This window comes from Alphaproteobacteria bacterium (genome assembly GCA_024244705.1).
Taxonomy (GTDB): domain Bacteria; phylum Pseudomonadota; class Alphaproteobacteria; order JAAEOK01; family JAAEOK01; genus JAAEOK01.
Map to the genome: position 1 here is coordinate 115,344 of JAAEOK010000112.1, position 57,671 is coordinate 173,014.

49 protein-coding genes and 1 pseudogene (2 of these 50 cut by a window edge) are annotated in these 57,671 nt (G+C 60.2%); 26 read left to right on the plus strand and 24 right to left on the minus strand.

Annotation, left to right across the window (positions count from 1 at the left end; translation table 11 throughout):
• From GY791_20740 to GY791_20765, 6 genes and pseudogenes are all read left to right on the plus strand, one after another.
• Positions 1–256 carry the 3' portion of an alpha-E domain-containing protein gene (locus GY791_20740; GenBank protein MCP4330824.1) on the plus strand. 740 nt of this gene lie to the left of the window's left edge, so 256 of the gene's 996 nt are visible here — the last part of the coding sequence; its start codon lies beyond the left edge, outside the window; its stop codon occupies positions 254–256.
• Positions 253–981 carry an arginyltransferase gene (locus GY791_20745; protein ID MCP4330825.1) on the plus strand — a complete coding sequence of 243 codons (729 nt, stop codon included), beginning with the start codon at positions 253–255 and terminating at the stop codon, positions 979–981. The genes GY791_20740 and GY791_20745 overlap by 4 nt, the downstream gene beginning before the upstream one ends.
• A 274-nt stretch (positions 982–1,255) precedes the next feature.
• The gene (locus GY791_20750) at positions 1,256–2,365 is read left to right on the plus strand and encodes a TRAP transporter substrate-binding protein (GenBank protein MCP4330826.1); all 1,110 of its coding nucleotides are present in this window, start codon (positions 1,256–1,258) and stop codon (positions 2,363–2,365) included.
• A gap of 100 nt (positions 2,366–2,465) precedes the next feature.
• Positions 2,466–3,542, plus strand: coding sequence for a TRAP transporter small permease subunit (locus GY791_20755; protein ID MCP4330827.1), 1,077 nt, complete (start codon positions 2,466–2,468; stop codon positions 3,540–3,542).
• A gap of 29 nt (positions 3,543–3,571) precedes the next feature.
• A complete protein-coding gene (locus tag GY791_20760) occupies positions 3,572–6,235 on the plus strand; it encodes a TRAP transporter large permease subunit (GenBank protein MCP4330828.1) in 2,664 nt (887 codons plus the stop codon).
• 57 nt (positions 6,236–6,292) lie between these two features.
• Positions 6,293–7,203, plus strand: a pseudogene (locus tag GY791_20765) (PhzF family phenazine biosynthesis protein).
• 229 nt (positions 7,204–7,432) lie between these two features.
• On the opposite strand, the gene parC reads toward GY791_20765, so the two are convergent.
• The 11 genes from parC to folK form a co-directional block, all read right to left on the minus strand.
• Positions 7,433–9,655, minus strand: coding sequence for a DNA topoisomerase IV subunit A (gene parC, locus GY791_20770; protein MCP4330829.1), 2,223 nt, complete (start codon positions 9,653–9,655; stop codon positions 7,433–7,435).
• Positions 9,656–9,663: 8 nt separating this feature from the next.
• Complete coding sequence (gene recO, locus GY791_20775; protein ID MCP4330830.1) at positions 9,664–10,401, minus strand: DNA repair protein RecO; 738 nt, start codon at positions 10,399–10,401, stop codon at positions 9,664–9,666.
• Positions 10,402–10,413: 12 nt separating this feature from the next.
• On the minus strand, positions 10,414–11,325 hold the full coding sequence (locus GY791_20780) for a GTPase Era (GenBank protein MCP4330831.1): 912 nt from the start codon (positions 11,323–11,325) through the stop codon (positions 10,414–10,416).
• Entirely contained in the window at positions 11,318–12,064 is a 747-nt protein-coding gene (gene rnc / locus GY791_20785) for a ribonuclease III (protein MCP4330832.1), read from the minus strand. Before rnc ends, GY791_20780 begins: the two co-directional genes overlap by 8 nt.
• Complete coding sequence (gene lepB, locus GY791_20790) at positions 12,022–12,765, minus strand: signal peptidase I (GenBank protein MCP4330833.1); 744 nt, start codon at positions 12,763–12,765, stop codon at positions 12,022–12,024. The genes rnc and lepB overlap by 43 nt, the downstream gene beginning before the upstream one ends.
• A 78-nt stretch (positions 12,766–12,843) precedes the next feature.
• Positions 12,844–13,245 (minus strand): holo-ACP synthase, encoded by a 402-nt coding sequence (locus tag GY791_20795; GenBank protein MCP4330834.1) that lies wholly within the window; start codon positions 13,243–13,245, stop codon positions 12,844–12,846.
• Between the two features lie 10 nt (positions 13,246–13,255).
• Positions 13,256–14,011: a pyridoxine 5'-phosphate synthase gene (locus tag GY791_20800; protein ID MCP4330835.1), complete on the minus strand. Its 756-nt coding sequence runs from the start codon at positions 14,009–14,011 to the stop codon at positions 13,256–13,258.
• Complete coding sequence (locus GY791_20805) at positions 14,008–14,457, minus strand: DUF2062 domain-containing protein (GenBank protein MCP4330836.1); 450 nt, start codon at positions 14,455–14,457, stop codon at positions 14,008–14,010. Before GY791_20805 ends, GY791_20800 begins: the two co-directional genes overlap by 4 nt.
• A 208-nt stretch (positions 14,458–14,665) precedes the next feature.
• Positions 14,666–16,813: a bifunctional (p)ppGpp synthetase/guanosine-3',5'-bis(diphosphate) 3'-pyrophosphohydrolase gene (locus tag GY791_20810; protein MCP4330837.1), complete on the minus strand. Its 2,148-nt coding sequence runs from the start codon at positions 16,811–16,813 to the stop codon at positions 14,666–14,668.
• A gap of 71 nt (positions 16,814–16,884) precedes the next feature.
• Positions 16,885–17,271: a DNA-directed RNA polymerase subunit omega gene (locus GY791_20815; GenBank protein ID MCP4330838.1), complete on the minus strand. Its 387-nt coding sequence runs from the start codon at positions 17,269–17,271 to the stop codon at positions 16,885–16,887.
• A 68-nt stretch (positions 17,272–17,339) separates the two neighbouring features.
• Complete coding sequence (gene folK, locus GY791_20820) at positions 17,340–17,909, minus strand: 2-amino-4-hydroxy-6-hydroxymethyldihydropteridine diphosphokinase (protein ID MCP4330839.1); 570 nt, start codon at positions 17,907–17,909, stop codon at positions 17,340–17,342.
• A gap of 121 nt (positions 17,910–18,030) precedes the next feature.
• On the opposite strand from folK, the gene GY791_20825 reads away from it, so the two are divergent.
• Together GY791_20825 and GY791_20830 are read left to right on the plus strand one after the other, a co-directional pair.
• Entirely contained in the window at positions 18,031–18,633 is a 603-nt protein-coding gene (locus tag GY791_20825) for an NYN domain-containing protein (GenBank protein MCP4330840.1), read from the plus strand.
• A 15-nt stretch (positions 18,634–18,648) separates the two neighbouring features.
• Positions 18,649–19,275: a uracil-DNA glycosylase gene (locus GY791_20830; protein ID MCP4330841.1), complete on the plus strand. Its 627-nt coding sequence runs from the start codon at positions 18,649–18,651 to the stop codon at positions 19,273–19,275.
• 108 nt (positions 19,276–19,383) lie between these two features.
• Here GY791_20830 and GY791_20835 read toward each other — a convergent pair whose 3' ends face one another.
• The 4 genes from GY791_20835 to GY791_20850 all read right to left on the minus strand — a co-directional run bounded on the left by GY791_20835 (position 19,384) and on the right by GY791_20850 (position 23,303).
• Positions 19,384–21,282, minus strand: a complete 1,899-nt coding sequence (locus GY791_20835; protein ID MCP4330842.1) for a DUF2207 domain-containing protein — start codon at positions 21,280–21,282, stop codon at positions 19,384–19,386.
• Between the two features lie 9 nt (positions 21,283–21,291).
• On the minus strand, positions 21,292–21,852 hold the full coding sequence (locus GY791_20840; GenBank protein ID MCP4330843.1) for a LemA family protein: 561 nt from the start codon (positions 21,850–21,852) through the stop codon (positions 21,292–21,294).
• Positions 21,853–21,938: 86 nt separating this feature from the next.
• The gene (smpB, locus tag GY791_20845; protein MCP4330844.1) at positions 21,939–22,412 is read right to left on the minus strand and encodes an SsrA-binding protein SmpB; all 474 of its coding nucleotides are present in this window, start codon (positions 22,410–22,412) and stop codon (positions 21,939–21,941) included.
• A 12-nt stretch (positions 22,413–22,424) separates the two neighbouring features.
• Entirely contained in the window at positions 22,425–23,303 is an 879-nt protein-coding gene (locus tag GY791_20850; GenBank protein ID MCP4330845.1) for a 4-hydroxy-tetrahydrodipicolinate synthase, read from the minus strand.
• A gap of 325 nt (positions 23,304–23,628) precedes the next feature.
• Between GY791_20850 and GY791_20855 the strand changes: the two genes are divergently transcribed.
• From GY791_20855 to GY791_20870, 4 genes are all read left to right on the plus strand, one after another.
• Positions 23,629–25,653 carry a lytic transglycosylase domain-containing protein gene (locus tag GY791_20855; GenBank protein ID MCP4330846.1) on the plus strand — a complete coding sequence of 675 codons (2,025 nt, stop codon included), beginning with the start codon at positions 23,629–23,631 and terminating at the stop codon, positions 25,651–25,653.
• Between the two features lie 77 nt (positions 25,654–25,730).
• Positions 25,731–26,411 carry a haloacid dehalogenase type II gene (locus GY791_20860; protein MCP4330847.1) on the plus strand — a complete coding sequence of 227 codons (681 nt, stop codon included), beginning with the start codon at positions 25,731–25,733 and terminating at the stop codon, positions 26,409–26,411.
• A 27-nt stretch (positions 26,412–26,438) separates the two neighbouring features.
• Positions 26,439–27,284 (plus strand): alpha/beta hydrolase, encoded by an 846-nt coding sequence (locus GY791_20865; GenBank protein ID MCP4330848.1) that lies wholly within the window; start codon positions 26,439–26,441, stop codon positions 27,282–27,284.
• Entirely contained in the window at positions 27,253–28,266 is a 1,014-nt protein-coding gene (locus GY791_20870) for a threonine/serine dehydratase (protein ID MCP4330849.1), read from the plus strand. The genes GY791_20865 and GY791_20870 overlap by 32 nt, the downstream gene beginning before the upstream one ends.
• 49 nt (positions 28,267–28,315) lie before the next feature.
• Here GY791_20870 and GY791_20875 read toward each other — a convergent pair whose 3' ends face one another.
• Positions 28,316–28,762 (minus strand): polymer-forming cytoskeletal protein, encoded by a 447-nt coding sequence (locus GY791_20875; GenBank protein ID MCP4330850.1) that lies wholly within the window; start codon positions 28,760–28,762, stop codon positions 28,316–28,318.
• 30 nt (positions 28,763–28,792) lie between these two features.
• On the minus strand, positions 28,793–30,754 hold the full coding sequence (locus tag GY791_20880; GenBank protein MCP4330851.1) for a peptidoglycan DD-metalloendopeptidase family protein: 1,962 nt from the start codon (positions 30,752–30,754) through the stop codon (positions 28,793–28,795).
• A 354-nt stretch (positions 30,755–31,108) separates the two neighbouring features.
• On the opposite strand from GY791_20880, the gene GY791_20885 reads away from it, so the two are divergent.
• The 6 genes from GY791_20885 to GY791_20910 all read left to right on the plus strand — a co-directional run bounded on the left by GY791_20885 (position 31,109) and on the right by GY791_20910 (position 36,099).
• Positions 31,109–31,717 (plus strand): paraquat-inducible protein A, encoded by a 609-nt coding sequence (locus GY791_20885; protein MCP4330852.1) that lies wholly within the window; start codon positions 31,109–31,111, stop codon positions 31,715–31,717.
• A complete protein-coding gene (locus GY791_20890) occupies positions 31,717–32,331 on the plus strand; it encodes a paraquat-inducible protein A (GenBank protein ID MCP4330853.1) in 615 nt (204 codons plus the stop codon). Before GY791_20885 ends, GY791_20890 begins: the two co-directional genes overlap by 1 nt.
• Positions 32,328–33,812: an MCE family protein gene (locus GY791_20895; protein MCP4330854.1), complete on the plus strand. Its 1,485-nt coding sequence runs from the start codon at positions 32,328–32,330 to the stop codon at positions 33,810–33,812. Before GY791_20890 ends, GY791_20895 begins: the two co-directional genes overlap by 4 nt.
• A 2-nt stretch (positions 33,813–33,814) precedes the next feature.
• Entirely contained in the window at positions 33,815–34,708 is an 894-nt protein-coding gene (locus tag GY791_20900; protein ID MCP4330855.1) for a DMT family transporter, read from the plus strand.
• 110 nt (positions 34,709–34,818) lie between these two features.
• Entirely contained in the window at positions 34,819–35,715 is an 897-nt protein-coding gene (locus GY791_20905; protein ID MCP4330856.1) for an agmatinase, read from the plus strand.
• Positions 35,716–35,760: 45 nt separating this feature from the next.
• On the plus strand, positions 35,761–36,099 hold the full coding sequence (locus GY791_20910; GenBank protein MCP4330857.1) for a DUF1491 family protein: 339 nt from the start codon (positions 35,761–35,763) through the stop codon (positions 36,097–36,099).
• Positions 36,100–36,161: 62 nt separating this feature from the next.
• Here the strand turns inward: GY791_20910 and GY791_20915 are convergent, their stop codons facing one another.
• From GY791_20915 to GY791_20930, 4 genes are all read right to left on the minus strand, one after another.
• Positions 36,162–37,517 carry a glutamine synthetase gene (locus tag GY791_20915; GenBank protein MCP4330858.1) on the minus strand — a complete coding sequence of 452 codons (1,356 nt, stop codon included), beginning with the start codon at positions 37,515–37,517 and terminating at the stop codon, positions 36,162–36,164.
• A 112-nt stretch (positions 37,518–37,629) separates the two neighbouring features.
• Positions 37,630–38,727, minus strand: coding sequence for a hypothetical protein (locus GY791_20920; GenBank protein ID MCP4330859.1), 1,098 nt, complete (start codon positions 38,725–38,727; stop codon positions 37,630–37,632).
• Between the two features lie 340 nt (positions 38,728–39,067).
• On the minus strand, positions 39,068–40,156 hold the full coding sequence (locus GY791_20925) for a hypothetical protein (protein MCP4330860.1): 1,089 nt from the start codon (positions 40,154–40,156) through the stop codon (positions 39,068–39,070).
• A gap of 372 nt (positions 40,157–40,528) precedes the next feature.
• The gene (locus GY791_20930) at positions 40,529–40,909 is read right to left on the minus strand and encodes a hypothetical protein (protein ID MCP4330861.1); all 381 of its coding nucleotides are present in this window, start codon (positions 40,907–40,909) and stop codon (positions 40,529–40,531) included.
• A gap of 166 nt (positions 40,910–41,075) precedes the next feature.
• Here GY791_20930 and GY791_20935 point away from each other — a divergent pair, with 166 nt between their 5' ends.
• The 5 genes from GY791_20935 (at position 41,076) to GY791_20955 (ending at position 46,319) form a co-directional block, all read left to right on the plus strand.
• On the plus strand, positions 41,076–41,558 hold the full coding sequence (locus tag GY791_20935) for a hypothetical protein (protein MCP4330862.1): 483 nt from the start codon (positions 41,076–41,078) through the stop codon (positions 41,556–41,558).
• Between the two features lie 245 nt (positions 41,559–41,803).
• On the plus strand, positions 41,804–42,394 hold the full coding sequence (locus tag GY791_20940; GenBank protein MCP4330863.1) for a hypothetical protein: 591 nt from the start codon (positions 41,804–41,806) through the stop codon (positions 42,392–42,394).
• Positions 42,395–42,489: 95 nt separating this feature from the next.
• Positions 42,490–43,734, plus strand: coding sequence for a hypothetical protein (locus GY791_20945; GenBank protein ID MCP4330864.1), 1,245 nt, complete (start codon positions 42,490–42,492; stop codon positions 43,732–43,734).
• A 106-nt stretch (positions 43,735–43,840) separates the two neighbouring features.
• Positions 43,841–44,956 (plus strand): SEL1-like repeat protein, encoded by a 1,116-nt coding sequence (locus GY791_20950; protein ID MCP4330865.1) that lies wholly within the window; start codon positions 43,841–43,843, stop codon positions 44,954–44,956.
• 22 nt (positions 44,957–44,978) lie between these two features.
• A complete protein-coding gene (locus GY791_20955) occupies positions 44,979–46,319 on the plus strand; it encodes a Gfo/Idh/MocA family oxidoreductase (GenBank protein MCP4330866.1) in 1,341 nt (446 codons plus the stop codon).
• Between the two features lie 109 nt (positions 46,320–46,428).
• Here the strand turns inward: GY791_20955 and GY791_20960 are convergent, their stop codons facing one another.
• The gene (locus GY791_20960) at positions 46,429–47,265 is read right to left on the minus strand and encodes a methyltransferase (protein ID MCP4330867.1); all 837 of its coding nucleotides are present in this window, start codon (positions 47,263–47,265) and stop codon (positions 46,429–46,431) included.
• A 243-nt stretch (positions 47,266–47,508) separates the two neighbouring features.
• Between GY791_20960 and GY791_20965 the strand changes: the two genes are divergently transcribed.
• Positions 47,509–48,972: a tetratricopeptide repeat protein gene (locus GY791_20965; protein ID MCP4330868.1), complete on the plus strand. Its 1,464-nt coding sequence runs from the start codon at positions 47,509–47,511 to the stop codon at positions 48,970–48,972.
• 117 nt (positions 48,973–49,089) lie between these two features.
• Positions 49,090–49,596, plus strand: a complete 507-nt coding sequence (locus GY791_20970) for a hypothetical protein (GenBank protein MCP4330869.1) — start codon at positions 49,090–49,092, stop codon at positions 49,594–49,596.
• Positions 49,597–49,632: 36 nt separating this feature from the next.
• Here the strand turns inward: GY791_20970 and GY791_20975 are convergent, their stop codons facing one another.
• A complete protein-coding gene (locus tag GY791_20975) occupies positions 49,633–51,396 on the minus strand; it encodes a pilus assembly protein (protein ID MCP4330870.1) in 1,764 nt (587 codons plus the stop codon).
• A 189-nt stretch (positions 51,397–51,585) separates the two neighbouring features.
• On the opposite strand from GY791_20975, the gene GY791_20980 reads away from it, so the two are divergent.
• The gene (locus GY791_20980; protein ID MCP4330871.1) at positions 51,586–53,514 is read left to right on the plus strand and encodes a hypothetical protein; all 1,929 of its coding nucleotides are present in this window, start codon (positions 51,586–51,588) and stop codon (positions 53,512–53,514) included.
• 376 nt (positions 53,515–53,890) lie between these two features.
• Here GY791_20980 and GY791_20985 read toward each other — a convergent pair.
• The coding region annotated (locus GY791_20985; GenBank protein ID MCP4330872.1) for a right-handed parallel beta-helix repeat-containing protein crosses the window boundary (this coding region is incomplete at its 5' end): on the minus strand, positions 53,891–57,671 show 3,781 of its 4,439 nt. 658 nt of the annotated region lie beyond the right edge of the window.

Genomic DNA, 57,671 nt, shown 5'->3' on the forward strand with positions numbered 1-57,671 from the left:
CTTGTGCGCCGACCGCATAATTCAAACGCTGGCGAGTTTGCGGTCGCGTTTCGACCTGCACGGCGGCGCTCGGGCAATCGAAAGCGCCGAATCATTTATCGATAAACTCCAGAATGCCCGCGAAACAAATATTCTCGCCATGGGGTTGAATGAGTTCCTGGATGGGGTTCAAATCGACTTGGTCCATATCTCGGCGAATATTGCCGCCGGGTTCTTTGGACACGACGCTGAGCAAGGTTCGGGGAGCCGGCCATGAGCGCGCCAACAAGACCGCCGAAACTGGTAGCACCGCTTCGTTTTTACAGGTCGGCGCCGCGTCCCTGCGCCTACCTCCCCGGGCTCATGGAGCAGTTGATATTCGCCGAGCTTGACGACGCCAGCGCTATGGAGTCTTACGACACTCTGACCCATGCGGGTTTTCGACGCAGCCACAACATAATTTATCGGCCCGCCTGCGCCAATTGCGCGGCCTGCATCCCGGTCCGGATCGTCGCCCATGATTTCGAGCCTGATAAATCGCTGTTGAGAATTCGCCGCCGCAACCGGGACACCATTGTCGTGCTGGCGGAAGCTCGCGCCACGATCGAGCAGTTTCATGTCTTTCAGCGATATCAGCGCATTCGCCATCCCGGCGGCGATATGGCCGAAATGACCTTCGCCCAATATCGGGCGATGATCGAAGAAACCGCCGTTAGCACATTCGTTTCGGAATTCCGGAAATCGTCCGGCGAATTGATTGGCGCGATGCTGGCAGACCAACTTGGGGACGGCGTTTCTGCGGTTTACAGTTTCTTCGATCCCGCCCACGAATCGGCGAGCCCAGGAACCTTCATGATTCTATGGCTAATCGATGAAGCGAGGCGGCGCAACCTACCTTACGTCTATCTTGGTTACTGGATCGAAGAGAGCCCCAAAATGTCCTACAAGACGCGATTTCGACCGATCGAAGCCCTTGGCGGAAAGGGTTGGGCCCGCATATAGAGCGGAAAGTATTCGCGCCCGCGCGATGATCCGGCAGGCAAGGCGAGCCGGCCGCCAATTGCGGAGCGGACTTCGATCGCAGCCAGATGTCCAAGCCTTCGCAGCCATTCCCATCAGGCCGCCTACGGCATGCCGCGCCAGGCCGGTTCACGCTGAGATTTACCGCCGTGCAGGGGTGAGACCCGCTTGAGGGGACCAACCTCTTCTGCTATGTCTTTTGCCAGCGTGCGACTGAAGCACTCACAAATTCAAACCGAAAACAGGGAGCTAAAACATGAAGAGGCGTCAATTCTTGAAAAAGGCGGGTGTCGCTGGTGTCGGCACTGCAGCCGCTGCGTCTACTCTCGCAGCACCCGCGATCGCCCAGGACCGTGTCGAAATGGTCATGGTATCAACTTGGCCGCGTGATTTTCCCGGTCTTGGCACGGGTGCCCAGCGTCTGGCGCAGCGTATTACGGACATGACCGATGGCCACATCCAGGTCGAATACTTCGCCGCCGGTGAGCGCGTTGGGGCGTTCGATTCGTTCGACGAAGTCGCATCGGGCAACGCGCAGGCCTATCACGCCGCGGATTACTACTGGAAGGGCAAGCATCCCGGGTGGGCCTACTATACGTCGGTGCCGTTCGGCCTGACCTACACCGAAATGAACGCCTGGATCCGCTTTGGCGGTGGCCAAGAGCTGTGGGACGAGTTGGCCGGCGAGTTCGGCATCAAAGGCGTGATGGCCGGCAATACCGGCTGTCAGATGGGCGGCTGGTTCAACAAGGAGATCAATTCCCCGGACGACCTGAAGGGTCTGAAGATGCGCATTCCCGGCCTCGGCGGTGACGTCATGGCCAAGCTCGGCGCGTCTCCGGTGTCCCTGCCCGGCGGCCAGATCTATGAGAATCTGGTATCCGGAGCCATTGACGCCACCGAATGGGTTGGTCCTTGGAATGACGGCTTCATGAAGTTCTATGAGGCCGCCAAGTATTATTACTATCCCGGCATGCACGAGCCCGGCTCGATGTTGGCCTTCGGTCTGAACAAGTCGTTTTGGGAGGGGCTATCGAGGCCGAATCAATTGATCATCGAATCGGCGGCGGCCATGGAGAACGATGTCATGATGGCGGAATATAATGCCAACAGTGGCTCGTCCTTGGCAGTTTTGATCCAGGATCATGGCGTCAAGCTTCGTGAGTTCAACGACGACGTCTACGACGCCTTCGGCGAGGCCGCCGAGGAAGTGTTCGTCGACGTCCGCGCTCACGGCCCGTTGGCCCAACGCATCGATGAGAGCTTCCAGAACGCCCGTCGCGATCTCGGAAACTGGTCGAGGATCTCGGACCAAGCCTTCATCGCCCAACGCAACCGCGTTTTGGGTGTCGGCCAAGCCGGATAGCTAACGAAATGGAAGCGGAGCCCCAGGGCTCCGCTTCTTGTTTCTGGCAAGACGATAACAAAAGCGTGATAGCCTCGAGTCCAATTGGATTGCGGCGTCGATGACGGAGTCTGCTCAGGTAACCAGCGGCGGCGGAACACCGCATCAGGCCAGCGTCGTACCAACACATGGTACGACCGATCTGGTATTGCGAATTTTCGCGCTTTCAGTGGTTGCCGTTGCGCTGGCGTTTCTTGTCAACAGCTATCTCGTTCACTGGCGCGGCTGGCCGGGTTTGTTTTATTTTCTCGGCGATTTGGGTGTGCCGGGATTCACACCGCCCAAGACGGCGCTCGATAGTTCTGCGGTGGGACTTGGCTGGGCGCAACTCTTGTTGTTCCTGGGCGCAATAGCTGCCTGCATTGTAATTGTACTTTCGAACCGCAGCCGAACGCTTCACGAAGAATCGGAACGGCTGACAGCGCTCGCCACCTATATCGCCCGTGCCGCTTTCTGGGCTGTTTTCCTCGTTGGTATCGCCGATGCGCTCATTTCATTCCTGCGCGTTGAGGCGCTCCTCGGAAATGTCGTCGGTGATGCTTTAGCGCAGGATCTGGGCCGGTCCAGTTTTCGCGGAACTTATGTCCTCTACCCGCTGGTTGTCGTTGCCATGGTGATCGCGTTTTTCTCACGGTCGGTCGGATTCATGTGGCTCGCGCTGCTGGTCGTCGTGGCCGAGCTTCAGATCGTGATTCTGCGCTTCATCTTTTCCTACGAACAGGCGTTCATGGCCGATCTGGTTCGTTTTTGGTACGCGGCCCTGTTCCTGTTTGCCAGTGCGTACACGTTGCTCCATGAAGGTCATGTGAGGGTCGATTTGCTTTATGCTGGATTCAGCGTGCGCCGAAAGGCGTGGTCGAACCTGATCGGCTCGCTCTTGCTCGGCGTTCCGGTGTGCTGGATCATCTTGGGCCTCGGCATGGCCGACAAAGGCGGCACGATTATTAGCCCGCTCCTCAATTTCGAGGTTACGCAGGCCGGATTCGGCATGTACGTGAAGTACTTCATGGCCGGGTTCCTCATCGTCTATGCCGTGTCCATGCTGGTTCAGTTCATGAGCTATTTCCTGAACAGCGCCGGCATATTGCTACACGAGCCCGATTCACATTTGGCACAACCCGAGGAGGCGCATTTCTAGCGCCCCCGGGCGTCGGAAATGCCGTTTCGATGGAACTCCTGTTTGTCGTCGTCCTGGTCGTCCTCATGGCCGGCGCGTTGGCGTCCGGTTACCCGGTCGCATTCGCGCTGCCGGGCTCGGCGATTCTCACGATCGCCCTCGCCGGCCTTACGGGTGAGATATTCGCCGGCGACGCCAGTGCCTTTTTTGCCCAGGGCGGTCCCATCCAGTGGCTCAATGCCGGGGTAACGAACTTCCGTGGAATCTATTGGGAGGCTGAGCGAGATACGCTCATCGCCATCCCGCTTTTCGTGTTTATGGGCATCATGCTCGAGCGGTCGAAGATCGCCGAGGACCTCTTGGTCACCATGGCGCAGCTCTTCGGTCCGGTTCCGGGCGGCCTCGGAATCTCTGTCGTCTTCGTCGGCGCGTTGTTGGCGGCAACCACCGGTATCGTCGGCGCCACAGTGATCGCGATGGGCCTGATTTCGCTTCCAGTAATGCTGCGAAACAATTACTCGAAGGCGCTCGCATCGGGAACGATCGCCGCTTCCGGCACGCTGGGACAAATCATCCCGCCATCGATCGTTCTGATCATTCTCGCCGACCAGCTCTCCAATGCCACCGATCAGGCGCTCACCCTGCGCAAGGCCGAATACAAGCTGGCGACTGGATCGTCATCGCTACCAGGCGAATTTGGCCTTACCTCGGCCAGCGCGGGCGACATGTTCCTCGGCGCATTTCTGCCCGGCTTGGTGCTTGTCGGTCTGTACATCCTGTTTATTCTCGTACTCGCCCTGATCCGGCCCAAGCTGGCGCCACCCGTTCATTACGAAGGCAAATTCGACGCCAAATTCGCGGCCCGTGTGCTGCTCGTCCTGGTGCCGCCGCTGACGCTGATATTTGTCGTCCTCGGCTCGATCCTGCTTGGCATCGCCACGGTCAACCAGGCGGGTGCCATCGGTGCCATCGGCGCAATGATCATGGCCGGCTACCGCCTGACGTCCGGCAAGCGGACCTCCTTCGTCCCGGCCATCCTCGCGGTCGTGTCTCTGGCCGCGATCCTATTTTTGATCAGCACCTTCGACATCAACGTAAAGAACATACAGGACAGCGAGGACGCGCTCGGCGTCACCCTTGCCGCTATCGCCGTGGCGGTTTTCCTGTTTTCCGTCATCTGGAGCGGGTGGCGCGTCTACAAGATCGATAAGACGCTCGAATACGTCATGATCGAGACGGCCAAGACATCGTCCTTGGTGTTCATTATTCTGCTTGGCGCTGCCATGCTGACCGCGGCATTCCGTTCTTTCGGCGGCGAGGACTTGGTACGCGAATTCCTCGGCGGCCTGCCGGGCGGGTTCATTGCCAAGTTCGTGCTCGTCATGGCGGTAATTTTCGTTCTCGGTTTCTTCCTCGACTTCATCGAGATCGCGGTGGTCGTGGTTCCGATTATCGCCCCGATCCTGCTGGCCGACCCGTCCGCCAACGTCACCGCGGTCTGGCTGGGTGTCATGATCGGCGTCAACATGCAGACCTCCTTCCTCACCCCGCCATTTGGATTTGCCCTGTTCTATCTGCGAGGTGTCGCGCCTCCCGACGTAAGAACCGTGCAAATCTATCGCGGCGTCGTGCCGTTTATTTTTCTTCAACTGGGCGCGCTCTTCATTGTCGGCGCCTATCCGCCACTCGTGAACTACCTGCCAAATCGCGTCTATCTGACCTCGGAAACCGCGCCACCACCGACAAATCCACGCCTTCAAGCATGCCTGGAGGAATTCATTTTTGACGAATACGACCAGCGTCAAACCGATCTGCGCGCCGGTATCGACAGAGCCGCTTCGCTGAATATTTCCTACCTCCCGCCGGACCTCCAAGAATCCCTGTCCGATGGTCTCGCGTCGGCGAAAAAGACGTTCGATATGGTAAATGACATCCGCGAGGCAGACGCAGCATTCGCGAACTTCCTGCCCAATTACGAGCCGTTGCATCGCGAAGTTCGGGGCTTGCAAAAACAGATGGGCCGCCTGGATGAGGAAACCAAACAACTGAAGCGCGATCTGGGCCGGCTCGAGCGGACCAAAGATGCGCCAATCGAATCTTTGGATGCGATAAGCCGCAAGATTGAAGAAAATGAGAGCGAAAAAGCACAATATAAGGTCCAGATACCGGACGGTTGGACCCAGGCGCGAAAGGAATATACCGATCTCGAGAAGGCGGAAAGCAAGGCACGCAATCTCTACCGCCGCAATGTCGACGGGGCCTACGAGGTCGTGGCTACGGTACGCACGCTGATCGCCAGTGCCGATGAACTCGCCGCCCTCGAACCTCAACTTGAAGGTTTGAACGCGGCGATCAATGGAGAACCGCCGGAACAGGCCATGGAAACCATTAACGAGGCGGAACGCGCTGTCGGTGCGGTGGCCGGCGGCAGTGATATCCGGTCGGCGCTTTCCAAGGCCCGCCGCGCGCTGAAGGGTGACAATCCCGATCGCGCAGAAGCGCGCGAGCATTTGTTCAACGCACTCAAGCTATATGCCGCCGAGGTCTCGTGGCGTCAGCAGGCAGGATCCGAACTGGCGGCCGATCTCGAAGAATATGACAACGCGATCAAGGACACGATCGGAATACGGCTGCAGGAGCGACTCCCCGTCGACTTGGCAACCGATATTGCCGCCTGCCTATCGCCCCACAGCGATATTTCGCTCCACTTCTAGCTCTTGGCTAACGGGCCAATCGGCCCTCGACGGCGGAATTTCGAAGGTTAGAGCGTGATGGAACATCGGTTTTTCACCGCCGACGTTTTCACCGACCAAGTCTTCGGTGGCAACCCTCTGGCGGTATTTCCCGACGCGGATGCTATCGATCCGGCTCTGATGCAGCGTATTGCGAACGAGTTCAATCTATCCGAAACCGTCTTCGTGCTGCGGCCCGAAAATCCTCAACACACGCGACGGCTGCGTATCTTTACACCGGCGGTCGAATTGCCGTTTGCCGGGCATCCGACAGTTGGAACGGCATTCGTCCTTGCCGCCATAGGCGCGATCGATCTCGATGAGACCGAAACCGACATTATCTTCGAGGAAGGCGTCGGTCCCGTTCCGGTGCGAATCGTCAGCGAGGACGGCCGGCCGGTTTTCAGCCGTCTGACCACGGCAAAATTGCCGGAACGCGGTCCGGCCGCGCCGCCACGGGAAACTCTGGCGAAGGTGCTGGGACTCGCCGCCAACGATATCGTCGAGGCGGACGACGCACCGGAAGCGTGGTCGGCCGGTGTCCCATTTCTGTTCATTCCCTTGAGCGACATGGAAGCGCTGGGTCGTGCGGCCATCGATACGACCGCGTGGCAGTCTTCTGTGGCCGGCCATTGGGCGTCGCATGTAGTTCCCTTTACGCGCCGAGACGGCGCCGACGCCGGCATCCAAATGCGCATGTTCGCGCCCGCCATGGGTCTCATCGAGGATCCGGCCACCGGCGCCGCCGCCGCCGCCTTCGCCGGTTATTTGGCCGCCCGGGACCCGGCCACGTCGGGCCGGATGTCGTGGATTGTCGCCCAGGGTGTGGAGATGGGCCGAGCGAGCCGCCTAAACATCGATGTCGAAAAAGTGGTGGCGCCATAACGGCGGTCCATGTTGGCGGCACATCGGTCCTCGTAAGCGAAGGAACGATGCGTTTACCGGATTAGGAGCCGGGCGCCCAGCTCGAGATCGCTCATTAAGAATTATACAATTTATATGTTTATTAACGATTTCTAAACGAAACTCTTCTATCGTCGCGAGTATAGGGATACCACCACTTTCGACAGGTCTGACGAACCAACCCCTCGTTGAGGCCTCCCTATTGATCTTGGAGCCACCTTGACCCCGGTGGCTCCAAGCATTTTTGCACCATGCACGGATAGACCGCCGCCAAACCTAGGCAAACCGGTTACTGCGCGGAAAACCAGCCGGCGGCAGGCGCCCCGCTTGGCCTCGTTTGCCGACCCAATCCGAAATATCGGTGAATGTTCTGGTCCGATCCCCGGTCCGGCAGGCAATGCCGTCGGCGAGCGTGAACACCGCGATGTCCGATAGACCGCCTTGCTTGTAGCGCTGGAGAATGACCCCCCGGCCACGGGTCATCACCGGCAATTCGTCCAATGGAAAGATCAAGAGCTTACGGTTGTCGCCAATAACCGCGGCATGATCGCCCTCCGCGACGGTGCAGGTCTGAGCCTCCGCTCCACTCGGGACGTTCAGGACCTGTTTGCCGGCTCGGGTTTGAGCCGCCACCACCTCCTCCGGGACGAGGAATCCTCGGCCATCGCTGGAAGCAACCAAGAGCTTACGGTCCGGCCGATGAACGAACAGGGCGACGATGTCCTGATCGTTGCCCAGGTCGCACATCAGGCGAATCGGCTCGCCATGACCGCGGCCGCCGGGCAATTTGTCGACCCCTAAGGTATAGAAGCGCCCATTGGTCCCAAACACCAGCAGGCGATCCGTGGTCTGGGCGTTTAGGATGAACCGCGCTCGATCGCCTTCCTTGTATTTCGCATCACGGGGATCGTCGAGGTGCCCTCGGGCAGCCCTAATCCAACCCTTTTCCGAGCACAGGATGGTGACCGGTTCGCGTTCGATCAAAGCCTCCAGCGGAACGATCTCTGCCGTTACGCCGTCACCAATCGTCGTCCGCCGCCTGCCGGGTTCTGTTTTCTGCCCGAATTGCGATCGCGTTTCCGCGATCTCGTCGGCGACGCGCTTCCACTGGCGTTTCTTGTCACGAAGAAGGCCGGTCAGCGCTTTCTTCTCCCCGCTCAACGACTTGTGTTCGTCGCGGATCGCGACCTCTTCCAGCTTGCGCAATGCGCGCAACCGCATGTTGAGGACGGCCTCGGCCTGGAGATCGGACAATTTCCATTTCTTCATCATCGCCGCTTTCGGCTCGTCCTCTTCGCGTATGATGCGAATCACCTCGTCGATGTTGAGGTAGGCGATCAGGTAGCCGTCGAGGACCTCCAAGCGGTGAGCAATCTTTCCGAGACGATGGTTCGTACGGCGCTTTAGAACCACCATTCGGTGGTCGAGGTATGCTTGGAGAACCTCGCGGAGGCTCATGACCCGCGGCGTCTGCTCGGCGTCAAGTACGTTCATATTGAGACCGAAACGGCTCTCCAGATCGGTTTGTCGGTAGAGCGTCTCCATCAGCAACGCGGCGTCGATATTGCGGCTCTTGGGCACCAGTACCAGTCTCAGGTCGGCCGCGGATTCATCGCGAATGTCGCCGAGCAGCCCAAGCTTCTTATTGTTCAGGAGCTCCGCGATCTTCTCGACCAGCCGTCCTTTCTGGACCTGGTACGGGATTTCGGTGACGACGATCTCGTAGAGCCCACCTTTTTGTTTCTCGACCTGCCACTTGGCGCGGACGCGAAAGCTCCCACGACCGGAGGTATAGGCTTCGATCACGGCGCTACGCGGTTCGACCAGCTCGCCACCGGTGGGAAAGTCGGGGCCCGGTATGAGATCGACCAATTTGGCTATGGTCGCGTTGGGAAACTTTATCAGATGGAGGAGTGCGCCGCACAGCTCGCCTACGTTGTGAGGCGGAATATTGGTCGCCATTCCAACCGCAATCCCGGTTGCGCCATTGGCCAACAGATTGGGGAAATTGGCGGGCAGCACCAGCGGCTCCTCGCCTTCGCCATCATAAGTATCGCGGAAATCAACCGTGTCCTCGTCGATGCCGTCGAGAAGCGCCTGCGCGATCGCCGTCAGCCGCGCTTCGGTGTAGCGCATGGCAGCGGGATTATCGCCGTCGATATTGCCAAAATTACCTTGCCCGTCGACCAGCGGGTAACGCACGGCAAAGTCCTGCGCGAGCCGCACCAATGTGTCATAAATTGCCGCATCACCATGGGGATGGTACTTACCCATCACATCGCCGACAACGCGGGCGCACTTCTTATAACCGGATGCGGGATCGAGCTTGAGCTGGCGCATCGCATATAGCAGACGGCGGTGAACCGGCTTCAGCCCGTCGCGAACATCCGGCAACGACCGTGCCATGATGGTTGAAAGCGCATAGGACAGATAGCGCTCGCTGAGTGCGTCGCCGAGGGGTATTTCCTCTATCCGCGCGGCAGGTGTCTTGGATGCCATCGGACCTCCTATCTACTATATATAGTAGCCGGTCGGCGCAGGCGGTCAACAAATCGTATGCGAGCCGCGGGAATTTGGCGTTCAAGAACGGTATAGACGCGGCTTTCCAGGAAGTAGCCGGTGAGCACCAGTCCGTCGCTCACCGCCACCTCGTCCGGCTCGCCCTGACCGATCAAGAATCCGGGCAACGGCAGCAGGCGTTCGCGGTAGGGTGCCCCCGCCTGACGTGAAACGGCGCGGCCAGACTTTGGCGAAACATAAGCCAAGTCATCGGTGCTCCCGGTCGCCGCGCAAGCGGCGAGATCGAGTCCATAGCCGAGATCCGTGAGTAGGATCAACTCCCACTCGACAAACGCACGCAGCCAATCGCCTCCATCAAGATGATCCAGGAATGTGCAGAAAGCGGCATAGAGCCGTGGATGTTCCTCTCGCTCGGGCAGCGCGGTCTCGGCAACCGCGCAGGCCGCCGTCAACGCCGACAGGCGCAGCGGTTCGTCAAGCAACACGGCGGCGGGAGCGGCGATCAATTCGCAACTGTAGCTTCCCAGGTGCTCGGCAAGGCGCCCACGCCACCCGGCACCGACCTTGTTGCCTGGGAGATACATGCCGCGCCCCCGCGCGCCCGCCCCGCCACGTACCAATCCCGCGTGACGACCGTGAGCCCGGGTCAAGAGCTGGACGATTACCGCGTGCTCGCCATGCTTACGCGCCGAAAGGACGACACCTTCATCGGTCCAATTCATCACCCTGTCAGCGGATTAGGCATCGAAATCGAGACCAAGGTCGCGGTATCGCTCCGGATCGTCGATCCACTTTTCGCGTGTCTTTACGTGAAGAAACAAATGGACTTTCCGATCCAAGATCGTCATCAATTCCTCGCGTGCCGCAGCGCCGATCGCTTTGACGCGCTGGCCTCCTTTGCCGAGAACAATCGCCTTTTGGCTTGGACGCTGGACATAGACAATTTGGCCGACGCGAACGCTGCCGTCATCGAATTCCTGCCACGATTCGGTTTCGACGGCGGCGCTATACGGAAGCTCGCGATGGAGCTGCAGATACAGTTTTTCACGCGTGATTTCGGCGGCCAGTAGTCGTAACGGCATATCGGAAATTTGATCGGCCGGGAACAACCACGGCCCGGGCGGCACGGCCCGCGCAAGGTAGCTGGAGAGATCCCCTACTCCATCGCCGGTGAGCGCCGAAATCATGAAGAATTCCTCGTATGAAGCCTGCTCATTCAGGCGTTCCGTGAGCAGCAGCAGAGACGACCGTTTCACGATATCGATCTTGTTCAGCACGGCGATCGATTTGCGCCCGTTCTCCCGCAGGCCTTCGACAATCCGCTGGGTGTCGGAATCGACACGACGGTTTGCATCGATAATCAGCGCCACCAGGTCCGCGCCGCTCGCGCTTTGCCATGCGGCCCTCACCATCGCCCGATCGAGGCGGCGGCGCGGTTCGAAAATTCCCGGTGTGTCGACGAATATGACCTGGGATTGTTCGATGATCGAAATACCGAGGACACGGCTGCGCGTGGTCTGAACCTTAGGCGAAACGATGGACACTTTGCTGCCAACGAGAGCATTTAGCAGCGTCGATTTCCCGGTGTTGGGGGCTCCCACCAGAGCGACATAGCCGCAGCGCTTCTCCGTTCGCGTGCCGTTATTCACGGCTTGCCATCTCGATTGCCTTCAGCAGCGCTGCCGCCGCCGCCTGTTCGGCCGCCCGTTTGGACGGCCCCTTTGCCCGAGCCGGCCCGTGACCCTTGACGGTAACCTCGATCGTGAATTCGGGTTCATGCGCCGGCCCCTCTGCGGCTACTGTTTCATACACGGGTAAAGGCTTGCCCCGACCCTGCGCCCACTCCTGGAGTGCCGTTTTGGCGTCCATCGGCGGGGTCTCGTTCTCATCCATGAGAGGGGTCCAAAATCGCTCGATGAATCGTCGCGCCACGTCGAGTCCGCCATCGAGATAGAGCGCCGCGATAACCGCCTCGCATGAATCGGCCAGGACCGCCGGGCTGCCGCGACCGCCGGAATCGGCCTCGCCGGCCGAAAGAATGACGTAGTTGCCGAGATCGATCGCTTCGGCGACGCGAACCAGGCTTTCTCGCCTCACCAAAGCGACAAAGCGGCGCGACAGCGCACCCTCGTCCTCGTCCGGAAACGAATGAAAGAGCAAATCGGCCATCACCAGGCCGAGAACTCGGTCGCCCAGGAACTCGAGGCGTTCATAACCGTGGATGGAGCCGTCCGCCGACGCCATGGCGCTGGGATGGCAAAGCGCTTCCCGCAAGATGAACGGCCGCTCGAATTGGTGGCCTAATGTCGCGGCCAGATCGTCGAGGGAAAAGGCGTCGAGTGACACTAGTTTATCAAGTCGAATATGCGGGAATATCGGATCGCCCATGGCCACTTCCAGATTTCCCATAAGCGCGCATCGCCATTCGTCGAGAAAAAGATAATTTCGGCGCGGCCGACAAGATTCTCGAACGGAACGAAACCCACCCCGTTCTGAAACCGGCTGTCGAGCGAGTTGTCCCGGTTGTCGCCCATGACGAAGAAATGGTCCTCCGGCACAAGAAACTCGGATGTGTTGTCGAACGCGGCCGCATCCGACTCCTCGATAATGAGATGGGCACGGCCATTCGGCAGCACCTCGATATATTGGTGCAGCGGGCCGCGGGCGCCGACCCCCGATGGCGGATTGTAATCTTGAATTCGCTGGCGTTCGACCGCTGTGCCGTTGATGTGAAGAATGCCATCAATGACCTGGATACGGTCACCGGGCAGGCCAATGATCCGTTTGATATAATCCGTGCTGTTGTCTCGCGGCAGCTTGAATACGGCGACATCGCCTTGCTCGGGAAGGCTGGCAATGACGCGGCCGCTGAATATCGGCAGGCCAAGCGGAATGGAGTAACGGCTATAGCCATACGAAAATTTTGAAACGAAAAGGTAATCCCCGACGAGCAGCGTCGGCACCATGGAGCCGGATGGAATATTGAACGGCTCAAAAGCGAAGGTCCGGATAAACAGGGCGATCAGAACTGCATACGCAATGACGCGGAGGGTCTCCCAGATACCGCCGCTGCTCTTCTTTTTTGCCATTATTTTTGCCTTAGCCGTCATTGTTCTTGCCAATGTCCTGTCACAAAACGCTATCGATTACCGATTTCACAATAGCCTTCATTCGCCGTGCGCCGCGGAGATGATGACAATTGCCTGGGCCAACGGAAAATCGTCCGTAATCGAAAGATCGATCTTGGCCGTCATGCCCAAAGGGGTGATTTCCCTGAGGCGTTCGGCCGCCCCGCCGGTAAGCTGCATTGTCGGTTTGCCGCCAGGTAAATTTATCACCCCTAGATCCCGCCAATAGACACCGCGCCGGAATCCGGTGCCGAGTGCCTTGCTGCACGCTTCCTTTGCAGCGAATCGCTTGGCGTAGCTATCGGCACGGCGGTGGCGGCGGTCGGATTTTTCGCGCTCGATGTCGGTAAAAACGCGCAGGATAAAGCGATCGCCGAATCGGTCCAATGTCTGTTCGACGCGGCGAATATCGATCAGGTCGCTACCGATTCCGATAATCATTGCGACATGGCTAGGCGCTGCGCTCACCAGATGCCTCGGCCCTGGCCTTGTCCATGAGTGACCGCATGCGCTTGATTGCGGAATCGAGGCCTCCGAAGATCCCTTCGCCGATCAGAAAATGGCCGATATTGAGTTCGACAATAGTCGGGATCGCCGCAACCGGACCTACGGTCTCATAGCTGAGGCCGTGTCCGGCATGGCATTCAAGCCCGACTTCCTCGGCCAGTTTGGCGGCGGCAACAATTCGGGCAAGCTCGCCAACCCGATCCTTTTCCGTGGCGTGGCAATAGCTCCCTGTGTGAAGTTCGACGACGGGCGCAGCCAATTCCCGCGCCGCGTAGAGCTGTTCGAGATCCGGGTCGACGAAGAGAGAGACTCGAATTCCGGACTCGCTGAGGCGGTCGATATAGCTGCTCAGGTGCGCGCGCCCGGTGACCACATCCAGGCCACCTTCGGTCGTCAATTCCTGTCGCTTTTCGGGTACGATACAAGCGGCATGGGGGCCATGGCGGAGCGCGATCGCCAACATCTCGGGGGTCGCCGCCATTTCCAAGTTCAGGGGAAGATCGATATCCCGGCTCAGGCGATCGATGTCCTCGTCGGAGATATGGCGGCGATCCTCGCGAAGGTGGGCGGTGATACCATCGGCCCCGGCCTGAGCGGCAAGACGTGCGGCACGAACCGGATCGGGGTGGCCCCCGCCGCGTGCGTTCCGGATGGTCGCAACGTGATCGATGTTGACGCCCAATCGTATCTTTCTAATCACTTCCGCACCTCCCGGTGGGCCAGGATTTGTCGTTTTGCGATTCGCCGCCTTCGCCGCCGTTCTTGAAGGCCGGAAACGATAGCACGCATGGGGAAAAATGCCACGAGCCAGACCACCAGTGCGGTCGGCACGCTGCCGACCAGCATCGGCACCAGCACATGCGATGGCATTTCCATCAAAAAGGACCAGGATAGACTATCGGGAAGACCGGTGCCGGCGCCGGCGGTTCCAAGAATAAAATTACCGATATAGTAGATCCACACCCATATCAGCGGAAACGTCCATGGATTGCCGATGATCGTACCGAAGGCCGACGCGATCAGGTTGCCGCCAATAACCCACGCAAGAATCGCCGATAGAACGAAATGCAGTCCGATGAACGGGGTCATCGACATCGCCGCACCACTGGCAAAGCCGGCGGCGATGCTGTAAGGCGTTCCGGGCATGCGAATTACACGATAGGCGATATACTTGTAGGAGCGACTCCACCCCCGACGCGGCCACATGAAGTGTCGTGTTTTCTCCCAGTACGTTTTATCCCGGCGTCTTCGAAACACAATAGGCTACTCGGTAAGATCGGCCCCGAGGCTATAGAGGATGGCGTCCGGCGCGACAAGCCCTGTCGGCATTATCGCGGCAGTCATCGGAAAATCGTCAGCCTTGCGCGCGTTCGACCGAGTTCACGAATGACGACGCGCGTAGCGCCGCGACAATGTTGGTAAGGTGTTTTGCGTCTCGGACCTCTATGTCGATCAGCATTTCGAAGAAGTCGGTAGAACGGTTGGTAATCTTGAGGTTACTTATATTGCCCTGGCTCTTGCCGATTACAGTGGATAACCCACCAAGACTTCCTGGTTCATTGGCAACCAGAACGCTAACCCGGCCAACAAAGCTCTCATCGCCCCCGGTATCGGCGCGCCACGACACGTCCAGCCAACGCTCCGGCGCGTCGGCGAAGCTCTGAAGCGTCTCGCAATCGATGGTGTGGATCGTAACACCCTTTCCGGTCGTTATGATGCCGACGATACGGTCGCCGGGCAAAGGGTGGCAGCAGCCGGCGAAATGTATTGCGATGCCCGGACTCAAACCGGTGATCGGTACGGCCTCCCCTGTGGTGGAACCGGTCTTTGCCTTTTTTCGACGGAAGGGCAGGATCTTGCGATCGGGCCCTTGCTTTTTGGCCACCGGGAAAATCGCCTGAACGACTTCGCGATCGGAAAGGATTCCTTCTCCGATTCCGGCGTAGATATCATCATTGACACGGCACTTGAATTTTTCGAGCACCGTTGAGACGGCCTTTTCGGTAAATTCATAGCCTTCCCGCCGAAATGCTTTCAGCAGAATTGCCCGTCCGAGTTCCGCATACTCCTTGTGCCTCTGGAATCTGACGTAGCGGCGAACCCGGGCCCGCGCTTTACCGGTGACGACAAAGCGCTCCCATTCCGGGGACGGGGTTCCTTTCTTCGAAACCAGGACTTCGACCTGATCTCCATTCTTGAGCTGGGTGCGCAGCGGCATAAGCCGCCCGTTGATCTTGGCGCCGACGCAGGTGTCGCCGACCTCGGAGTGAACCGCATAGGCAAAATCCACCGGGGTCGCACCGCGCGGAAGATTGATGATGTCGCCCTTCGGCGTAAAACAGAAGACCTGGTCGTGGAACATCTCGAGCTTGGTGTGCTCGAGGAACTCTTCGGGACTGGAAGCGTGCTCGAGGATATCGAGCAACTCGCGCAGCCACCGATATTGTCGGCCGTCTACGCGCTCGGCGCCGATTGAGTATTTCCAATGCGCGGCTACGCCCAGTTCGGCGATCTCGTGCATCTCCAATGTGCGGATCTGGATTTCGATGCGCTGCTGCTCGGGCCCATAAACGCCGGTATGAAGCGAACGATAGCCATTCGGCTTGGGCATGCTCAGGTAATCTTTGAATCGGCCTGGAACGACCGCATACCTGCCGTGGATAACGCCCAAAGCCTGGTAGCAAGAGGCGATCGAATCGACGACAACGCGGAACGCCATGATATCCGAAAGCTGCTCGAATTCGACGTTCTTGCGCTGCATTTTGCGCCAAATCGAATAGGGCGATTTTTCGCGGCCCGACATCACCGCCTCAAGCCCCTGCTCGCGCAACAATTCATTCAACTCGCTGATAATGCGGTTGATGATATCGCCGCCATGCTTACGCAAATATTCCAGCCGATAGACGATCGATTCGCGCGCGTCAGGATTGAGTTCAGCGAATGCAAGGTCTTCAAGTTCGTTCTTGAAATCATGCATTCCGATACGTTCGGCCAGCGGGGCATAGATCTCCATCGTTTCCAGGGCTATGCGGCGGCGCTTATCGGAATTCTTGATGGCCCCCAACGTACGCATGTTGTGCAATCGGTCGGCGAGCTTGACGAGGAGTACGCGAATGTCTTCGGACATAGCCAGAACAAGCTTGCGGAAATTCTCCGCCTGCTTGCTCTGATCAGATTGCAACTCGATCCGCGAGAGCTTGGTGACGCCGTCGACGAGGCGAGCGATATCCACGCCGAACAAGGACTCGATCTGGTCCAACGTGGCGACCGTGTCTTCGACGGTGTCGTGCAGCAAGGCCGTAACGATCGTCGCCGTATCGAGCTTGTATTTGGTGAGAATGCCAGCGACTTCGAGGGGGTGCGAAAAATACGCGTCACCCGATGCCCGCGTCTGAGTACCGTGGGCTTTCATCGAGAAAACGTAGGCGCGGTTAAGGGTGTCCTCGTCGACGTTGCGATCGTAGGCCCTAATTCGTTCGACCAGTTCAAACTGGCGAATCATGCGCCCTCGTCCCTTTTGCTAATTCAGAACCGGGTGCGGCCGCCAACTAGGGCAACGGAAGCAAACCGATTCTATGCGTCTTTGGCCTCTTCTACATCCTTTCCGGACTCTTCTACTCCATCCTCAATTTCCGATTCCTTTATCGAATCGTTGTCGGGGATAGTAATTCCGCCGCCTTCGACGATGAGCATAGCGCTATCGTCAAGCTCGTCCTCGGTCAAATCGTCGCTCTCGACGTGTTTCTGGAGGCCGACAATAATGCTTTCCTCGATCTCTTCTACATTGATCGTCTCATCGCCGATTTCACGCAGCGCGACCACCGGGTTCTTGTCGTTATCGCGTTCTATCGTCAACACGCCGCCGGCGGCAATTTCTCGCGCCCGCTGCGAGGCCAACATGACGAGATCGAATCGGTTTGGAACTCTTACAATGCAGTCTTCGACTGTTACCCGTGCCATCTACCACTCCGCTTGCTTGGAAAGTTTCGGGAATATAAGGAGCGTCCTAGGGCAAAGCAAGGGAATCTCTATGCTTTGACCGGGTCGTCGGGGTCCCCATCGAGACGCCGAATGCCCTGCTCCGGCGCCAGTCCTTCAATCAATTGATCGATACTACGGCCATCGACAGGATGACACCAACGCGGCGCCACGTCTCGCAGCGGAAGCAAGACAAACAGCCGCTGGCAAAGTCGCGGATGCGGCAGCACGGGCCAGGACGGCGGGGCTGCAACCATCCGCCCGTAGGCGAGCATATCGAGATCCATCGCTCTGGCCTCGTTGCGCGTCCGCCGAGTGCGGCCGAAACGCGCCTCGATGTCGTGGAGCACCGCCATCAACCGGTCGGGCGCGAGCGTGGTATGGAGCGCCACGACGCCATTGACATACCACGGCTGATCGGAAGCCGGTACGGGCGCGGTTTCATACCAGGCCGAGCGAGCGATTAGGGTCATGTTTTCATCGGCGCCGATCGCCGCCGCCGCTGCCTGACATGCGCCCAAGGGCGTCGTATTCATGGCACTCGGCAGGTTGGCACCAATAGCAATCAAGACCGGATTCCCGCGACCAGAACTCGCTTTTTGCACTTGCGATTGTCGCATCCACACCCTACTTAAGAAGCTGGTTAATCTTCGATTACGATAGGACAGGAGACGTTTTTAATATTTACTATCAAGTTATTGATGTAATCTATTGATAAAAAACACTTTTCGAGGGACTAAAATGATTGTGTATCCACAGGAACGGTTGGCACTTTTCATCGACGGCTCCAATCTTTACGCGGCTGCGCGGGCGTTGGGATTCGACATCGATTACAAGCGGCTGCTCGACGTGTTCGCGGCCAAGGGTCGATTGATTCGCGCCTTTTACTATACCGCACTGCCGGAAGACCAAGAATACTCGCCGATCCGTCCGCTCGTCGATTGGCTCGATTACAATGGCTACACCATGGTGACGAAACCGACCAAGGAATTCACCGATTCGGCGGGGCGGCGCAAGATCAAGGGCAATATGGATATCGAGCTCGCCATCGACGTGTTGGAGATGGCCGATAATCTCGAGCATATCGTTCTGTTTTCCGGCGACGGCGATTTCCGCCGTCTGGTCGAGGCCGTACAGCGCAAGGGCGTCCGCGTGACGGTTGTCAGTACGGTCCGTTCTCAGCCGTCGATGGTTGCCGACGAATTGCGCCGTCAGGCCGACACATTTCTGGAACTCGACGATCTCGCCGACCAGATTTCGCGCGAGCATCAAGAGCGACGCGAACCCGGTGATGAACTGGAGGACGAGGACGCTTTCGACAGCTCCCTGCTTGAAACAGCCTAAAGCCACGCATTTCTAATGAGAGAGCCCGAACCGGACTGTGCGCTGTGTCCGCGGTTGGTTGCGTTCCGCGCTGAAAACCAAGGCTCCTATCCGGACTGGCACAACGGACCGGTTACGTCCTTCGGCTCTCTCGGTGCTCGTCTGCTGATCGTCGGACTGGCCCCCGGTCTTCGCGGTGCGAACCGTACCGGCCGCCCGTTTACCGGCGACTATGCTGGGGATCTGCTGTACCCCACCCTGGTCAAGTTCGGCTTTGCCGCCGGATCGTTTGGCGCCCGCGCGGACGATGGTTTTTGCCTCGAGGATTGCAGGGTCACCAACGCGGTCCGCTGTGTGCCGCCGGCCAACAAACCCGTTGCCGCGGAAATCGCTGCGTGTCGCGGCTTCTTGGTAGCCGAAATAGCGGCGATGAAGAACCTCCGAGTAATTCTGGCCCTGGGCAAGATTGCCCACGATTCCGTCCTCAGGACACTCGGGCACCGCATCGCGCTGTGGCCCTTCGCGCATGGCGCCGTCTATTCGCTGCCCGACGATCTTCTACTCGCCGACAGCTATCATTGCTCGCGCCTCAACACGAATACGGGTCGCTTGACCACCGAGATGTTCGAAGCCGTGATCGTGGATATCGCCAACCTGCTCTAGCTCGCTCCGGGTTCGGCTAAGGCTCAAATCGAAAAGAGGCGATTTTCGCACAACCGGCCAAGCCGGTCGCCGCCCGCATGCTCGAATGGAATGTACGATCGGGGGCGATTACCAGCCGCCCCCGCCACCACCGCCACCGCCGCCGCCGGAAGATCCGCCGCCACCCGAACCGGAACTCGAGCCAGGCGCCGATGACGCCGTCGCAACCGCCCCGGTAAATGACCCGCCGAGCCGGCCGGCGATCGTCGATGTGTCGAAACGATGTCCCAGAGGGCCCGAATACCAGCGCGGCCGGTAACTACCCTCGGCGACGGCCTTGTCCAGAATTTCGGAAAATTGCTCGCTCCACGCCTGCTCGACATCGAGGGCAAGGGCATAGGGTAGATAGCGCTCATAGATTTCGGGCGTCCTGTCCGTCGGGTGGAGAACATCTAGTCGCTCCTTTTCCGCCACCGACAGGTACAGCCTGAAACCCTCGATCTCATCCATGATCTGGCGGCCGAGTAGCGTTGGCGCCTTCATGATGTCAAGAAAGACCGCATTTGTCGCCGCCAGCGCCACAAAACAGAGCGCCGTCGGAATTGACGTCGTATCGGCAAGCCCGAGCAGTCCGAAACCCTCCCCGACAAGAAAAATCGCCGCGACAAACAAAAGACCGATCCCACGCCCGAGAGATATCCGAAAGGCTGCAAGCGCTCGGCTTAGAACGAAATAGCAACCGACGGTCCAGAAGGTCAGCCAAAAAATGATGAATACGCCGAACAGCGGTTCGCGCGACGAAATGACCACCAATATGGCGATCATCACGGTCAGGATAATTCCGGGCACGATGTAGCGCCGATTACGGACGAAGAGATTTTTCTGCAACTCGGCGTCCAAGTAAGATTCGAGGCCTTTTCGCGCCTTTCGTATCCGTTTGTGGTTTTTGTTTTTTAGGACGACCGATTTGGACCGCGCGAACAACTTACGTGAAACGGCCTTTTCCCCCGGGCTCAGCCCGGTTGCATCGGCTGATACTTTTTCGAGGCGGAACTCATGGTTGGCTTCTTCATGGATTTCTGCATGGCCTTTCACCGCCATGCCTATGATTGCCGCCGTAAATGTCTTGTCGTCGAATCCCATCCGCCTCGTGTAGCGCACGGCCGCCGCCGAGAATCCTGCGGGTGGTTCGAAAAGCGGGACAATCGTACCGGACGGCGGACCGCGGCCAACCCGAAACCATATCCCGAAGTAATAGGCCAGCAATAAGATCAGGCCGCCGACCGTGGCCGCCAAACCAAGATTGTCTCGCACGAGGTAGCGCAGCCGATCGGCGGCATCGGGTTCGGCGATCAGGCCCTTTGGCCACGCCACTGCGATCGTTAGCCCCTCACCAATCGCCAGCGGCCGGGTGGTTTCAAACACCGGTTCGCCGCTTGTGTCGAGACGGTAGGCGAAATCCGTTCCGCTAGCCCCCAGGGCTCCGGTATAGGCGGCGGATTGAACAATTGACGCGCCGGACGGAAGAATGACCGTCGCCGAGGCGTGGTCGATCGGAAACGCCCAGTTGTTTCCGGTCACATTCCAGTAGAGTTCGTCAAATTCCTCGAAGAACCCAACCTGTCGGTCGGCGACGTATTTGATCGTGTAGGTATAAGATCCGGGGTCGAGGAATACGTCCCTGTCACCGATATAGACCCGCCGGCCCGATCCCGCCGACTCGGTGTGGTAGGGTTCTTTCGAACCATCGCGGTCGACCGAGGCGACACGAAAGTTGATCCGGACATTGTTGCCGTATCGGTCGCGGTAGGAGGTTGGAAACTCGCGATAGATTCCGCGTTTGATCTGATCGCCGGCGGCGATGACGGTAATTCGTTCCGTGACCGCGACCGCGCCGTCGCCGAGAATATGGATTGTGCTGTCAAAATCGGTGATCCGCTCCTGCGCAAGCGCTTCGACAGGCGCGGCGAGACTCAACGAAAGTCCAAAGACTGGAAGAATCGTCGCAAACAGGTTTGCGCGTCTCATGGACTGTCCCTAGAAATCGACTTGCGGTACGGCTTTCTCCGCCGGATCGTCGATCTCAAAGAATTCGGCGGTAGCGAAGCGAAAGAAATTGGCGACGAGATTGCTGGGAAAGGATTCAATCAGCGTATTGAGGTTGCGCACGGTGCCGTTGTAGTAACGACGAGCCAACTGAATTTGATCCTCGATCTCCGAAATTTCCTGCTGGAGTTGCCGGAAATTCGCATCGGCCTTCAAATCAGGATAGTTTTCGGCGACCGCGAACAGCGTGCCAAGCATGCCGCTCAACGCACCCTCCAATTGTCCCTGGTCGTGGGGGGCGTGCGACTGGAGACTTTTTGAACGCAATTCGGTGACCTTCTCAAGCAACTCGCGCTCGTGCCCCATATAGCCCTTGACGGTTTCGATCAGGTTAGGGATCAGATTGGACCTGCGTTTCAGCTGTACGTCGATGCCGCTCCACCCCTCCTCGACCATATTCTTGAGCTTCACCAACCGGTTGTAGATCGCGATTGCCCAGAAAATAAGCAGGCCCAGGCCGATCAAGGCGACAAGCGGTAACCATTCAAACATTGCGTTTCTTACCCCGCGTTCGATCGGATCCGGGTGAGTATTGACCCCGGCCTGGTTAAGCGGCGCTTAAGCTGATGGTCTGGCTTCTATCCTCGCTCCCGGAGGACACGCTGCTTCTGCCGATCCCAATCCCGCCTCTTTTCGGTTTCACGCTTATCGTATTTGCGTTTGCCGCGGGCAACGCCAATCTCGACCTTGGCCAGGCCGCGCTCATTGAAGTAGATCGAAAGTGGCACCAATGTAACGCCCTCGCGCTGGATTGCGCCAATCAGTCGGTCGCGCTCGCGGCGATGAACGAGCAGCTTGCGCGGCCGTCTCGTTTCATGGTTGCGGCGACTGGCGGCCGCGTATTCCGGGATATATGCATTGAACACGTAGAGCTCGCCATCGATCTCGCCGGCATAGGAATCGGCGAGGTTCCCGCGCCCCGCACGAAGCGACTTCACTTCCGACCCGACCAGAACCAACCCGGCCTCCAGACTATCGTCGATGAAGTAGTCGTGACGGGCCCGGCGGTTCTGCGCGACGATACGGCCGCGGTTCTGCGCGCCCTTGGCCAAGGTGTCAGCACATCAGTTCAGCAGCCCAGCCGATCGCATGGCGTTTTCGACCGACGACCGGGTGGCGGCACCGATTCCAACCAACGGCAGGCGCACCTCTTCCTCGCAGAGTCCAAGCAGGCTGGCTCCATACTTGACCGGCGACGGACTGGTTTCAGCAAACAGCGTCACGTGCAGGGGATAGAGCCGCGTGTTGATCTTGAAAACCGTGTCGAAGTCGCCTTGCCGCCACGCATTATGCATTTCGGCCAATTGACGCGGCGCGACGTTCGCGGTCACGGATATGCAGCCATCTCCCCCTTGAGCCAAAAGGGCGACCGCGGTCGCGTCCTCTCCCGACATGATCGAAAATTGATCCTCGATCGCCTCCCGTGTGGCGAGCGGCCGGGCCAGGTCGTTGGTCGCATCCTTGGTACCCACGATGCCGGGCAACTCGGCCAGTCGCGCCATCGTCTCTACCGACAAATCAACGACGCTACGGCCTGGGATGTTGTAGACCACGATCGGAAAATCGGCCACCGCATCGTTGATCGCCTTGAAGTGAGCGTAGAGGCCGTCCTGGGTCGGCTTGTTGTAATAGGGGGTCACGACCAGCGCGCCGTCCGCACCGCATTCCTTGGCGTGCCGGGTCAGCATGATCGCTTCGTCGGTGCTGTTCGATCCGGTTCCGGCAAGAACCGGGATTCGGCCGGCGGCGGCCTCGACGCACAGCTCGGTAACGCGCATGTGCTCGGCGTGGCTCAGCGTCGGCGACTCGCCGGTGGTGCCACAGGGCACCAGACCGTGCGTGCCTTGCTCGACATGCCACTCCACGATCGATTGAAACGCCGCCTCGTCGACCTCCCCACCGCGAAATGGGGTGATCAACGCAACGTAGGATCCCCAAAACATTGGTATCTCCAAGAAAATCCTGATTCTTAGCCGTGAACATAACGATTGCACAGCGATCCAGCAAGGCCGGTTGGCGGTTTCCGGGCCGCCGTGACAAATCTGTGACAGCAAAAGCCGGTGCAGATTCAACTTTGCGGACGCATCATGTATCGCTATAAGAGGTGTCGGTAACTTACCCTCGTTACCACCTTCGACAGAGCTGAGCGGTCGCGCCCCACCCTGGCGCGGCCGCTCTTTTTTTGGACTCCGACCCGTGCTCCAGCGAGCGGCCAGCGATACACGAAAGCGCTTTGCGTCTTCATGGCGGCGGCGCCCGCGATGACGTATGATCGGGTCGAAAACGGTCATTCGAGAAAGGGCCGGCATGATCGTGGGGCTGCGGGCGGCCATGTTTGGGGTGGTCGCTCTATTGACGGCGGCGACTGGCTCGCTGGGCCACGCCGAGACACTGTCGACGGACGATCTGGCCCTCTATCGCCGTGCATTCGACGCGGCGCACAATAACGATTGGGCAGGCGCCGAGGCGTTGGCCGCAAAAGGCGGCAATGCAACTCTGAATCGGGCGATCGGCTGGCATCGCCTGTCCGACCCCGAATCTGGCGCGCCGCTATCCGATTATCTTGCCTTTGCGCAATCGGCACCCGATTGGTACGGCTTCAAGACGCTGCGGCGACGAGCCGAATCGGCCATGACCGAAGACACCTCAGCCGAACAGATTGAGCAATGGTTTCAATTGCACGAACCACTGACCACAGAAGGCCGCGTCGAGCGTATCCGCGCGCTTGAACAATCCGGCAACGCGGACATCGCAGCAACTTTAGCTCGCGAAACCTGGCACCACTACGATTTTACGGCCGATCAGGAGAAGGACTTCCTGCGCCGTTTCGGACGTCTCCTCGTTCCAGGCGATAACGAAATGCGCCTCGATAATCTTATTTGGAAAGGCTGGTACAGTTCGGCCCAACGCCTCTTGCCCAGCGTAAACGCCGACAGTCTGGTGCTGGGTAATGCCCGCTTGTTGTTGGCCCGTCGGCGCCGGGGTGTGGATGAAGCCATTCAGCGTGTGCCGAGTCGTCTTAAGGATGACGCGGGGCTGGTTTTCGAACGCATCCGCTGGAACCGGCGTATGGGCCGCCACGAAGCAGCCTATGCTCTGCTTAAGGACATAGCGGGTTCGCCGGGCAACAGCCGAAAGTGGTGGACGGAAAGAAACCTCCAGGCGCGCCGCTTGTTGCGCGAAGGACGGCCCGACGATGCCTACCGCATCGCTGTGATGCATGGTGAAATCGACGGTTTCGCATTCGCCGAGGGCGAGTGGCTCGCGGGCTGGATCGCGCTACGCCATCTGCGCGATTCGGAGCGGGCCTTGGGCCATTTCAACCGCCTCCATGCCGGGGTCAGCTATCCCATCAGCCGGGCGCGGGGCGCCTATTGGGCCGGCCGCGCGATCGAGGCACAGGGCAAGCACGACGAGGCGCGGCGATGGTATGCCGAGGCCGCACGGCATGTCGGCACCTATTATGGGCAACTCGCCGCGGCCAAGCTAACTCCCGCCGAACGGCCAAACTATGCCCGTCCACCCCCGGCCGATCCGCAAAGCGAGGCTGCGTTTCAGGCCCGCGACCTCATACGCGCCGCCAAATTGTTGCATACCCTCGGAGAAAGCGAGCTTGCCGGAGACGTTCTGATCCACCTCGAACAAAATGCCGGCGACGCCAACGACAGCCACTTGGTCGGGCGACTCGCCATGAGTCTCGGCCGGTCCGATATAGCCGTACGCGCCGGGCGGCGAACCTACGCCAACGGTGCGCCACTACACCCGTTGGGATATCCCCGCATTTCGATCGCAGACGTCGCGATGATCGAGGGTCCGTTTGCTCACGCTGTTATTCGACAGGAAAGCGGGTTCATCCCGCGCGCTGTCAGTCACGCCGGCGCGCGCGGGCTCATGCAACTGATGCCGAAGACCGCCGAGATCACGGCACGCAAATCCGGAATGCCCTACAGCCGCGGCCGTCTCCTCGACGATCCAAACTACAACACGGCGCTCGGGCAGCATCATTTGCGTGAACTGCTCGACCTCTACAGCGGCTCTTACGTCCTCGTGCTGGCTGCTTACAATGCCGGCAAGGGGCGAGCAAATGATTGGATCCAGACCTACGGCGACCCACGGCACCCATCTGTCGATGCCGTCGACTGGGTCGAATCGATCCCATTCACCGAAACCCGCAATTACGTTCAACGGGTCCTCGAAAATCTGCAGGTATACCGATGGCTGATGGACGGCACGCAACTCGCCGTCCGGCCGCATGATGCAATCTACGACCTTCGGGAATTGACAGCGAATTGATGCTTTCCGGCGTTGCGCCAGGGCTTCGGATCGCTATGCTCTGGCGCCAATGACCATTCTCTCTGGGGATCTTACCAATGGCGGATATCGACGGGATCAAGGCCTGCGTTTTCGACGCCTACGGCACGTTGTTCGATTTCAATGCCGCGGCCGCACACTGCCGGGATGATCTTGGCGAACACGTCGACCGGTTGTCCCAGATATGGCGGACCAAGCAGCTGCAATACACTTGGCTGCGCAGCCTGATGGGCGACTATGTGAACTTTTGGCAGGTGACCGGTGACGGGCTCGACTATGCCTTCGCCGAGCTCGGTCTCGACGACCCCGGGCTTCGGGCGAAGTTGATGCAGCTATATATGAACCTCGACGCCTACCCGGAAGTGAAACCGATGTTGGAACGCCTCAAAGCGGGCGGCATGAAGACGGCGATCCTCTCAAATGGTACGCCGGAAATGCTGGACTCCGCGGTCGCCAATGCCGGCATCGGCGATCTGCTCGACGACATCCTGTCGGTCGAAGATGTGGGTATCTACAAGCCGCACCCATCGGTGTACCAACTTGCAGTCGACCGGTTGGACGTAAAACCTAAAGAGGTCTGCTTCCAGTCTTCCAATTCGTGGGATGCCGTCGCCGCGGCGTTTTTCGGTTTCCGAGTGGTTTGGATAAACCGTTTCGGACAGGCCCGCGAGGTTCTTTCGGCACAACCCGATCGGGAAGTGCGGACATTGGCGGATCTGCCGCCACTGCTCGGCCTCTGATTCGGCGCCAACCCGCCTGGTTGCACGTTGTTCCGCGAACGCTATTTCACGAGCCAGGACGGATTGCGACTCTACTACCGGGAATACGGTGAATCGCTCTCCTCCCACACACCCGTTCTGTGCCTCGGCGGCCTATCCCGCAATTCGGCCGATTTCGATAGTCTCGCGCTGCGGCTCTCACCGCGGCGGCGGGTCATATGCCCCGACTACCGTGGGCGCGGCCGTTCGGAATACGATCCGAACTGGCGCAACTATACGGGGCCCACTTATATCAACGACATTCGCCACCTAATGGCCGCTGCCGGCTTGCACCGTATGATCGTGGTCGGTACGTCGATGGGCGGATTGCTCGCAAGCGGACTCGGGGTTGCCGCTCCGGCCGCAATCGCCGGCGTCATCATGAACGACGTCGGTCCGGACATCGCGCCCGAGGGAACAAAGCGCATTTTGGATTACCTGTCGCAGGACCGCCCCCAGCCGAATTGGGAGGCCGCTGTCACCGACGCCCAAGCAAGAATGCCCGACCTCTCTTACGAAACTGGCCACGAATGGCGCCGATTCGTCGAAGCGACTTATCGCGAAGGCGAAGATGGGCAGCTTCATTTCGATTGGGACATCAATATCGTTCGGCCGCTACTGGGCGGTGGTTCCAACGATTTCGACCTGTGGCGCCTGTTTCGGTCGTTGCGCCGTATGCCTCTGTTGGTCATTCGCGGTGAAAGATCAGATGTCATGACGGCCGATACACTAGGCCGGATGACCCTTGCCCACCCGAAAATGAAATTGGTAACACTTCCCGGAGTCGGTCACGCCCCGTCGCTAAACGAGCCCGAGGCCAGGGATGCCATCATCGCCTTCATCGCCAGCCTTTGAACCGACCCTCGATATTGCGCGCATACGCGCCGCCGCCGATCGCCTGGCCGGCCACGCGCTGCGAACGCCACTCCTTGAGTCGCGATTGCTCAATGAGCGACTAGGCGGTCGCCTTTTGATCAAAGCCGAAGGATTGCAGCGCACCGGCTCCTTCAAGTTCCGCGGTGCCTTCAATCGATTGTCGGTATTGGACAAGGCCGCACGCGCACGCGGGGTCGTCGCCTTTTCATCGGGCAATCATGCACAAGGTGTGGCGGCCGCGGCCGAGATCCTCGGCATCCATGCGGCGATCGTGATGCCGGGCGATGCGCCGCGTCTTAAGATTCAAAATACTCGGGACTACGGTGCCGAAGTCGTCCTCTATGACCGCGTCAAGGAAGACCGCCGACAGATCGCCACGACCATCGCGGGCGATCGGAATGCGACGCTCGTCCCGCCCTATGACGACCATGAGATCATGGCCGGACAGGGTACCGTCGGGCTGGAAATTGGCGAACAACTGAATGCCGCCGCGATGCAGGCCGATGCGGTCCTGATCCCGTGCAGCGGCGGCGGACTTACCGCCGGCGTCGCCACGGCAATTCGTGCCCTTAGCCCGGCGACGCAGGTCTACACCGTTGAACCCGACGGGTTCGACGATACGGCACGTTCTCTGCGGGGCGGGGAGCGCTGTCACAACGAAGGAGCCGAGGCGGGCCTGTGCGACGCGTTGCTCGCTCGAACCCCCGGCGAGTTAACTTTTGCCATAATGCGCGGCTTGGTGGCCGGCGGCTTTTCGGTCGCTGATCAAAGCGCGCTGCGGGCAATGGCGACGGCGTTCAGGCATTTCAAAGTCGTCTTGGAACCCAGCGGCGCCATCGCCCTTGGCGCGATCCTGGCCGGTACTTTTGACATAAGAAACAAGACGGTCGTCATCATCGGTTCCGGCGCCAACGTCGACCCCGAGACCTATCGTCATGCCCTGAATAGTTTTGATTCCTGAACGTTCGTGGAATTTGTCACTTCAACGAGGGAGGCTCAGGAATCCCCTTCTAGCTCCCGCCGGCGATCGCCTTTGGTGGGAGCTGACCCGTGGCCGCAGGCTTCGGCTCCTGTTTGATCGAGCTGACTTTCCCCGACGCGGATTGGTCGTCGATCTCTTTGGTCGTGATGCGGCGGATTGCACCTTCGATGAATGCGCCCGCCTCGACCGACAGCGTTTCGTGAAGAATGTCGCCCTCGACACGCGCCGACTGCAACAGGTTGACCGAACGGGCCTTGATCTGACCGACGACTTTGCCGCCAACCTGAACCTGATCGGCAACAACCTCGCCTCGGACTTCCCCGGATTCGCCGAGGTTAAGAGACCGGCTTTTGACGTCGCCGACGATCACTCCTTCGATCTGGATATCTCCATCACAGATCACGTCGCCGTTAACGCGCAACCCTGAACCGACAAAAGACGACGTACCGCCGCCGTTGTGAACTGAATTTGACACGCATGCCTCCGCAGTTTGTTGCTGATCCTACTAGCCCTTGAAGATGTACTTCCCCGCCTTCAAAAAACTCGCCGGATCGACGGCCTTCTTATCCACAATAATCTCATAGTGGACGTGAGGCCCGGTGCTGCGGCCGCTGCTACCAAGCAGACCAATCTTTTCGCGAAATCCAACTTTGTCGCCCTTCTTCACCTCGATGCTGCGAAGATGGCCATAACGCGTGCGGATGCCCATGCCGTGATCGATTGTCACAGTCCGCCCGTAGGCGGCCTTCCAGCCCGCGAATGTGACCGTGCCAGCCGACGTCGCAAGCACGGGAGAGCGGAACGGTGCGGCCATATCGACGCCGTAATGCATGGCCCACCGACCATTGACCGGATCTTTGCGTTTGCCAAATGTGCTGGTCACCCGATAGTGATCGACCGGTGCCGAAAGCGGCAGCATTCGCAAGATATATTGGAGCCGTTCCCATCGATCCATGTGGGAATCAAGAACGGACACCTCGTGCTTGAGCTCGGACGCGGCTAGCATTTCCGAATTGAGGGCGACAAAAGGCCCGCCCTGCGCAACCGGCAAATGCCGCGCCCGGTCGAGGAGCCATGCAACGCCGAGCCCGGTCATGGAAATCGTGCGCTCGGCCTCATCTATGGTGCCGATCGTCCGTTCCGTAACATGAAGGAGGAAATCTTGTTGTGACCGCTGCAGCGAGGCGATTCGTTTCTCAAGCGCCGCGACTTTGCCGACCAACTGCTCGCGTTCACCAAGAACGGACTGACGCTCGGCAATCGCCGTGCTGTGCTCTTCTGCGGCCCGCTCCCGCTCGTCGAACGCTGTCTGGCGTGCCGCAACGGCCTTCTGGCGTTCCTCTACCGCTTTCGCCTTCTCTCCGCTGACCTGGGCCATCTCCCTCTCAAGACGCTCCAGGCCGTCTTCGAGGCCCGCCGCGCGGGACGTGAAATCCTCCAATTCGATCTGCAATGTCGCGATCTCGGCGGTCAATTCTTCGGCGTGCGCCGTCTCCGCCGCACGTTCTTGACCGACCTCGATCAATTTTTTCTGAGTCGAAGTCAGTTCCCCTTTCAGCACCATATTGCGATCGAGTAGATCGCTAAGGGCCTGCTCTTTCTCCGTCAATTGCGCAGTCAGCGCTACCGCGCGTTCGCCGATTTGGCGCAGGTCGCCATTTTGTTCCTGAGCCTGCTGCAGAAGCTCCTCGGCGGACGCCAGCCTGATTTCAAGAGACCCATTGCGCGCAGCCAGATCCTCCAGCGTTTGCTCCTGATTCGACAGCTTTGAAGTGGCCGAAAGGACTTTGTCCTGAATTCCCTCCAGCTCGGACGCTTTGGCCTGCGCCGCCTGTTCATTACGACGGGCGGCGATTAGTTCGGTCGTTAGGGTAAAGGCCTGATCGATCAACTCGTCAACGGCGGCGTCCTTGGCACCCGATTGCTGCGTCGCATCCAAGACAGCCGCTTCCACAGTCATCAAGCGATCGGTGGTCGTGAGGACGCTCTCTTTCAGTTCCGTATTCTCGCCCATCAGCGCGGCCAGCCGGTTCTGGCTGTCGGCCAACTGGGCGCTCACTTCCGCGAAGCGCTTCTGGTAGGTATGGACTTGATCGATAACGGTCTCGTAGGCGCTTCGGACCTCGACCATCTGGTTCGCCTTATCGGCGATGGCTTGGTCTTTTGATTCAATCGCGAATTCGGCGCCAATCAGGGCATAGCTCGAATACCCGACCCATGCCAAAACAGCGAGACCAACGACGCTCACGCCACCGATTGCCGTCTTCGATAAAGTTATCGATCGGCCGGTCCCGCCCATTTTCACGATAATTCCAGATCTTCCCTCAGCCCCTTCACCAGGACTCACCGAACCATCCTGATCTTCGACCCGTCGATTGGCTGTCATTGTCCCCCGCTTGACGTCGGGCGCGGTTGCCTCAGCACCACGCGCCGCTTTATCTTTTGACAGTGGTAAATCAGCGGCCACCGCCTCGACTTCTTCGTTCTAACTGCCTCACAATGCCCAGCACGGATTGGGCAATCACTGTGCGCGGCCCGTCAGACGTTCGATCGGACGACATCGAGACCACCCCCAACGCAGAAAACCTATCCGGTGGCGCCGCGTCGCGCAAGCCCGCAACCGTGACAAATCGAAGACATCGGGCGGGCAGCGCCCGGAACAGCGGGTCAATAGCCTAAATCGTTGCGATTCATAGCGATATCAAAATCGCGAATTGTAAATCTCGCCGCCGCGACAATCGCCATATTGGCAGTGGTCGGAGGCGCGATATAAGGTTAGCGTCGTAGTCGCGGTTGGTATCAGGAGCCATACGGCGTCAGGATGAGTGCCGATTCCGGAAAGCTTATTGGATGCGAGGTGTGCGGTCTGGTGCAACGTCTCGCTCCGCTCTCGAAGGGTTACGAAGGGCTCTGTGTACGCTGCAATGCGGTGCTGGCATCCCGGACACCAACCGAGACCCTGAACCGCACCCTCGCGCTGGTTATCACCGGCCTAATTCTTTATATCCCATCGAATCTTTTTCCCGTCATTAGGACGACGACATTCGGTGCAGTCCAGGATTCGACGATCTGGTCCGGAATGGTTCAATTGGTCGATCTTGGCGATTGGCCGATCGCGCTGGTCGTCCTGTTCGCCAGCATTTTCGTTCCGCTGACGAAATTGCTTGGCCTGCTGTACATTGTGCTCGCCCACAAAGTGTCCGGCGGGCGCGTGCAAAGAACGCGCATGTACCTCCTGATCGCCAAGATCGGCAAATGGTCGATGCTCGATGTTTTCGTGGTGTCGATCACCGTGGCTCTGGTCCAGTTCGGCGAACTGTCGACCGCCGAGCCGGGTCCAGGTGTCATCGCCTTTGCCGCCGTCGTCATCGTAACATTGACCGCGTCGATAACGTTCGATCCGAAGGCGATTTGGGAAAGAGCGGAGTGATGGTTACCGATTCTGGGGCGATACTCTGTTGTCCGACTTGCGGGCTGCTCCAACAGACACCCACGATCGAAGTTGGTGATCGCGCCGCCTGTCCACGATGTCGCGCAATCGTCTATCGGCGAAGGTCCGACAGCATCGATCGAACCCTCGCCTTCGCCTTCGCGGGGCTCATCATGTACCTGCTGGCGAATTCTTTTCCGTTGATCGTGGTCAAAGCGTTCGGTGTGAGGGCCGTCGATTTTGTCTGGACCGGCGTGGCGGCGATGTGGGGAGCCGGCTTTCAGTCGGTCGCCGCGGTCATTTTCACGCTGAGTATTGTCCTTCCGTTGTTCAAGCTGTTGTTGCTGACCTGGCTGTCGCTTGTTGCCCGTGGTGGGCGGCCAGTGCGAGGAACTCGGCAGGTGTATAAGATCTATATGGTGTTGACCGATTGGTGGACAGTCGACGTGTTCATACTGGCCTGTCTTGTCGGTTTGAGCAGATTGGCGCAGTTGGTCGACGCATCGGTCGGCCTCGGCCTCTATGCCATGGCCGCTTTGATGGTGCTAAGTTTGGCGGCCTCGGTGAGTTTCGATCCCCGACTGTTGTGGAAGGCTCAAGGGAGCAAACGATGACCAATGGAGAAGTCGAAACCGAAGCCGAAATCCCGACGTCGGAAGTTCGTCGCCGACGCGGAATATCGATGGTCTGGATCGTTCCTCTGGTCGCGGCCGCGGTGGCCGGTTACCTGCTTTATGATTATTTGACCAACGTCGGGCCAAAAATCACCATCACATTTCCCGATGGCCAAAACCTCACCGAGACCGCGACCATTCGCTACCGGGGCGTCAATGTCGGCAAGGTTCTGTCCATTAGTTTGAACGAAAACCTGAAGGGCGTTGTTGTTGAGGCAAGATTGGACGGATCGGCCGAGGGCGTGGCCCGTACGGACACCAAATTTTGGATCGTCCGGCCGGAACTCAATATATCCGGAATCAGTGGCCTGAGCACGATCGTTACCGGTTCCTATATCGCGCTCGAGCCCGGCAGCGGCGACAAGGCGACCAAGTTCGAAGGCCTCGCCAAGGCGCCCGATGCGGAGCTCGAAAAGGGCGGCCGCGAATTCGTCCTGCGGGGTGACACTCTCCGTTCGGTCGAACAAGGGACGCCGGTCCTCTATCGTGAAGTCCAGGTCGGGCAAGTCGGCAAGACCAGCATGAGCGACAATCAGTCGGGCGTCGATATCCGTATCCTTATCGAGTCCGAGTACGTTCCGCTGATCCGGCGGAATACTCTGTTCTGGAACGCGAGCGGCATCGAGGCCAGTTTCTCGTTGTTCAAGACAACCATAGATGTCGAGTCGATCTCCTCGTTGATCAAAGGCGGAATTGCTTTCGCCAATCCGGTCAATTCGACGGCGGATCCCGCGGAACAAGGAGCGATCTTCGACCTCCTCGAGACGCCGCCGCCGAGCTACCTGATCCGCGCCAATAACGACAACCTCCACCTTACGCTGACCGCCGATACGTTGGGCGCCGTTCAACAAAACGATCGCGTCTATTACCGCGAGTTCCCGGTCGGGCACGTCACCCATATCGAACTATCGCGCGATGCACGCGAGGTCGAAATCTATCTCGAGATCGAGCAGGAGTATGCGCCGTTGGCCCGTTCCAATTCGGTGTTCTGGAACGCCAGCGGGCTCCACCTCACGGCGGGTTTGTTTTCCGGCGCCAAGGTGGACATCGAATCGCTCGAATCGCTGATCGCCGGCGGCATCGCCTTTGCCACCCCGGACCAGCCCGGCGCCCGCGTGACGAGCGGCTCCGTTTTCGTCCTGAATCCCGAAGTCAAGGACGAATGGAAGGCGTGGACACCGAACATCGCCATTGCGCCGCCGCATACCGAACTGGCACAGAACCCCGCTACGGTCGGGTCCAGCCGGGAGGAAATGCGCAAGGTCCAGGAGGCATTGAAGCTCGATGGCCACTACAAGGGTGAAATCGACGGTCTGTACGGACCCGAGACCCGGCGCGCGATTACCGCCTATCAGAAGGCGGTCGGCCTCGACCTCACTGGTATCCCGGACGCCGCGACGCTGGCCAAATTGGCACCCTGATTTTGTCCTACGTTGCTCGCGGTTCCGATAGCGTCGGCAGGGGTATCGCCAGCGTTCTGGTAGCGGTGTTCTGCTTCACTGTGGCGGACGCGACCGGCAAGGTCCTGGGTATGGCCGGCTACTCGGCTCCACAAATCGTCTTCCTACGCTATGTTTTCGGCCTTATTCCGGTTGCCATCTTGATATGGTCCGCCGGGATTGTCTCGCTCCACACGACACGTCCCTTTGCCCACGCGCTCCGGGCAATATTGTTGTTCGCCGCGCTGGTTAGCCTTTTTACCAGCCTGCGCAGCCTGCCGCTCGCGGAGGCGATCTCGATCGTGTTCACTGCACCCCTATTCATCGCCGCCTTTTCTTACCCCATTCTCAAGGAACATGTCGGCGCGCGCCGCTGGGCCGCCGTCGCGATTGGGTTCCTGGGTGCCCTGATCATGCTGCAGCCGGGGACAGAGGTCTTTCAAGTCGAGGCCCTGTGGGCTCTCGCGGCGGCGATATTTTTCGCCTTTGCGATGTTGTTCACGCGGCGCCTGTCGGCGACCGAAACGACGGCGGCCATATTTACCTACAGCACCGTCGGGGCCGGGCTGGTCAGCATACCGTTCGTGCTGGCGACTTGGAAGACACCGCTGGCCGGCGATCTCTGGCAATTCGGACTGATCGGCGTAATCGGCGGCATCGCGGCCTATCTGATGATCGTTGCCTATCGCAACGCGGCGGCGGCGATTGTTGCTCCGTTCGAGTTTACCGCACTCGTCTGGGGGGCGCTGTTTGGCTGGATCCTATGGGGCGAGCAGCCGGCGATGCGGGTCTGGATCGGCGCCCTGGTGATCGGTCTCTGCGGGCTTTACATTACCCGCCGCGAAGCAAAGGCGCAGGCGGTCGACCCGCCGATGTAGTAAGCGTGAGCCGTCGCCGACGGCTTTCGAGTTGGTGAGGAGCCAGACCAATGTCCGCCACTACCGACCGTAAGAGTCACGGCAATCCGCTCACCCCGCCGACGACATTCATGGGGGTCCCGTTCGCGACCGACCTCGGCACGAACAAGGCGGCGATTTTGGGAATACCTTTCGATTGCGGCACCCATCCGACGCGGATCGGCGCACGCTACGGACCCCACGCGATCCGCGAACAATCGGCGCTGGTCCGCCCATTTCAGCCGCCTCATGCCGACTTCAACCCGCTCCAGACCTTGAACGTCGTCGATTGCGGCAATGTCGACGTCACGCCGAGTGTGATCGAGCAATCGTACGAGCGGATTGAGGCCGCGGTGTCGCGGATCGTCGACGCTGCCTGCATTCCGGTGACCATGGGCGGCGACGGCGCGGTCACCCTGCCGCAGCTCCGTGCCGTCCACCGCCGCCACCCGGACCTCGTCGTGCTCCACATCGATGCGCACACCGATACTTATCCCGGCGACGGTAACGCCGTGCATCACCGCTACAACACCGCCACCACCTTTACCCGCGCCGCCGAGGAGGGTGTCGTCGACGCGGCGAACTCGATCCATGTCGGGCCACGCGGCACGGTGAACATCGAAGGGGTTTTCGACCATACGCGCCGCCAGGGATACGAGCTGATCGACGGCCGCGAACTCTACGACCGTGGTTTCGCCGAAGTTCTCGACCATATTCGCGAGCGGCTCGCCCACAGGCCGATCTATCTCTGCTTCGATATGGATTTTTTCGACCCGTCCTGCGCCCCCGGCGTCTGTACCCCGACATGGGGCGGCGCCACCGCGCGCGAAGGTTTGGGATTTATCCAGGGGTTCGGCGGATTGAATTTCGTCGCCTTCGATATCAATACGGTGAGCCCGCCGCACGACGTCGGCGGCATGACCGCCTTCCTCGCCGGCACGGTGATGATCGAATGCCTCGCCCTCGCCTGCCAAATCGGGACGTCCTGACAACGGTAGCGGCGTGCGGACGATTCACGGCGTAATGGTGAAGAATTGATCGACGATCGGCTCCGCACCGAACTATGGGTGATGTCGCATGTCCGGCAGTGCACAGCGGCCGGGGTGCCGGCGACCGTCGCCCACCGGGGAGAAGCCAACAGCGGTACGCTCCTGCTCAAGATCAACCAGTTCGATCGCGGTTGCCGCGTGCTGTCGCAAACCCGCGACCTCGATGGCAATATGGGCTGGCTGGCGGCGTTCGATGACGGATTGGTCCCGGAAGCGGAAGCCGACGACTATATCGAGCGCGCGGTCTCCCGAGATCCCGACCTATGGGTCTTGGAAATCGAACACCGCGACGGCTGGCATCCTTTCGAGGGCAACGTCTTCTAGATCGCGTTCTTTACCGAGCGCGGATGCGATACCGGACCGTCTCGAACCGCCGAAGGCCGCAGTCAAATAACCCGCAAATACCAGTTGTAATCGTTATCTGGGATCTCGGCGCTATAGGCCTGCTCTTCTTCCCGGCGCACCTTGCCGAAAATATCGCAGAAGCGGTCGCCAAAGTACCGCGCCAGGATGGTTCCGCGATCGTAGTCGTTGAGCGCTTCGCTCCACCGCGCCGACAATTCCACGGCCGGCGCGATCTCGGCGCCGCGCTCGACCATCGGGCGCGGTTCGATCTCGTTCTCGATGCCGTGATGAAGGCCGGCCAGGATCGCCGCCAGCACCAGGTAAGGGTTGGCGTCGGCGCCGGCGACGCGGTGCTCGACGCGAATATTGTCGGGCGTCGAAGTCGGGATACGCAGGGCAACACCGCGATGGTCGATGCCCCAGGTCGGGCTCAGCGGAACATAGCTGCCGGGCCTGAAACGACGGTAGGAATTGGCGTTGGGGGCGAAGATCGCCATCGATTCGGCCATCGCCGCGCCGAGGCCGCCGACCGCATGGCGCAGGACCTGGGACAGCGGGTCGCCGGCGAAGACGTTGCGGCCGTCCCGGTCGAGCAGGCTGACATGGACATGGAGGCCGCTGCCGACATCCTCGGCGAAGGGCTTGGCCATGAAGCTCGCGATCAGGCCCCGCTTGCGCGCCACGCCCTTGATCGCGCGCTTCAGCATCATCGCCTGGTCGCAGGCCAGCACCACATCGGAGACGTGCTTGAGGTTGATCTCGAATTGGCCGTTGCCGTACTCGGCCAGCGCTGTCGTCGCGGGAATACCTTGGGCGCGGCAGGCGCCCTCGACCTCGCCCACGTAATCCTCGAAGTCATAGAGCGATTCATAGCTGTAGACCTGGGGGCCCGACATCGCCGGAAACGGGCCGTCGGGCGTTGCCGGTTGCGGCGGCAGGGTCCGGGCGTCGAGCAGATAGAATTCGAACTCGAGGGCGACCATCGGCGTCAGCCCGAGCGCGATCAGCGGCCCGACGGCACGCGTCAGAACGTGGCGTGGGTCGAGGGGCGACGGCACCCCGTCCGGATCGTGCATGGCGACCATGATCTGCGCGGTCGGCCGCGCGGCCCACGGCACCGTCACCAGTGTGCCCGGCACCGGGTGGCAGAGCCCGTCGGGATCGCCGTCGCGCAGGCCCTCGACGATGGATTCGGACGCCGCGCCGCGGGTATTGAGGGTGGTCGCGGCGAAGGTCATCGCCGTGCCTTCGGCGTACAGCTTGGTTAGAAAGTCGATCGGCAGCTGCTTGCCGCGGAGGATACCGTTGATGTCCGGCAGCAGGGTCTCGACGACCTCGATACCGGGATTGGCGGCGAGAAATTCCCGCGCTTCGCCAGGTTGCTGGTCCTCATCCATGGCTGTGGCCTCCGCACCGTCACCGAGGCCGCCAGTCTTAGCACCAAGCCCGGCACAAAAAATAGTGCCCGCCGAAACGAGCGCTATCAGATTTGAGCTAGGGTTGCCGCCTTTACGGGGTCGTACCTGTGCCTAAGTCGTTGACCGCGTTGTTGCCGGCGCCGATGGCGGCGATCACGTTACCGCTCGTACGCGTCGTCGAATTGGAAATCGCTCCGGCAGTGACGAAACCGATTCCCATATTTTGAGCAATCGCCGTGATGGCTACAGCGGAGGTCGCGTTCTGGAAGCCGACAATCGCCGACCTATGCGGGCCGGTTTCGCCGGTAATCGACGACACGGCGTCGTTGCCGGCGGCGAAGGCGGTGGCACTGTTGTTCAGCACCCGCAAGGTCTCATCGAGGTTGTTGATGGCGCGATTTGCATTGATGATACCGATGAAATTCTCGAACCGGCCGTCGAACGGGGTCACGCCGACGCCGTTTCCAATACTACCCGTCACGCTTGCCGTTTCGGTGATCAGTTGGCTGTAGGCGCTGGTGATATTTCCACCGTTGTCGACCACCAATTGGTTCACGGCTGTGGAATCGATCGTCGTGGTCTGCGTGCCACCGCCGGTTTGATCAAGGGTTTGGTACTCGCCGGCGAAATCCTGTTGCAGCCGGTTGCCCGCCGCGCGCGACAGCAAGTTGTTGGCATCGACCTTGATCGACGTGTTTTGCGCGCCGGTGTCGATGGCTCCGCGGAAGTTGGCGCCAATGAAATTGGTATCGACGAGTGCCGCCGCCAAACTGTCCGTGCCGTAGAAAACCTGGGCGGTGGACGCGGCGATGCTTGCCGTATTGGGTGCGATAGCGCCACTGCAAATGTTGCCGATACAACCGGATCCGGCGACAAGTGCCGAATTCTCGGCGTTGTTGGCCGAGAAAACGGCCTGAATCGCATTGTCCTCGACCGCGACCTCGTCACCCCGCAACCGCTGGGCCGGGGTTAGATGGCCGATTTGATTGAGAATTGCCGACGCCCCCTGGTTGATCACATTGTTGGTCTGCCCAAGGTTGATCTGCGTCGGCGCGGCATTGAGAGGGAGCACGTTTCCCGGTGTTCCGGTCGGTACGGAAATCGTTACCTGTTGCGCCTGTGCCGCAAGCCCCCAGGCGCCGACGGCAATCGCGGCCACGGTCGCGGTGGCTAAGATTCGACCCTGCATTCCGACCCCTCCTAATCCAATGAAGTTGTGCATTACCCATAAGAGACCACGTGCAACGGCAAACTCCGCCGCACCACGCATTCGGATCTGACCCGATCGGTTCTGGCCCGAACGCATGCACGTCTTTTTAGTTGGGAGGTCTTTAGGAACGGTAAAATTTATCGAAAAGACGGAACAAGCCGGATTCCGCTATGCCATGTACCGATGTAACGGCTCACATCCATATCGTTTTGCGGCCAAATAATGGGGCACTCTCCTATGGTGCATTCTTACGCCGGGCACAAAAAAATAGCGCCCGCCGAAGCGGGCGCTATCGAAATAGGAGATCGATGTGCCGAGCTTATGGGGTCCCGGTTCCCAAAGCGTTGACGGCGTTGTTGCCGGCACCGATCGCCGCGATCACGTTGCCCGCGACGCGAGCCGTCGAATTGGTCATCGTGCCGCCCGTGATGAGACCGATGCCCATGTTCTGGACCGTCGCGGTGACGGTCACTCCGCCGGTCGCATTCTGGAAGCCGGCGATGGCCGAGGTATGCGGACCGGTCTCGCCGGTGATCGACGACGCGGCGTCGTTGCCGGCGGCGAAGGCCGTGGCGCTGTTGTTCAGCACCCGCAGTGTTTCGTCGAGATCGATGATTGGGCCGGCCTCATTGTTGATGCCGATGAAGTTCTCGAATCTGCCATCGAACGGGGTAGCACCGGCACCGTTTCCGATTTCGCCCGTCACTTCTGCCGTTTCGATAATCAACTGGTTGTAGGCGCTGGTGATGTTGCCGCCACCGCTGACGACAACTTGGTTCACGGCTGTGGAATCGATCGTCGTGGATTGAGCGCCACCGCCGGTCTCGTCGAGATTTTGGAACGTGCCGGCGAAATCCTGCTGAAGCCGATTGCCCGCCGCGCGCGCCAGCATGCTGTTGGCGTCGACCTTGACCGACGTGTTGTTCGTACCATCGGACGCTCCGTTGAAGTTCGCTCCGATGAAGCTGGTGTCGACGAGTGCCGGCGATACGCCCGTTCCGTAGAAGACCTGGGCGGTGGAAGCGGCGATGCTCGCCGTATTGGGGGCGATGACGCCGCCGCAACTATTGCCGATACAATCGGTTCCCGCGACAAGTGCGGAATTCTCGGCGTTGTTGGCCGAGAAAATGGCCTGGATCGCATTGTCCTCGACCGCGACCGTGTCGCCGACCAACGCCAGAGCCGGCGTCAAGAGGCCGATTTGATCGAGAATAGCGGTCGCGCCCTGGCTGACCACGTTGTTGGTTTGCCCGAGGTTGATCTGGGTCGGGGCAAAGTTAATAGGAAGCACGTTGCCCGGTGTTCCCGTCGGTACGGAAATCGTCACCTGCTGCGCCTGCGCCGCGAGGCCCCAGCCCCCGACGGCGATCGCGGCCGCCGCCGCGGTTGTGAGAATTCGTCCCTGCATTCCGATCCCTCCTAGTTAATGATGACGTTCATCATTCAAAGCTAACCTCGTCTAACGGCGCATGTCGCCGCACCACTTCTCACCCGGCTATCGTATTTGCCGGGTCGTCACGCCACGCGTTCGAATCCGAATCGACCGGTTCTTCGAGGCAGGACGCGGTTCAAATGACACAAGAGATTAGGCCCCCTATCATTGTCATTTATCTAACCATGGCTGGACGCTCTCAGAATGACCCCCGTGAAAGCGTTCCGCCACCCCTATGGTACATCGCTCTGCCGACAATGCAATGACTAACTATACGGTGTGACCTCTTTACGGCAAACAATTGATTTTTATTACAATCGTGACAAAAAGTGGCCGTTACGGTGTCGATCACCGAACGGAAATGCGCGTCGTGCCGGCACCCCCCGATACGCTGGCGCGGCTGATCGACCGGTCCGCCTTGTTGATTTCAACCGTCAATCGGCCGTCGCCCGCCGGCCGGCTAATGCGGCACTCAAGTCCTTGGCCCAAAAGGTCATATTGACGCGGCACCGCATCGGACAATTCCATCGGAACCGTGCCGTCGGACGTCTCGAGGACACACTCCGCCACGAATTCCACGCCCGGCGTTCCGGAAAAGGTGACTGTGAAAGGCCATTCGTCAGCCGCTAGCGCGCCGGCCATTGCGTGAACGATCATTCCCCCGGCAACGAAGAGGCCCAGCCGTTTCGCCAATGACCCTTGGCAGAACATTTGCATCGCTGCTACCATGCCGGTTATCGGCACAATTGTGAGGGCTAAGGCCATGCGGCGCAAGGTCGATCCGATGCGGCCGGTTATGGTCCGGTGCCGCACCTATCCTCGGAGTTCCCGCCCCCGTCCGAGTCCTCTTGGAAACACCTTTTTCATCGGGGCTGGTTTGGCCGTCGCGCTGTCCATGGGTATGATGAACGGCCCCGCAGCGGCAGACGACGTGACCCGGGGATGGGACGTCGCGCAACAGGAATGCAGCCAATGCCATACGGTCGCCAACAGCCCGATTGGGGTTGCGACCGGACCGGACAGCTTGAATCAACTGGCGCAAAAAGCCGTTTGGCCGCAGATTCCCATGCGGTCGTGGCTCAGTGTCGTCCATCAGCCGCGCATTCCGGCGGTCAGCCGCAATGAAACCGACCTCAATGCACTGCAAGCATATATCAACTCTCTGCGCAATCCAGGCGTGCCGATCGACGAATTGGTCGTGGTCGGCAAGGGCCCAAAGGGGCCGGTCAGCCAGACCGATGTCGGCGAAGATCCGCTCGACGTGCAGCGGCGCGCTCCCGCGGTCCAGATCGATCTCGGCGATGTGCCGGCCGATGCGGTCGTCGAGCCTCCGCGATGCAAGAATTGCGCTCCGCCCCTCGATCGGCCCTTGAACTAAGAATGCCCATGCTCGCCAAAGCTGAGCCGGCGCCTTATCGGCCGATGTCATTAATGAGTCAATCGATGGCCGCAGTTCCACTATGCAAAGCAATCAATTGCCATCAAGGACTTAAGGCATTACCATCCCCGTATGCCTCCGGTGGAATGTTGGCGATTGGGTTCCGGAAGCGCTCAAGTGGATGTCGACCTGGATTGTTTGAGTTCAGCAATTTCTGCGGTTTCGACATGGGAAGGGGGAGTGGTATGTTGAAGGTCTGTCGATTACTCGCGCCCTTGGTCATCGGAGCAGCATTCACGGCGCCGGCGATGGCGAACGGCTTGTTCGAGAACCCGCCGTGGCAGTTCGAGACACCGTCGGAGAAGATTGCCAATGTCAGCATCGTCGATCTGATCGAAAGGAAGAAGGGCGGGTTTTTCGATTCGTTCGACATCAACAACACGATCAACAACACGACCAATATCGACGGCGACCAGATCAACTGCAATGTCACGTCAACGGCGACCGGAAACGCGAATTCCGGTGCGACCGATGCCACCATCGCGTCGCCGGTCGGATTGCGAGACAACCAAATTATCGCCGATGCGGCCGGCAGCAACTCGGAGCTCTCCCAGGTATCCGGCGACGGCAGCGACGGCGATCAGCTCGTCGATCTCGCCCAGACGAATTCCGGGACCCAGACCGCGACCAACTCGAAGTCGGACATCTTCAGCACGATCGGGACGCAGAATCTCAATGGAACCGCCGATCAGGTCTTGAACAACGACCAAAACATAAGCGACGATGTTGAGATCGAATCGGAAATTGAGAACAGCACCGCCTGTCTCAATCCGTAGACGCGTTCGGGCAAATTTCGACGCGTATATTTGGTGAACGTACGAGACTCGCGATCAACAGCGAGCGACACATTTGAGGGCAGACAAGGGGGCGTATGAACAGGTGGCTAAGTAACGTAGGTCTCGGGATGGTGATAACCGGTGCTCTGGGCATTGCCGGTTGCGCCGATTTCGAGCATGTGCGGCGGGCACCCGACGAGGCCTATGTCATCCAGGGCCCGGCGGTCACCGACAATTCGACGCCGCTCAAATCGGCATTCGTTTGCATGTCGAGCAAGATCAAGGGCACCGGTCGTCCGCCCTACGCGGTAACGGTCGGCAACGTCAAGGACTATACTGGAAAGTTCAGCGAGATCGACGGCGGCAACCCGATCACCCAAGGCGGCGCGCTGATGGTGATGTCGGCGCTGGGTAAGCTGGGTGACGCGGTCAAGCTGCGCGAACGCTTCGATACGCAGGTCACCGAGATCGAGCTGACCTATCTCAGCAAGCGGTATCTCGGCGACGGCCAACGCCACGTTATTCCCAACAACGGCGAGGGATTGCGCGAAGTGCCTTGGCTGCCCTATCTCGGCGGCTCGATCCTCGATTCCGACTATTTCATCGTCGGTGGCATCACCGAGCTCAACTACAATATCCAATCGGGCGGCGCCGAGTTGCGGATCGACAACGCCGGACCGAAGGCGCGCATTTTCACCATCAATGTCGCCGCCGATCTTCGCATCGTGAACTCGCGAACCCTCGAAGTAATCAAGACGACGAGCCTGCAGAAGCAGGTCACCGGCTATGAGGTCGAAACCGAAATCTTTCGCTTCTTCGGCGACATCCTGGTCGACTGGAACGCGGGCGTGAAGAGCCAGGAGCCGCTGCAGATGGCGGTACGCACGACCTTGGAACTCGGCGTGCTTGAGCTGGTCGGCCATGTCACGGGAGTCGATTATCTCCCCTGTGTCGGGTTCTATCGCAAGGACCTGCCATCCACCGAGCAGGCCAATGTCGAGCTCGACGAGAATGGCCAACCGAGCGGAGCCGCATCCGGCGGCCAAAATGGGACCGCCAGTGGAGCTCCCTCGGCGGACCATCCGAAGGTCACCGCGCCGCCGGTCGAGCGCAGCGATGTCACGATCGAGCGCCGCGACGTGGTCGCGACCCGACCGAATGACGGAAACGACGAATTCGGCGAAGCCTTGCGCTGGGTCTTCGGTGGTTCGGCGGCGGCCTCGGAGCGGATTGACGTGACGACACCGGCGACCGAAGAATCTTCGACCAACCCGAACCAAAGATCGGGATTCCGCGAAGAGGGCGCGTTGCCCGCTTCGACGAACCCGCCGCGTTCTTGAGCGGTCCGTCCAATCAACGGTCGGGTCCTATGAACCTGATGCAGATGAAATACAAAGCCGTCGAACGGTAATGGCGAAACCGATGGCTTCGAGGAGATGGGTGCGGATGAAGCGCTCGATCGCATATGCGACAATGGGCGGTGTTCTGGCCATTGGGCTGGCTGGTCCCGCGGCGGCCGATTTCAACGATGGCTACGAAGCTTACCATCGTGGCGACTATACCGCCGCTATCGGCGCCTGGCGGCCGCTGGCCCAAATCGGCGATGCCAACGCCGCCTACTGGCTGGGACTTATCTATGACCGCGGCCAGGGCGTGCCGACCGATCGCGTCCAGGCCGCGGATTGGTACCGGGGCGCCGCCGAGCAAGGCCATTCGCGGGCGCAATTCAACCTCGCCCATATGTACATGAAGGGCGATGGAATCGAGCAGGATCCGGTCAAGGCAGCGGATTGGTATTTGCGCGCCGCCCGGCAGGGCGACGCCTTTGCGCAATTCAACCTCGGCCACCTCTATCAGAACGGAATCGGCGTCGCGCGCGACGATGCCGTGGCCGCCGAATGGTACCGCCGTGCCGCGGAACAGGGCCTGGCCGGCGCGCAGACCAACCTTGGGGTGCTCTACGATTCCGGTGTCGGTGTTTCCCAAGATGATGCGGAAGCGCTGGGTTGGTATCAACGGGCCGCCGACCAGGGCGACCCGAGCGCTCAATACAACCTCGGCGCCATGTACGCCAACGGCGAAGGCGTGCCTCGGGACGACGACAAGGCGCTCGAGTGGTATTTGGCAGCGGCCGAACAAGGCTATGCGCCGGCGCAATATCGCTTGGGGACCATGTACGCCGACGGCGATCGAGTGCCGCAGAACCATATTCAAGCGGTGCGCTGGTTCAAGCCGGCGGCGGAAAACGGCTTGCCCGAGGCGCAGAACTATCTCGGCCTGCTCTATGAAGAGGGCAAGGGCGTCGCCGAGAACGACGCCGAAGCGGTCCGACTGTTCGCCAACGCGGCGCAACAAGGCAACGCCCAATCGCAATACAATCTCGGTGCCATGTATTTTAAAGGCGAAGGTGTACCGAAAGACGACGTGCGGGCGCTGATGTGGTTCATGATCGCTGCCGAATTGGGGCACAACGACGCCGCCGCGGTGCGGGATAAGCTGGCCGCCAGCCTGACGCCCGACCAAATCGCGCAAGCCAAGAAATTGGCCGTGAACCCGCAATAGTCATTGCCGTCGGGCAGCGCCCGTGAGCCTCAACCAGCTTCTCCACCAACGCCGGGAATCCGGCAAGCCAGTGCGCGTCGCGCTGATCGGAGCCGGAAAGTTCGGTTCCATGTTCCTATCGCAAATCCCGGCGACGCCCGGTCTCGATGTCTTCGGCATCGCCGATCTCGACCCCGACCGGGCGCGGACGGCGTGCCGCCATGTGGGCTGGCCCGGTGAATTGATTGACCGCACGGTTTTCACCGACGATGCGATGCCGCTGATGGCGGCCGATGCGGTTGAGGTCGTCGTCGAGGCCACGGGCAACCCCGCCGCCGGGCTCGGTCATGCCCGCGCCGCGATCGGCAACGGCAAGCACGTCGTGATGGTCAATGTCGAGGCGGATGTCCTTGCCGGACCGTTGATCGCGCGCGAGGCGGCCGGCGCTGGCGTCATCTATACACTTGCCTATGGCGACCAGCCGGCGCTGATCGTCGAATTGGTCGACTGGGCGCGGGCCTGCGGCTTCACTGTCGTCGCCGCCGGCAAGGGAACCAAATACCTGCCCGCCTATCATGCCTCGACGCCGGATACGGTTTGGACCCACTACGGGGTGACGCCCGAGCAGGCCGCCGCCGGCGGCATGAACCCGCAAATGTTCAACTCGTTTCTCGACGGCACCAAGTCGGGCATCGAGATGGCCGCGGTCGCCAACGCGACGGGCCTCCTACCGCCGTCGGCCGGGTTGGCCTTTCCGCCTTGCGGTGCCGACGACCTGCCCACGGTCTTGTGTCCCCAAGGCGAGGGCGGCGCACTCGAACAAGCGGGTCAGGTCGAGGTCGTCTCCAGCCTCAACCGAGATGGCTCACCGGTGCCCCGCGACCTGCGCTGGGGCGTCTATGTCGTGTTCGAGGCGCCCAACCCCTATGCGGCGCGCTGCTTCGCCGAATACGGCCTAGTCACCGACCCGTCCGGCACCCGCGCCGCGCTGTATAAGCCCTATCACCTGATCGGGCTGGAACTGAACATTTCCGTCCTCTCGGCCGCGCTGCGCGGCGAGGCGACAGGTGCGCCGAGCGGATTTCGTGGCGACGTCACGGCAACCGCCAAGCGGGCGCTGCGGGCCGGCGAAATACTCGACGGCGAGGGTGGCGCCCTGGTCTGGGGCAAGCTGATGCCGGCGGTCGAGAGCCTTCGGCTCGGTGCCCTGCCGATCGGACTCGCCAGCGACCTTCGATTGCGCCGGGACGTCGCGGAGGGCGCCACGCTGACGTGGTCGGACGTGGCCACCGACGAAGACCTCGACGCCTATCGCCTGCGGCGCGAAATGGAATCGCTTTTTGTAACCACCGACCGCGCGGCGGAAGGCGCCGCCGGCGCCTAGAGCAAGATCGTTTCAGATCGAGTCGAACTGAACCGTGAATCTTGCTCTAATTCAATATGTTAGGGTGTGATTCGCGGCTCACTTCGTTGCGACGCGAGCCGATCACACCCTAGAAAAATACCAGCGTCCGGCTTTCGATGCTTTCGCGCGGCGCCGCGTCCGCCGGCGTGGTTGGATCTTCGAAGGCCGTGTGAACGGCGGACCGTGCCGGCCCGCTCCGTTCGGAATCATAGGTCTTGATCAACAACGCCTCGTCGCGCGCCATATCGGGGAAGTAATACCAGCGATGCTGGGGATTGAAGAGCACCTGGTAGACCTCGCCGATACGGTCCCAGGCCCGCCGCTCGCTCGGCACCAGGTCGGTATCGGCTACGCTGCGCGCGTCACACAATGCCAACGGCGATGATCTTACCGGCCCGGCGATCGGCCGCCACACGTTGACGATGGCGAAGCGGCTTTGGAGCCGCACTTCCGCCTCCGCCTCCGGCAGCAGGTCGCGCACCCGCCGCGGCGCCGAGCGGTCGGTATAGTCGTTGTGAACGCTTCGCGCCGGATCGCGCATCTTCTTGCGCTCGCGGAGTTCCGCCGAATCGGCCCGCAAGGTATGGTCGAATACGACGACATGAGCGGCGCCGGTGTGGTCCTTCACCAGTTTTTCGATCTCTCTCTCGTAGATGGTTTCGATCTGCTCCTGATCGAGAAAATCGACGACTTCGGTAGGATGCCCCGCGAGCTGAAATCCCTGCGCGTCGAGCGAAAAGCGATCCGCCACCGGACGGCCATCATGGATCGGCACCGCGTGCGCCGCGTATTCGCCGCCGAAACGGGTCTCGCCGGCACCGGCGACGGACGGGTAAAAGACCGGCTTTTGATCGGCATCGGCAAGGTAGTTCAGCACCCCGGACACCGCGGGAAGTGTAATGCCCAGATCACTTGATTGTGCCATCTCGCCCCCTCCCCGGCTCCCAGGGGCCGACGAAATATCGCCGCCCTCGAGCCTTAGGCCATGTTGTTCGACGCCTGCTGACAACAGGAATATGGACCCGCTGCCGGCCAAGGCAATACGGACGGGAAAAAACGCTTGCGGCGAGTATTGTTTGTCGTGCCCGGCTGGCTTAAAACCTCCTTCGAAAATGGTGCAGTCAGCGCACTACCACGGCAACAACCCACCTCACCCGGATACCTCACAATGCCAGGCAAGACGGTCCCCATCCAGCAAGCCTATGAAATGGCGGCGAAGCTTTATCACCAGAAGCGCCCGCGGGTGGCCATGCGCCTCATCGACCAGATCATCCAGCGTCGTCCGAATCATATGCACGCCCACCATTTGCGTGGCGCCGCGCTCATGCAGCTGGACATGATGGACGAAGCCGAGGTTCCGCTGCGCCGGGCGCTCGAGCTGGCCCCGAGCAACGTCTCGTTCAATAATACTTTTGGCGTGTGGCTGAAAAAAAGCGAACGGCTCGAGGACGCGCTCAAGCAATTCGAGGAGGTCAAGCGGCTCAATCCCACTTTCGCTCCGGTCCATACCAACATAGGTCTGGTGCACCAACGCCTGCAGAACTTCGAAGCCGCGCATGTCGCGCACGGCAAGTGCCTCGAGCTCGACCCCGATTACCGCCCGGCGATGCACAATATGGGAAACACGCTGGACGCCTTGGGCAAGACCGAGGAATCGGTCAAGATGTTCACCCGCGCCCTTCGCCAATCTCCCGAAGATGCGGAAATCCTGATGGACCGGGGGCTGGTGCGCCTTCGGGCCGGCGACTACGAACGCGGCTGGGAGGATTACGAGCACCGCCTAACCGTGCTCAATCAACGGCTCCGCCATCGTCAGGTCAACGCCCCGATGTGGGACGGCGGCGACTTCAAGGGCAAGACTCTGGGTGTCTATCAGGAGCAAGGCTACGGCGACGTCATCCAGTGCCTCCGCTATGTCCCCTGGGTCAAGGAACGCGGCGGCGAATTGGTCTTCCTGGTCGCCAAACCGCTGGAACGGGTGCTGGAAACCGTCGACGGAATCGACCGGATCGTTACCGCCTTCGAAGATGTACCGGCAATCGATTTCAAGATTCCTATCTTCAGCCTGCCGAGAATCTTCAAGACGCGGTGGCCCGATGTTCCGGCCGAAACGCCCTACATTCGCGCCGCCGCCGACAGCGCCGTGCAGTTCGACGGCGCGACCTTGAATGTCGGCCTCATCTGGGCCGGTAGCACGACCTTCAAGGGCGATCACTATCGCACCATGACGCCTGAAATGCTGGCCCCGTTGACCGAGGTGCCCGGCGTAAAACTCTATAGCCTGCAATTCGGCGCCGACGAATCGGTTCTCACCGAGGCCGGGCTCGAAGGCAAGGTCCACGTCCTCGGCGACGAGGTCCTCGGTGACTTCTTCCAGACCGGCGGGATCATCGAAAAACTCGACCTGATCATCACCGTCGACACGGTCACGGTTCATCTCGCCGGCGCGCTGAGCCGGCCGGCCTGGCTGATGCTGAGCCGGACCGGCGATTGGCGCTGGGGCCGCGACATCGATAATTCGCCCTGGTACCCGAGCGTCCGGGTATTCCGCCAGGAACAGCAAAACGACTGGAGCGGCGTTGTCGACAGGATCGCGGCCGCGCTTGGTGAGTTATGCAGCACACGAAGCTAGCGCCATTCACCCCAAATCGGTTTGCGCGTAGAGCGGTTTCTGCTATGCACAACGGCCCGCGCCCTGGCCGGCGCACCACCGTTCGGCACCTACCCCAATCCAAGCTGGAGTAATCTCATGGCGCGCGTCGATGAACGCATGAAACCCATCGTCGATATGTTCGCGGCGACGATACGCAATCCCAAGGCGATGGGCGTCCTCAGCGATTGGAAGAAAGCGATCGAAAACGGCGTAATGAGCTTTGGGCGCAAGGAGCCGCTCGGCGACGACCTCGATTTCAACACCCTGTTCTTCGTCCACCCCAACCCCGCCTACAATGCATCCCTCAACAAGATCGTGCTGGCGCCCGATATCGAGATCGCCGGGGTCATCACCAACAGCACGTTCGAGCATCAGAAGTTCAATTTCCTGAAGCAGGAAATGCTCATCATCAAGGGACACGGCAAGTGGGATTATGCCAAGAACGAGCGCTTCAAATCACTGCGCATCCAGGATAACGTCACGCTCTGCATTCCCGAGTTCGTCGACAGCAACGTTCCGGCCAACGCCGCGGCTTATACGGACCAGATCGCCAATGCGTGCCAGCTGTGGCTGCTGACGCAAAACGTCAAACACAAGAATTGAGGGGCCGCGCCGCGCCATTTGTCGGCGCGCGTCGGATCAGTCGACCGTATAGCCCAGGCGCTTGATGACCGGTTCGACGATCGGGATGATCGGTTCGAGATGCTTGAGGTAGTTCTTGTAACGGTAGGCCGACCGCGAATATAGCTTTTCGGTCACCTGGGCGTAGCTCGCGGTTCGCGCGTAGCGCGCATTTTCGTGGAAATTCAGGCATTTCTCGTCGAACGGCTCGCCGATAAAGTCGAGCAGTTCCCGCACGTTGGTCTCCTGGTCCTCGACGATTTCTTCGTATTTGACCGGCATGTATTTCATTTGAACGTTGTCGCGGTAGTGGAACACGAGATCCATCACCAAGGCGTAATGCCGCGCCGTGCTTTCCAACGAAAACGCACAATAGTAGCCGTGGGTCAGGTAGTTCGAAAACACCGAGACGACAACGTCCAAAGGATGCCGGATGAGGTGAATGATCGGCGATTGGGGGAACAGCAGGCTGATGAAGCCGAGATGGGTCTCGTTGAGCGGCATCTTGTCGGTAAAGTAGTCGACCCCGTCTTCGAGGATACCGAGCTGACGCACCTTGCCGAGATACCAGTCACGCATATGGTCGAGCCCGCCGAGGTTTTCGCCGATCCACAAATCGGCGAGGCTCTCCGGGTATTTCGTCGGACTGTTCAGCATCTGCGGCGTGAACCGGGTCAAGTCGCCGATGAACGTCAGCTCGTCCCCGGCGCACAATTTGGGATGGGCGGTCAGGGTCTGCTCGACCATAGTCGTGCCGGAGCGCGGGAATCCGACGACGAAGAGCGGCTGCGCGACACCGTCCCGGCGCTCGGCACGGGGCAAAAGTTCGAGGCGCCCGGAGGTGAAGAAATTCTTCAGACGGCCGGCGAGCTGGGCCGCGATCTTGTCGCGGTAGCTGTTGCCGCTGGCCTCGCGCACCATGTTCTTGCCGCGCTCGTAGCAATCCCAGGCCTCGTCAAAGCGGCCGAGCCGGTCGTAGAGCCGGCCCTTTTCGAGAAGATGCGTCGAGGTCGGATCGACTTCCTGCATTTCCTCGCTGCTGCTGAGACCGTCGAGCACCTCAAGCGCCTTGTCGTATTCCTTCTCGCGACCGTGAAGCACCGCCTTGACGAGGGCGATCGCGGCCGGCCGTTTCTCGAGCGCCTCCACACGCCCCAGAAGCTCCCACGCGGAATCGATGTTGCGGCGTGCCTCCTCCATCCGCGTCCAACCCATCAAGGTGTTGAAATTGTTCGGGTCGAGCGCGTCGGCCTTGCGGTAAAACTCCTCCGATTCCGCGACCCGGCCCTGCTGCTTGAGGTTGAGGGCGAGATTGGCATAAAGGCTGGCGTCTTCGCCCTCGACCAATTCGAGCGCCCGCCGGTAGTGGTATTCGCCCGACAGGTTGCGGTTGGCCTCGGTGAGGAGCGCCGCCATCATGCTGTGCGCCCGCGCGTTGCGCGGCGCGATCCGGATGGCGTTGCGCGCGTGGTGCTCAGCCTGCGCGCGCTCTCCCTTGCGGTAGAGCAGGAAGGACAGCTCGTTGGTCGACCAGATCTGGTTGGGGTTGATGTGAACGGCGCGCTTGATCAGCGCCTCCGCGGCCTGGGTTTTTCCCTCCCGGGCGCGGACCTGGTAAAGGATCTGCAGCGCCTCGAGATAGCACGGCGCATGCTCGATGACATGGACGCAATGAAAGGCCGAGTCCTTCAGATTGCCCGCTTTCAGGGCCGCCTCGGCCTGTTCCAGGGTTGGCTTCCAATAATCGCGGATGGCCTGGGTTTCGCGTTTTGCCTGCTTCATCTGGCAGCAGGTCAGGGCGCGCAAGCCGCTGCCACACTCGCAAAGTTCCGATTCTTCCCGCGCCATTTTGTTCGCTGCGACTGCCATGCGTCCTCTGTTCAGGTCCCGTTGAAGTTGCTATAAGGGGGTGATTCGTGAGGCGAATATATTCCCTGTTTCAAAAGGTTACAACCCGGACGCCGGAGATCCATGAAGCTTCGACAACCCTTCTACAAATTGCCCTTCACCTTCGACCCCAGCCGGCTGAAGAAAGAGGCGTTGGCCTTCCCGGAAAGCGCCTGGCGGCCGCATCCGTCGGGTTATGAGGGCAATACCGCGCTGATCCTCATCGCCGCCCACGGCGAGGAGAACGACGACACCAAGGGCCCCATGCGCCCGACCCAGCACCTGGCGAATTGTCCCTACATGCAGCAGGTCCTGGCGTCGTTCGATACCGTCATCGGGCGCACCCGATTGATGCGCCTGGAGGCCGAATCGGACGTCCTCGAGCACACCGATATCGCCTATTACTGGCGCAACCGGACCCGCATCCACGTCCCCATCGTCACCGATCAGTCGGTCAAATTCTGGTGCGAGGACAACAACGTGCACATGAAGGCCGGCGATTGCTGGACCTTCGACAATTGGCGTCTGCACAAGGTCGAGAACCCGAGCAATGTGACCAGAATCCATCTCGTCATCGACACTGTCGGCTCGGCCTCCTTCTGGCGCATGCTGCGCCAGGTCGAGAGAAACGAGCGCGAGCCGCAGTTCGTGCCGTTCGATCTCGACAAGAAGGATATCAGCGTTCCCATCGAACACTACGAAAGCGCCCCGGTGATGGCGCCCGGCGAGATCGACCGTAATTGCGAAATCCTGGTCGCCGACCTGCGCGCCCGCGCCGACAACGATGCCGAGCTGATCGACGACGTCGAGGAGGCGTTGGAGGAAATCCGCCACGCCTGGCGCTCGATTTGGGTCGTCGACGGCGCCGACCAGACCGCCTGGCCGAGCTATCAGAATGTGGTTCAGGACGCGCTCAAGCTGGCCCAACACCTGCCGCCCGCGCTCCGCGTCGCGAGCAACGGCATGACCGCTTCGTCGATCATCCAGTCCGATTTCGCATTCGCCCTCGACCGCTCGGCCCTGCCCATGGCGGCCAACGCCAACATCCCGGTGCGCCAGGCCCGGCGGGCGGCCGGCGGCGGCCGGCGGCAAGGCGGCGGCGGACAACGCCGCGCCCAGGCGCGACGGGCCAATCAGAACCAGCACCGCTTGGCTAGTATGTTCGACCGCCCGGTGTTCATCGTCGCCGCGCCGCGCTCGGGCAGCACTTTGCTGTTCGAGACCTTGGCCCAGAACCGGGACTTCTGGACCCTTGGCGATGAGGGCCACCAGCAGGTCGAATCGATCCAGGGCCTGCACCCGAAAGCGAAGAAGTTCGCCTCCAACCGGCTCACCCACCTCGACGCCTCGCCGCAGGTGATTGGCGCCTTGCGCGGCGGGTTTCTGCGCGATGCCCGCAGCGCCGACGGAACCTTGTTGACCAGCCTGACCGGCGAGGCGGTGCCGGAGACCGTCCGCTTCCTCGAAAAGACGCCAAAGAACGCGCTGCGCATCCCGTTCCTGCGCGCGGCCTTCGCCGGCGCGCGGTTCATCTTCCTCCACCGCAACCCGCGCGACAATCTGAGCAGCCTGCTCGATTCCTGGCGCTCGGGACGCTACGTCACCTATCGCGGATTGCCGGGGTGGAAGGGACAGCCGTGGTCCCATCTGTTGATCCCCGACTGGCGCGAATTGAACGGCAAGAAGTTGGCCGACATCGTCGCCGCGCAATGGCTCACCACCAACCGGCTGATCCTCGACGACCTGACCGAGGTCCCAGACGACCATTGGTGCTCGATCCGTCACGAAGACTTCATCGCCAACCCGGCAAAGGAGCTGCGGCGTCTGTGCACCTTCGCCGAGGTTCCGTTCGGCGCCCGTATGGAGGACGCCTCGAAGGCCCCCTTGAAACCTTCGAAATACACGCTGACCGCGCCCGATCCGGACAAGTGGAAGAAGAACGCGCCGGAGCTCAAGCCGGTGATGGCATCGACCAAGGACCTCGCCGAAGAACTCTCCAAACTGCCGCGTTAGACTTCGCCGGTCCCGCGCGCTGCCGGACGATGAGTGACGCGGTGCAGACACGGGATCCCGGTTCTGCGGGCATGGGGATGGTTGGGTCGGCCATGTCCTCGGCTCAAGCTCCCCCTCACCCAGCTCCGGCTAAGCTCGGGTCCCCCTCACCCTCCCGCTACGCGGGTCCCTCCCTCTCCCCGAAGGGGCGAGGGAACGTGGGTAAGGGGCGAGGGGAGATGCTCCGCGCGCGGTCAAATTCCCTCTCCCCTCGAGGGAGAGGGAAGAGGGAGCGGAGCGACCGAGGGTGAGGGGGTGAGGTCGTGAGGGCCAAACGCAAACGCGCCGCTCGGGAGGAGCGGCGCGTCCGGTTGGATCGTGTTTACAAGGGTGCGGATTACGGCCCGATGATGGTCTGAATGAATCCGCCGCCGTTGCTGCCGAAAGCGGTGCCGTTGCCGGCGAAGGTCACACTCGTCAGGTCGACGAACTGGATGCCGAAATCGTTGTTGGAGGCGTAAAGGCCGAAATCGCCCGCGCCGTCGTGGTTGGTGATGTAATTGCCGCCCGGCGTGAACAGCACGGTCTGGAATGCATGCAAGTCGGATGTGTCGCCCGAGTTGTACAGGAACACGCCGTCGTCGCCGTTGGCGTTGATGTCGTTGCCCATGAAGGCGGCGCTCATCGTCACCGAACCGCCGGTATCGGCTGAATCCCAATCCTGGCGCAACTCGATGCCGTCGTCGTAACTGAGGAAGACGGTGTTGTCGGTGAACTCGAGCATCGTGTTCGACAGCGCCGCGTCGTCGGCCTCGACCCTGACATAGATGCCGTCGTCACCGACGTTGAGGCCGTTGCCGCCGATGGTGTTGCCGACGAAGTCGATGTCGGCGATCGATACGCCGTCCTGATCGAGGTTGATCAAAATCTCGATGCCATCGTCGTCGTTGTTGACGATCGAGTTGTCGCGGATCGTGGCATTGAACACGTTGCTGGCATCGTCGTTGTCGATCAGGATGTCAATAGCGAGCCCGTCCGCCGTGTTGTCGTGGATGACGTTGTTGTAGAAATCGAGGAAGAACGACGTGCTGGTTTCGTCGTCATCATTCTCGATGTCGATCCGGACTCCTTCGCTGCCGTTGCCGGCGATCGAGTTGTGGCCGATATCGAAGGTCTGGGTCGAGAACGCGCCGTCGTCGACGTTGACGTCGATATAGAGGCCGTCGCTATCGCTGTTGACCACGGTGTTGTGGCTGATGGTGCCGGTCTGGTAGTGGCGCGATTCAGGCTCGTCGTCCGCGTCGACGTCGATCTTGATGCCCTCGTCGCCGCTTTCGTCGACCGAGTTGCGGCGGACGTTGAGGGTCTGGCGGATGGTGCCTTCGTCGTCGACCTCGTTGTTGACGTATATGCCGTCGTTATCGGCACGGAGGACCGTGTTGTCGTCGATGGTGACCGTGTTTTCCTGATCGATGAAGCCCTCGTCGGCGTGATTGTCGACGACGATGCCGTCATCGCCGGTATCGGTCACCGAGTTGCGCCGGATGTTGACCGTCTGGACCAGCAAGGACGGCGCATATTCGACGTCGTTGTTGACGTCGATGCCGTCGCCGCCGACATCGAAGATCGTGTTGTCGTCGATATTGACCGTCTGCAGCAGCGTTCCGGTGTTGTCGCTGGTGATGATGAACCCGATATTGCCGACTTGGTTGTCGACCAGGACGCCGTCGCTTCCGGCATCGTGGATCGTATTGCCGGAGACGGTGATCGTGTTCGCCTGGTCGACGAAGGCGTCGTAATTGACATCGGTCGAAATCTGCACGCCCTCGTCGTCGGTGGCCGAGATGCTGTTGCGGCTCACGTCGACGGTCTGGGTCAGGGTGGTGCCGAGATCGTCGGCATTGTTGGTGATGCGCACGCCCTCGCCGCCCAACCCGATAATGAACGAGTCGTTGACATCGTAGATCACGTTGTCGGTGACATTGACGGTCTGGGCCAGGGTGCCGGCGGTGTCGGCGTCGTTGTCGATCGAGACGCCGGCATGGGGCAGCAGGAAGCCGATAATCCCATAACCGATGTGGTTGATGGTGTTGCCGGCGACGGTGATGGTGTTGGCCTGGTTCATGATCGAGTCGTTGCTGACATCGGTGTCGATGTCGACGCCGTCGTCCGATTCGTAGCTGATCGAGTTGCGCAGCACGTTGATGGTCTGGGTCGCGGTCGACGCCCGGTCGAGGTCGGTGGTGATGTTGACGCCGTCGCCGATGATCGGCCCGAGCCCGAAGAAATCCGCATAGGAATTACGCGACAGGAAATTGTCGTTGACGTCGATGGTCTGGAACAGGGTGCCGTTGTAATTGACGTCGTTGTTCACATAGACGTTGTGCGAGACGACGCTGAAATAGAATTGGCCCGAATAGGTCACCGTATTGCCCGACACGTTGAGGCTCTGCGCCAGCGTCGCCCGGTAGACGTCGTTCTCGACCTGGATGCCGTCGTCGCCGGTGTCGGTCACCGTGTTGCGGCGGATGTTGATGGTGCTGCCCTGGTCGATGAAGGCGCCGTTGGCGGCCCGGGTCTCGACCTGGATGCCGTCGCTCTCGTACAGGTTCGCGGAGACGATGTTGTCGTCGATATCGATATGCTGCTGGATGAAGACGTTGTTGGGCGGCGGCGTGCCGGTGCCCACGGCAACGGTGTCGATCTCGATACCCTCGTCGTCGATCTCGAACACCGAGTTGTGGTGGATGTTTATCCGCTGCAACAGGGTGCCGGGGCGGCCAAGGCCGTAATCGGCGAAGTTGTCGATCTCGATGCCTTCCTCGTCGGTCGCGGTAATGGTGTTGAAGCCGATGGTGATGGTGTTGGACTGGTCGAGGAATCCCCCGCCGCGGACGTCGTTATCGATCTCGATGCCCTTGTCGCCGATATCGTCGTCCTCGCCCGGCGTGCCAATCACGTTGCCGATGATGTTGGTGGTCTGCACCACCGTCGAGCCGTATCCGACATAGGTATCAACGTCGATGCCGTCATTGCCGGTATCGGTGATCGTGTTGTTGTTGATGGTGATCGTGTTGGCCTGGTCGAGGAAACTGTCGTTGTTGACGTTGGTGTCGACCTCGATGCCGTCGTCGTCGATATCGTCGATCGAGTTGCCGTTGATGTTGATGGTTTGGATCGCAGTGGCGTCGTCGTAGATGTCGACGTCGACGTCGATCCCGTCATCGCCCTCATCGCCGATATCTGCAATCGAGTTGTCGTTGATATTGAGGGTGTTGGCCTGGTCGAGGAAGCCGCCGTTGCGGACGTCGATCTCGACAGAGATGCCGTCGCCGTTGGTCTCGCTGATCGAATTGTTGTTGATATTGATGGTCTGGATCGCGGTCGAGCCGGAATCTTCGACCTCGACGTCGACCTCGATGCCGTCGCCGCCGGTGTCGAAGATCGAGTTGTTGTTGACGTTGATGGTGTTGGCCTGATCGATCAGACCGCCATTGCGCGCGGCGACCCGGACCTCCATGCCCTCGCCTTCGTCGGTATCGGTAATCGTGTTCCAGTTGACCGACAGGGTCTGCAGGATGGTGCCGCCGTAGTCGGCATCGGTGTAGGTCTCGATGCCGTCGTCGTAGACGTTGTTGATCGAGTTGTAGTTGATCGTCACCGGGTCGGCCTGGTCGAGGAAGCCCTCGTTGTCGGCATGGGCATGGACCTTGATGCCGTCGTTGTAGTCGACGTTGTCGATCGAGTTCCAACTGACGTCGATACTGTTCTTGAGCGACGAGCCGGCGCCGTCGACATAGACCTCGACGTGGATACCTTCGTACCAGACGTTGTTGATCGTGTTCTGGGTGACGGCGAGGTCGAACGAATGGGCGTCGCCATCATTGGCGGTGATCGTCGTCAAGATGCCGTGACGGTCGCTGGAATCGAAGATCCGGTTCCAGTTGATGAAGCCGCTCGGCGTCGAGGTGGTGAACAGATTGTAGACGTTGTCGCGCGGGTTGTTGACATAGGTGCGGATGCCGTCGCCGGTGGCGCTCGACAGGTCGATCACCAGGTCCTGGATCCAGAAGTTGCTCTCGACGTCGGGGCCGTGGACGCCGTGGTAGAAATCGCCCTCGAGGTAGAGGTTCACGATCGACGAATTGTTCTGGAACGTGATCAGACTCGCGCTGTCG

What these genes read in the sequence shown, in the direction of transcription:
- GY791_20850 (MCP4330845.1), bottom strand. Translation starts at nt 23,303, where the DNA reads ATGTTTTGGGGATCCTACGTTGCGTTGATCACCCCATTTCGCGGTGGG.
- GY791_20840 (MCP4330843.1), bottom strand. Translation starts at nt 21,852, where the DNA reads ATGTTTGAATGGTTACCGCTTGTCGCCTTGATCGGCCTGGGCCTGCTT.
- GY791_20895 (MCP4330854.1), top strand. Translation starts at nt 32,328, where the DNA reads ATGACCAATGGAGAAGTCGAAACCGAAGCCGAAATCCCGACGTCGGAA.
- GY791_20855 (MCP4330846.1), top strand. Translation starts at nt 23,629, where the DNA reads ATGATCGGGTCGAAAACGGTCATTCGAGAAAGGGCCGGCATGATCGTG.
- GY791_20905 (MCP4330856.1), top strand. Translation starts at nt 34,819, where the DNA reads ATGGGGGTCCCGTTCGCGACCGACCTCGGCACGAACAAGGCGGCGATT.
- folK (MCP4330839.1), bottom strand. Translation starts at nt 17,909, where the DNA reads ATGCGACAATCGCAAGTGCAAAAAGCGAGTTCTGGTCGCGGGAATCCG.
- GY791_20825 (MCP4330840.1), top strand. Translation starts at nt 18,031, where the DNA reads ATGATTGTGTATCCACAGGAACGGTTGGCACTTTTCATCGACGGCTCC.
- GY791_20860 (MCP4330847.1), top strand. Translation starts at nt 25,731, where the DNA reads ATGGCGGATATCGACGGGATCAAGGCCTGCGTTTTCGACGCCTACGGC.
- GY791_20960 (MCP4330867.1), bottom strand. Translation starts at nt 47,265, where the DNA reads ATGGCACAATCAAGTGATCTGGGCATTACACTTCCCGCGGTGTCCGGG.
- GY791_20935 (MCP4330862.1), top strand. Translation starts at nt 41,076, where the DNA reads ATGGGTATGATGAACGGCCCCGCAGCGGCAGACGACGTGACCCGGGGA.
- GY791_20760 (MCP4330828.1), top strand. Translation starts at nt 3,572, where the DNA reads ATGGAACTCCTGTTTGTCGTCGTCCTGGTCGTCCTCATGGCCGGCGCG.
- lepB (MCP4330833.1), bottom strand. Translation starts at nt 12,765, where the DNA reads ATGGCAAAAAAGAAGAGCAGCGGCGGTATCTGGGAGACCCTCCGCGTC.
- GY791_20755 (MCP4330827.1), top strand. Translation starts at nt 2,466, where the DNA reads ATGACGGAGTCTGCTCAGGTAACCAGCGGCGGCGGAACACCGCATCAG.
- parC (MCP4330829.1), bottom strand. Translation starts at nt 9,655, where the DNA reads ATGGCATCCAAGACACCTGCCGCGCGGATAGAGGAAATACCCCTCGGC.
- GY791_20945 (MCP4330864.1), top strand. Translation starts at nt 42,490, where the DNA reads ATGAACAGGTGGCTAAGTAACGTAGGTCTCGGGATGGTGATAACCGGT.
- GY791_20920 (MCP4330859.1), bottom strand. Translation starts at nt 38,727, where the DNA reads ATGCAGGGTCGAATCTTAGCCACCGCGACCGTGGCCGCGATTGCCGTC.
- GY791_20810 (MCP4330837.1), bottom strand. Translation starts at nt 16,813, where the DNA reads ATGATTCGCCAGTTTGAACTGGTCGAACGAATTAGGGCCTACGATCGC.
- GY791_20890 (MCP4330853.1), top strand. Translation starts at nt 31,717, where the DNA reads ATGGTTACCGATTCTGGGGCGATACTCTGTTGTCCGACTTGCGGGCTG.
- GY791_20870 (MCP4330849.1), top strand. Translation starts at nt 27,253, where the DNA reads ATGCCATCATCGCCTTCATCGCCAGCCTTTGAACCGACCCTCGATATT.
- GY791_20940 (MCP4330863.1), top strand. Translation starts at nt 41,804, where the DNA reads ATGTTGAAGGTCTGTCGATTACTCGCGCCCTTGGTCATCGGAGCAGCA.
- GY791_20970 (MCP4330869.1), top strand. Translation starts at nt 49,090, where the DNA reads ATGGCGCGCGTCGATGAACGCATGAAACCCATCGTCGATATGTTCGCG.
- GY791_20950 (MCP4330865.1), top strand. Translation starts at nt 43,841, where the DNA reads ATGAAGCGCTCGATCGCATATGCGACAATGGGCGGTGTTCTGGCCATT.
- GY791_20745 (MCP4330825.1), top strand. Translation starts at nt 253, where the DNA reads ATGAGCGCGCCAACAAGACCGCCGAAACTGGTAGCACCGCTTCGTTTT.
- GY791_20830 (MCP4330841.1), top strand. Translation starts at nt 18,649, where the DNA reads ATGAGAGAGCCCGAACCGGACTGTGCGCTGTGTCCGCGGTTGGTTGCG.
- GY791_20835 (MCP4330842.1), bottom strand. Translation starts at nt 21,282, where the DNA reads ATGAGACGCGCAAACCTGTTTGCGACGATTCTTCCAGTCTTTGGACTT.
- GY791_20815 (MCP4330838.1), bottom strand. Translation starts at nt 17,271, where the DNA reads ATGGCACGGGTAACAGTCGAAGACTGCATTGTAAGAGTTCCAAACCGA.
- GY791_20915 (MCP4330858.1), bottom strand. Translation starts at nt 37,517, where the DNA reads ATGGATGAGGACCAGCAACCTGGCGAAGCGCGGGAATTTCTCGCCGCC.
- GY791_20965 (MCP4330868.1), top strand. Translation starts at nt 47,509, where the DNA reads ATGCCAGGCAAGACGGTCCCCATCCAGCAAGCCTATGAAATGGCGGCG.
- GY791_20930 (MCP4330861.1), bottom strand. Translation starts at nt 40,909, where the DNA reads ATGGTAGCAGCGATGCAAATGTTCTGCCAAGGGTCATTGGCGAAACGG.
- GY791_20980 (MCP4330871.1), top strand. Translation starts at nt 51,586, where the DNA reads ATGAAGCTTCGACAACCCTTCTACAAATTGCCCTTCACCTTCGACCCC.
- GY791_20885 (MCP4330852.1), top strand. Translation starts at nt 31,109, where the DNA reads ATGAGTGCCGATTCCGGAAAGCTTATTGGATGCGAGGTGTGCGGTCTG.
- GY791_20975 (MCP4330870.1), bottom strand. Translation starts at nt 51,396, where the DNA reads ATGAAGCAGGCAAAACGCGAAACCCAGGCCATCCGCGATTATTGGAAG.
- GY791_20805 (MCP4330836.1), bottom strand. Translation starts at nt 14,457, where the DNA reads ATGCCCGGAACGCCTTACAGCATCGCCGCCGGCTTTGCCAGTGGTGCG.
- rnc (MCP4330832.1), bottom strand. Translation starts at nt 12,064, where the DNA reads ATGGGCGATCCGATATTCCCGCATATTCGACTTGATAAACTAGTGTCA.
- GY791_20795 (MCP4330834.1), bottom strand. Translation starts at nt 13,245, where the DNA reads ATGATTATCGGAATCGGTAGCGACCTGATCGATATTCGCCGCGTCGAA.
- GY791_20925 (MCP4330860.1), bottom strand. Translation starts at nt 40,156, where the DNA reads ATGCAGGGACGAATTCTCACAACCGCGGCGGCGGCCGCGATCGCCGTC.
- GY791_20750 (MCP4330826.1), top strand. Translation starts at nt 1,256, where the DNA reads ATGAAGAGGCGTCAATTCTTGAAAAAGGCGGGTGTCGCTGGTGTCGGC.